Source organism: Pseudomonas sp. IT-P395 (assembly GCF_949767675.1).
In the GTDB taxonomy this organism is placed as follows: Bacteria; Pseudomonadota; Gammaproteobacteria; order Pseudomonadales; family Pseudomonadaceae; genus Aquipseudomonas.
The window spans coordinates 57,672-115,342 of sequence record NZ_CATKPW010000012.1 but is presented as its reverse complement, the minus strand read 5'-3'; the positions used below and the strand labels follow the sequence as shown (position 1 = coordinate 115,342).

The 57,671-nt window shown below is 59.7% G+C and carries 50 protein-coding genes (2 of these 50 cut by a window edge); 6 read left to right on the top strand and 44 right to left on the bottom strand.

Annotated elements, in window-relative coordinates:
• From ACM6IN_RS12335 to ACM6IN_RS12120, 44 genes are all read right to left on the bottom strand, one after another.
• On the bottom strand, positions 1–314 hold the 5' end (the start) of the coding sequence (locus ACM6IN_RS12335) for a fused response regulator/phosphatase (protein ID WP_007920036.1). The gene continues 1,390 nt to the left of window position 1, outside the view; 314 of the gene's 1,704 nt are visible here — the first part of the coding sequence; its start codon is at positions 312–314; its stop codon lies beyond the left edge, outside the window.
• Between the two features lie 5 nt (positions 315–319).
• On the bottom strand, positions 320–625 hold the full coding sequence (locus ACM6IN_RS12330; protein ID WP_095114148.1) for an STAS domain-containing protein: 306 nt from the start codon (positions 623–625) through the stop codon (positions 320–322).
• 158 nt (positions 626–783) lie between these two features.
• A complete protein-coding gene (gene fliJ, locus ACM6IN_RS12325) occupies positions 784–1,236 on the bottom strand; it encodes a flagellar export protein FliJ (protein WP_007920039.1) in 453 nt (150 codons plus the stop codon).
• Positions 1,237–1,242: 6 nt separating this feature from the next.
• Positions 1,243–2,601 (bottom strand): flagellar protein export ATPase FliI, encoded by a 1,359-nt coding sequence (gene fliI, locus ACM6IN_RS12320; RefSeq protein ID WP_007920040.1) that lies wholly within the window; start codon positions 2,599–2,601, stop codon positions 1,243–1,245.
• Positions 2,591–3,397, bottom strand: a complete 807-nt coding sequence (gene fliH / locus ACM6IN_RS12315) for a flagellar assembly protein FliH (protein WP_007920041.1) — start codon at positions 3,395–3,397, stop codon at positions 2,591–2,593. The genes fliI and fliH overlap by 11 nt, the downstream gene beginning before the upstream one ends.
• Positions 3,398–3,401: 4 nt before the next feature.
• Complete coding sequence (gene fliG / locus ACM6IN_RS12310; RefSeq protein ID WP_007920042.1) at positions 3,402–4,421, bottom strand: flagellar motor switch protein FliG; 1,020 nt, start codon at positions 4,419–4,421, stop codon at positions 3,402–3,404.
• Entirely contained in the window at positions 4,414–6,201 is a 1,788-nt protein-coding gene (fliF, locus tag ACM6IN_RS12305; RefSeq protein WP_016984304.1) for a flagellar basal-body MS-ring/collar protein FliF, read from the bottom strand. The genes fliG and fliF overlap by 8 nt, the downstream gene beginning before the upstream one ends.
• Before the next feature lie 15 nt (positions 6,202–6,216).
• On the bottom strand, positions 6,217–6,546 hold the full coding sequence (gene fliE, locus ACM6IN_RS12300) for a flagellar hook-basal body complex protein FliE (protein WP_007920044.1): 330 nt from the start codon (positions 6,544–6,546) through the stop codon (positions 6,217–6,219).
• 128 nt (positions 6,547–6,674) lie between these two features.
• Entirely contained in the window at positions 6,675–8,066 is a 1,392-nt protein-coding gene (locus ACM6IN_RS12295; protein ID WP_007920046.1) for a sigma-54-dependent transcriptional regulator, read from the bottom strand.
• A 5-nt stretch (positions 8,067–8,071) separates the two neighbouring features.
• Positions 8,072–9,280, bottom strand: a complete 1,209-nt coding sequence (locus ACM6IN_RS12290) for a sensor histidine kinase (protein WP_007920048.1) — start codon at positions 9,278–9,280, stop codon at positions 8,072–8,074.
• Between the two features lie 110 nt (positions 9,281–9,390).
• On the bottom strand, positions 9,391–10,866 hold the full coding sequence (locus ACM6IN_RS12285; RefSeq protein ID WP_007920053.1) for a sigma-54 dependent transcriptional regulator: 1,476 nt from the start codon (positions 10,864–10,866) through the stop codon (positions 9,391–9,393).
• Between the two features lie 172 nt (positions 10,867–11,038).
• Positions 11,039–11,335, bottom strand: coding sequence for a flagellar protein FliT (locus tag ACM6IN_RS12280; RefSeq protein WP_414916126.1), 297 nt, complete (start codon positions 11,333–11,335; stop codon positions 11,039–11,041).
• Between the two features lie 11 nt (positions 11,336–11,346).
• Complete coding sequence (fliS, locus tag ACM6IN_RS12275; protein ID WP_007920055.1) at positions 11,347–11,745, bottom strand: flagellar export chaperone FliS; 399 nt, start codon at positions 11,743–11,745, stop codon at positions 11,347–11,349.
• A 129-nt stretch (positions 11,746–11,874) separates the two neighbouring features.
• Positions 11,875–13,317: a flagellar filament capping protein FliD gene (gene fliD / locus ACM6IN_RS12270; RefSeq protein WP_414916125.1), complete on the bottom strand. Its 1,443-nt coding sequence runs from the start codon at positions 13,315–13,317 to the stop codon at positions 11,875–11,877.
• Positions 13,318–13,399: 82 nt separating this feature from the next.
• Positions 13,400–13,756 (bottom strand): flagellar protein FlaG, encoded by a 357-nt coding sequence (locus ACM6IN_RS12265; RefSeq protein WP_007920057.1) that lies wholly within the window; start codon positions 13,754–13,756, stop codon positions 13,400–13,402.
• A 73-nt stretch (positions 13,757–13,829) separates the two neighbouring features.
• Positions 13,830–14,681, bottom strand: coding sequence for a flagellin domain-containing protein (locus tag ACM6IN_RS12260; RefSeq protein ID WP_007920059.1), 852 nt, complete (start codon positions 14,679–14,681; stop codon positions 13,830–13,832).
• 242 nt (positions 14,682–14,923) lie between these two features.
• The gene (locus ACM6IN_RS12255) at positions 14,924–15,190 is read right to left on the bottom strand and encodes a hypothetical protein (RefSeq protein WP_414916124.1); all 267 of its coding nucleotides are present in this window, start codon (positions 15,188–15,190) and stop codon (positions 14,924–14,926) included.
• Complete coding sequence (locus ACM6IN_RS12250) at positions 15,187–16,476, bottom strand: motility associated factor glycosyltransferase family protein (protein ID WP_095114154.1); 1,290 nt, start codon at positions 16,474–16,476, stop codon at positions 15,187–15,189. Before ACM6IN_RS12250 ends, ACM6IN_RS12255 begins: the two co-directional genes overlap by 4 nt.
• Before the next feature lie 88 nt (positions 16,477–16,564).
• A complete protein-coding gene (locus ACM6IN_RS12245; RefSeq protein WP_007920064.1) occupies positions 16,565–17,491 on the bottom strand; it encodes a ketoacyl-ACP synthase III in 927 nt (308 codons plus the stop codon).
• Between the two features lie 226 nt (positions 17,492–17,717).
• Positions 17,718–18,770 (bottom strand): pseudaminic acid synthase, encoded by a 1,053-nt coding sequence (gene pseI, locus ACM6IN_RS12240; RefSeq protein WP_095114155.1) that lies wholly within the window; start codon positions 18,768–18,770, stop codon positions 17,718–17,720.
• On the bottom strand, positions 18,763–20,268 hold the full coding sequence (pseG, locus tag ACM6IN_RS12235) for a UDP-2,4-diacetamido-2,4,6-trideoxy-beta-L-altropyranose hydrolase (RefSeq protein ID WP_414916123.1): 1,506 nt from the start codon (positions 20,266–20,268) through the stop codon (positions 18,763–18,765). Before pseG ends, pseI begins: the two co-directional genes overlap by 8 nt.
• Positions 20,265–20,960, bottom strand: coding sequence for a pseudaminic acid cytidylyltransferase (gene pseF / locus ACM6IN_RS12230; protein WP_414916122.1), 696 nt, complete (start codon positions 20,958–20,960; stop codon positions 20,265–20,267). The genes pseG and pseF overlap by 4 nt, the downstream gene beginning before the upstream one ends.
• Positions 20,957–21,577 carry a pseudaminic acid biosynthesis-associated methylase gene (locus tag ACM6IN_RS12225; protein ID WP_007920069.1) on the bottom strand — a complete coding sequence of 207 codons (621 nt, stop codon included), beginning with the start codon at positions 21,575–21,577 and terminating at the stop codon, positions 20,957–20,959. The genes pseF and ACM6IN_RS12225 overlap by 4 nt, the downstream gene beginning before the upstream one ends.
• A gap of 31 nt (positions 21,578–21,608) precedes the next feature.
• The gene (gene pseC, locus ACM6IN_RS12220) at positions 21,609–22,766 is read right to left on the bottom strand and encodes a UDP-4-amino-4,6-dideoxy-N-acetyl-beta-L-altrosamine transaminase (RefSeq protein ID WP_414916121.1); all 1,158 of its coding nucleotides are present in this window, start codon (positions 22,764–22,766) and stop codon (positions 21,609–21,611) included.
• The gene (pseB, locus tag ACM6IN_RS12215) at positions 22,763–23,764 is read right to left on the bottom strand and encodes a UDP-N-acetylglucosamine 4,6-dehydratase (inverting) (protein ID WP_007920072.1); all 1,002 of its coding nucleotides are present in this window, start codon (positions 23,762–23,764) and stop codon (positions 22,763–22,765) included. The genes pseC and pseB overlap by 4 nt, the downstream gene beginning before the upstream one ends.
• Before the next feature lie 23 nt (positions 23,765–23,787).
• Positions 23,788–26,703, bottom strand: a complete 2,916-nt coding sequence (locus ACM6IN_RS12210; protein ID WP_414916120.1) for a glycosyltransferase family 2 protein — start codon at positions 26,701–26,703, stop codon at positions 23,788–23,790.
• A gap of 55 nt (positions 26,704–26,758) precedes the next feature.
• Entirely contained in the window at positions 26,759–27,496 is a 738-nt protein-coding gene (locus ACM6IN_RS12205; protein WP_093439633.1) for a cephalosporin hydroxylase family protein, read from the bottom strand.
• Between the two features lie 17 nt (positions 27,497–27,513).
• Entirely contained in the window at positions 27,514–28,584 is a 1,071-nt protein-coding gene (locus ACM6IN_RS12200) for a class I SAM-dependent methyltransferase (protein WP_414916119.1), read from the bottom strand.
• Positions 28,581–29,432, bottom strand: a complete 852-nt coding sequence (locus ACM6IN_RS12195) for an NAD-dependent epimerase/dehydratase family protein (RefSeq protein ID WP_414916118.1) — start codon at positions 29,430–29,432, stop codon at positions 28,581–28,583. The genes ACM6IN_RS12200 and ACM6IN_RS12195 overlap by 4 nt, the downstream gene beginning before the upstream one ends.
• Positions 29,429–30,655 carry a methyltransferase domain-containing protein gene (locus tag ACM6IN_RS12190; RefSeq protein WP_414916117.1) on the bottom strand — a complete coding sequence of 409 codons (1,227 nt, stop codon included), beginning with the start codon at positions 30,653–30,655 and terminating at the stop codon, positions 29,429–29,431. Before ACM6IN_RS12190 ends, ACM6IN_RS12195 begins: the two co-directional genes overlap by 4 nt.
• Positions 30,652–31,212 carry a dTDP-4-dehydrorhamnose 3,5-epimerase family protein gene (locus ACM6IN_RS12185; protein WP_095114162.1) on the bottom strand — a complete coding sequence of 187 codons (561 nt, stop codon included), beginning with the start codon at positions 31,210–31,212 and terminating at the stop codon, positions 30,652–30,654. Before ACM6IN_RS12185 ends, ACM6IN_RS12190 begins: the two co-directional genes overlap by 4 nt.
• Complete coding sequence (gene rfbG, locus ACM6IN_RS12180; protein ID WP_007920090.1) at positions 31,209–32,291, bottom strand: CDP-glucose 4,6-dehydratase; 1,083 nt, start codon at positions 32,289–32,291, stop codon at positions 31,209–31,211. Before rfbG ends, ACM6IN_RS12185 begins: the two co-directional genes overlap by 4 nt.
• Positions 32,273–33,046: a glucose-1-phosphate cytidylyltransferase gene (gene rfbF / locus ACM6IN_RS12175; protein WP_007920097.1), complete on the bottom strand. Its 774-nt coding sequence runs from the start codon at positions 33,044–33,046 to the stop codon at positions 32,273–32,275. The genes rfbG and rfbF overlap by 19 nt, the downstream gene beginning before the upstream one ends.
• Before the next feature lie 780 nt (positions 33,047–33,826).
• Complete coding sequence (locus tag ACM6IN_RS12170) at positions 33,827–35,815, bottom strand: calcium-binding protein (protein ID WP_414916116.1); 1,989 nt, start codon at positions 35,813–35,815, stop codon at positions 33,827–33,829.
• Between the two features lie 270 nt (positions 35,816–36,085).
• The gene (locus ACM6IN_RS12165; RefSeq protein WP_414916115.1) at positions 36,086–39,106 is read right to left on the bottom strand and encodes a beta strand repeat-containing protein; all 3,021 of its coding nucleotides are present in this window, start codon (positions 39,104–39,106) and stop codon (positions 36,086–36,088) included.
• Positions 39,107–39,333: 227 nt separating this feature from the next.
• Positions 39,334–42,927 carry a glycosyltransferase gene (locus tag ACM6IN_RS12160; RefSeq protein WP_007920102.1) on the bottom strand — a complete coding sequence of 1,198 codons (3,594 nt, stop codon included), beginning with the start codon at positions 42,925–42,927 and terminating at the stop codon, positions 39,334–39,336.
• Between the two features lie 108 nt (positions 42,928–43,035).
• A complete protein-coding gene (locus ACM6IN_RS12155; protein WP_095114164.1) occupies positions 43,036–44,604 on the bottom strand; it encodes a flagellar hook-associated protein 3 in 1,569 nt (522 codons plus the stop codon).
• A 13-nt stretch (positions 44,605–44,617) separates the two neighbouring features.
• Complete coding sequence (gene flgK, locus ACM6IN_RS12150; protein WP_007920110.1) at positions 44,618–46,663, bottom strand: flagellar hook-associated protein FlgK; 2,046 nt, start codon at positions 46,661–46,663, stop codon at positions 44,618–44,620.
• Positions 46,664–46,687: 24 nt separating this feature from the next.
• Entirely contained in the window at positions 46,688–47,980 is a 1,293-nt protein-coding gene (gene flgJ, locus ACM6IN_RS12145) for a flagellar assembly peptidoglycan hydrolase FlgJ (protein ID WP_414916114.1), read from the bottom strand.
• Positions 47,981–47,991: 11 nt separating this feature from the next.
• The gene (locus ACM6IN_RS12140; RefSeq protein WP_042704956.1) at positions 47,992–49,080 is read right to left on the bottom strand and encodes a flagellar basal body P-ring protein FlgI; all 1,089 of its coding nucleotides are present in this window, start codon (positions 49,078–49,080) and stop codon (positions 47,992–47,994) included.
• Positions 49,081–49,107: 27 nt separating this feature from the next.
• Positions 49,108–49,803 carry a flagellar basal body L-ring protein FlgH gene (gene flgH / locus ACM6IN_RS12135; RefSeq protein WP_007920116.1) on the bottom strand — a complete coding sequence of 232 codons (696 nt, stop codon included), beginning with the start codon at positions 49,801–49,803 and terminating at the stop codon, positions 49,108–49,110.
• A gap of 52 nt (positions 49,804–49,855) precedes the next feature.
• The gene (gene flgG, locus ACM6IN_RS12130; protein ID WP_007920118.1) at positions 49,856–50,641 is read right to left on the bottom strand and encodes a flagellar basal-body rod protein FlgG; all 786 of its coding nucleotides are present in this window, start codon (positions 50,639–50,641) and stop codon (positions 49,856–49,858) included.
• Between the two features lie 45 nt (positions 50,642–50,686).
• The gene (locus ACM6IN_RS12125; RefSeq protein ID WP_007920119.1) at positions 50,687–51,427 is read right to left on the bottom strand and encodes a flagellar basal body rod protein FlgF; all 741 of its coding nucleotides are present in this window, start codon (positions 51,425–51,427) and stop codon (positions 50,687–50,689) included.
• 288 nt (positions 51,428–51,715) lie between these two features.
• Positions 51,716–53,278: a sigma-54-dependent phenylalanine hydroxylase transcriptional regulator PhhR gene (locus tag ACM6IN_RS12120; RefSeq protein WP_007920121.1), complete on the bottom strand. Its 1,563-nt coding sequence runs from the start codon at positions 53,276–53,278 to the stop codon at positions 51,716–51,718.
• Between the two features lie 373 nt (positions 53,279–53,651).
• On the opposite strand from ACM6IN_RS12120, the gene phhA reads away from it, so the two are divergent.
• From phhA to ACM6IN_RS12090, 6 genes are all read left to right on the top strand, one after another.
• The gene (gene phhA, locus ACM6IN_RS12115; RefSeq protein ID WP_007920123.1) at positions 53,652–54,443 is read left to right on the top strand and encodes a phenylalanine 4-monooxygenase; all 792 of its coding nucleotides are present in this window, start codon (positions 53,652–53,654) and stop codon (positions 54,441–54,443) included.
• Between the two features lie 117 nt (positions 54,444–54,560).
• Entirely contained in the window at positions 54,561–54,917 is a 357-nt protein-coding gene (locus ACM6IN_RS12110; RefSeq protein ID WP_003222798.1) for a 4a-hydroxytetrahydrobiopterin dehydratase, read from the top strand.
• Positions 54,917–56,110 carry an amino acid aminotransferase gene (locus tag ACM6IN_RS12105; RefSeq protein WP_095114166.1) on the top strand — a complete coding sequence of 398 codons (1,194 nt, stop codon included), beginning with the start codon at positions 54,917–54,919 and terminating at the stop codon, positions 56,108–56,110. Before ACM6IN_RS12110 ends, ACM6IN_RS12105 begins: the two co-directional genes overlap by 1 nt.
• Positions 56,111–56,377: 267 nt before the next feature.
• Positions 56,378–56,509: a hypothetical protein gene (locus tag ACM6IN_RS12100; RefSeq protein ID WP_016987951.1), complete on the top strand. Its 132-nt coding sequence runs from the start codon at positions 56,378–56,380 to the stop codon at positions 56,507–56,509.
• A 70-nt stretch (positions 56,510–56,579) separates the two neighbouring features.
• Positions 56,580–56,762 carry a hypothetical protein gene (locus tag ACM6IN_RS12095; protein ID WP_414916133.1) on the top strand — a complete coding sequence of 61 codons (183 nt, stop codon included), beginning with the start codon at positions 56,580–56,582 and terminating at the stop codon, positions 56,760–56,762.
• Positions 56,763–56,876: 114 nt separating this feature from the next.
• Positions 56,877–57,671: the 5' portion of an MFS transporter gene (locus tag ACM6IN_RS12090; RefSeq protein WP_414916132.1), read on the top strand. 393 nt of this gene lie beyond the right edge of the window; 795 of the gene's 1,188 nt are visible here — the first part of the coding sequence; its start codon is at positions 56,877–56,879; its stop codon lies beyond the right edge, outside the window.

The following is a 57,671-nucleotide window of genomic DNA, read 5'->3' as shown; positions in this document are numbered from 1 at the left end:
TCGTCACCCCCGGCCTCCAGACAACGGGCCAGCGCTTCGCTTTCGGTCAGCGACGTGAGGAAGATGATCGGCACCAGCGTCTCGCCCGCCAGCGCCTTGATCTGCCGCGCCGCTTCGAAGCCGTCCATGACCGGCATCATCGCGTCCATCAGTACCAGATCGGGTTGCTGGCGACGAAACAAGTCGACCGCTTCGGCACCGTTGGCCGCCGTCAGGACTTCATGGCCTTGGCGGCGGACGATGGTCGACAGCAACAGGCGATCGGCGGCGCTGTCTTCAGCGATCAGGAGGGTCAGCGGCTCTTGCGCCTGCATGGCCGTCAAGTGATGTCGAAGAGTTTGTCGAAATTGGAGATGGCGAGGATCTTGCGCACGTCGGAGCTGCTGTTGACCACACGCACGTCCGACTCGTCACCGCCGGCGTGATCCCGCAACAGGAGGAGCATGCCCAGTGCGGAGCTGTCGAGGTAGGTGGCCTTCTTCAGATCCACCACTATGGACTCAGGCTTCGCATTGAGTCGCTCATAGGACTCGCGAAACTCCTGATGCCGACCAAAATCGAATCGCCCCTCGATCGAAATCGTCAGTTTTTTCCCATCCGGAGAGACTTCTGTAACGACTGACATTAACTGGCTTCCTTGTCATTGACGAACCTGTACAAGGTTTAGCACCTGCACAGGGTTGCAGCAAGGTTAGAAGCCAGATCAAGAGATCGCAGCCTTCGGCAGCTCCTACACCGATCCCTTGTAGGAGCTGCCGAAGGCTGCGATCTCTTGATCTTGTTTTAGAACGGGTTTTGTCGTGGCAAACGCTGGGACAGTTCATCAAGCAGCTTCTGCTCACGTTTGTCTTCAAGGCGTTGCGCCTCTTCGCGATAACGCTGCACCAGTTTACGCAGCCCCTCGACCTTGGCGAACGCCTGTTGCCATTCTTCACGCGCCTTGTCGAGTTTGTTCTGATGCCAGACCAGACTCTGGCGCTGCTGGTCGACGGCGGTGTCGAGTTGCGCCAGAAAGCCCTGAAAACCCAGCAGCCATTGCCCACTCACGCCGGTACTGCCGCGCACGATCCATTGCTCGGAATAATCCAGACGGAAGGCATTGAGGTCGGCCAGTTTGCTTTCCGCAACTTTCACCTGCCCCTGAAAATAGCCCAGGCGTTGCACGGCGGCTTTCTCGGCCTGCTCGGCCATGTCCACCACCGGCGCCAGACGCGCGGCTCGACTGACAGTGGCCATGAGCGGTTAGCCGCCCGCCGCTGGGGCAAACAGGGTTGCGAGGTAAGCCTGGCTTTCACCCATGTTGATTTTGTCGTTCAGCCCCTGACGCTGGTAGCGAACCAACTGCGGTTGCAGGGAGATCGCCAGATCGGTCTCGCGATCGCCGCCGGCAACGTAGGCGCCAACACTGATCAGATCGCGGCTCTGCTGATAGCGCGACCACAACTGCTTGAAATATTGCGCGCGTTGCATGTGCTCCGGCGAGACCACCGCCGGCATGACCCGGCTGATCGACGCTTCGATGTCGATGGCCGGATAGTGACCTTCCTCGGCCAGACGCCGGGACAGCACGATGTGGCCGTCGAGTACGCCTCGGGCCGAGTCGGCAATCGGATCCTGCTGGTCATCGCCTTCGGACAACACGGTGTAGAACGCGGTAATCGAACCACCGCCCTTCTCCGCATTACCGGCACGCTCGACGAGTTTCGGCAACTTGGCGAACACCGACGGCGGATACCCCTTGGTCGCCGGCGGCTCGCCGATGGCCAGGGCGATTTCCCGCTGGGCCTGGGCGAAACGGGTCAGCGAATCCATCAGCAACAGGACGTTCTTGCCCTTGTCGCGGAAATATTCGGCGATGCGCGTGCAGTACATCGCTGCGCGCAGGCGCATCAACGGCGCATCGTCTGCTGGCGAGGCAACCACCACAGAGCGCTGGAGGCCTTCTTCACCGAGGCTGTGCTCGATGAACTCCTTAACTTCTCGCCCCCGCTCACCGATCAGGCCGACGACGATAATGTCAGCCTCGGTGAAGCGGGTCATCATGCCCAGCAATACGGATTTACCGACACCGGTACCGGCAAACAGCCCCAGACGCTGGCCACGACCGACCGTCAACAAACCGTTGATGCAACGGATGCCAACGTCCAGCGGCACGCTGATCGGGTCACGGTTGAGCGGATTGATTGTCGGGCCGTCCATCGGCACCCAGTCTTCGGCTTTCATGCCGCCTTTGCCGTCCAGTGCGCGCCCGGCACCGTCGAGGACGCGACCGAGCATGCTCATGCCCATCGGCAAGCGCCCGGTATCAGCCAGCGGCACTACGCGGGCGCCCGGGGCGATGCCGGCGACACTGCCGACCGGCATCAGAAAGACTTTGCTGCCGGAGAAACCCATGACTTCCGCTTCCACCTGGGAGGGGTGATAGCTGTCGTCATTGATCACCAGACAGCGCGTACCCATGGCGGCGCGCAGGCCTTCGGCTTCGAGGGTGAGGCCGACCATGCGCAGCAGGCGACCTTCAAGAATCGGCGCACCGGCAATCTCGGTGGCCTCAGCGTAAGTACTCAGGCGCTTGGCGAAACTGGTGCGTTCAAGGCGCATCGGGGTCGTCCGCGAGCGGCTCTTCAGGTGTGGCCGCCGGTTTTACGTCTTCTGGAATGTCCAGACTCAGATCCGCTTCAGCCGGATGCAAAGCCTGCTCGTGCAATTGATCGAACAACTTCGCCATGACCTGGATCACGCGGGTTTCGATGCTGGCATCGATGCGGCTGTGCTCGGTTTCAACCCGGCAACCGCCCGGCAATAGCGATTCATCTTCGACGATGCGCCAGGTTTCCTCATGACGTTCGCGCAAAGCCTTGGCCTGTTCGAAGTCCTGCGGATTGACGTACAGGCGCACATTCTCGACGCCCAGCGGCAACAGCTTGAGGGCGTCGCGCATGACGTGTTCGATCTGGCTGGAATCGATGGCCAGTTCGCGCTTGATCACCTGTTTGGTGATGTGTTGCACGAGGTCGACCAGCGATTTCTCGATTTGCGTGTCTTGCTCGGCGATCGGTTCGAACAGGTTCGCCATCAACTGCTCAAGGCTGGCAAGTTTTGCCGCCAGCGCAACCTCCGCTTCCTGACGCACCTTGAGGGTCGCACTGTGAAAACCTTCTTTCTCGCCGATGCCAAAGCCTTCGTTGTAAGCCTCCTGACGGATGCTTTCGAGTTCTTCCAGGGTCAGTGGCTGGACTTCTTCCAGCGGCACTTCTTCCATTTCCGGCGGTTCGGGCTCCGGCTCAGGCTCGGGTTCCGGCTTCGGCGGGTCGAAGCTGGGCATGGCCCAGGATTCGAAACCACGGACATCGCGGGCACGGATCAGATCCGTCACATCGTCGTCGTGCTTGTCCATGGGCTTAGATCATTTCCTCGCCACCCTTGCCACCGAGTACGATTTCGCCGGCTTCGGCCATACGACGGGCAATGGTGAGGATTTCTTTCTGTGCGGTTTCGACGTCGCTGACGCGCACCGGGCCTTTGGCCTCGAGGTCGTCACGCAACAGTTCGGCGGCACGTTTGGACATGTTCTTGAAGATCTTCTCTTTGACGCCTTCGTCCGAACCCTTGAGGGCCAGCACCAGCACGTCGGAAGACACTTCGCGCAGCAACGCCTGGATGCCACGATCGTCGACATCGGCGAGGTTGTTGAACACGAACATGAGGTCTTCGATCTGACCGGACAGGTCTTCGTCGACTTCGCGGATCGAGTCCATGAGCTGGCCTTCGATCGAGCTGTCGAGGAAGTTCATGATGTCCGCCGCACGCTTGATGCCACCCAGGGTGGTGCGCGAGGCATTCGAGTTGCCGGAGAACTGCTTCTCGAGAATCTGGTTCAGCTCTTTCAGGGCCGCCGGCTGTACGGTGTTCAACGACGAGACGCGCAGGATGATGTCCAGACGCACTTTGTGGTCGAAGTTGCCGAGTACTTCACCGGCCTGATCCGGGTCGAGGTACGCGACCACGATCGCCTGGATCTGCGGGTGTTCGTAGCGGATCACGTCGGCAACGGCGCGCGGCTCCATCCATTTCAGGCTGTCGAGGCCACTGGTGTTGCCACCGAGCAGGATGCGGTCGATCAGGCCGTTGGCCTTGTCTTCACCCAGGGCCTGGGTGAGCATTTTGCGCACGTAGTCGTCGGATCCGACGCCGAGGCTGGTCTGGTCGCCGACGATGTCGACGAACTCGCTCATGACCTGCTCGACCTGCTCGCGATGGACGTTGCCCATCTGCGCCATGGCCACGCCGACGCGCTGAACCTCTTTCGGGCCCATGTGGCGCAGCACTTGTGCGGCATCGGTCGAACCCAGGGACAGCAGCAGAATCGCGGCTTTGTCGACCTTGTTCAGTTTGACGGTTGCGGCTCGGTTATCACTCATCTGCGTTAATCCACTCTTTCACGACCTGAGCCACGCGACCCGGATCCTCGGCCACCAGACTCTTGATTGCATTCAGTTGCGCGTCATAACCCTCACTTGGGCTCGGCAACAGAATGCTCTGCGGACCACCGAGGCTCACGCGGTCGTTGGAAAGTTCGCCGTCCAGGCCGCCCATGCCACCGAGTTCCACGTCGCTGCCAAGACCGGCCAGCTCCTTGCCTTTGCCGCCGCCAGTGATGTTGTTAAGCACCGGACGCAGCACACCAAACACCAGCACCAGGATGAACAACACACCCAGCACTTGTTTGACGATGTCCCAGAACCATGGCTGGGAGTAGAACGGAATATCGGCAATCACTTCGCCGCGCTCGGCGGAGAACGGCATGTTGATCACGCTGACACTGTCGCCACGGCTGGCGTCGAAACCGACGGCGTCCTGGACCAGACGGGTGAAGCGCGCCAATTCGTCGGCGCTCCACGGCGCACGGCTGGTTTCGCCGTTGGCCGCGTTGACCTTGACCTGATCGTCGACCACCACCGACACCGACAGACGATTCAGGCGACCCTGCTGCTGTTTGGTGTGGCTGATGGAACGGTCAAGTTCGAAGTTCTTGGTCGATTGTTGACGCTTGTCTGCCGGGTACGGCGCGAGCATTGGCTGACCGGTGGCCGGGTCCATGATCTGCTGACCATTGGCGTCAACCAATGGCTGACCAGGCTGGACCATGGCGGCCGGCGCGGCGGTGCCGCCGGTAGTTTGCGGCGCCGAGGCTGGCGACGGTGGCTGGTTGCTCAGGGCACCCGGCACGCCTTGCGGGCCATTGCTGGCGGTGCGTTGCTCGTTGACCGACTGCTCGCTGCGCAACGCCGGCTGATCCGGGTTGAACTGCTCGGCAGTCGACTCGACGGCATTGAAATCGATGTCGGCCGAGACTTCAGCCTTGTAACGATCATTACCCAATACCGGCTGCAAAATGTTGTGTACACGCTGGGTGAGCATGCTTTCCATGCGGCGGCTGTAATCGAACTGCTTGCCGGCCATGGTCATTTCGGAGTTTTCCGCCTGATCAGAGAGCAAGGTGCCCTTCTGGTCGACGACGGTGATCTGCGATTTGCTCAGCTCGGGAACGGAGGTCGCCACCAGGTTGATGATCGCAATCACCTGACCCGGCTCCAGCGAACGACCGCTGTACAGTTCAACCAGAACCGAAGCACTTGGCTTGCGCTCATCACGGACGAACACCGAACTCTTCGGAATCGCCAGATGCACGCGGGCACCCTTGACGTTGTTCAGGCTGGAAATGGTCCGCGCCAGTTCACCCTCGAGGCCGCGACGATAACGCGTCGCTTCCATGAACTGGCTGGTGCCCAGACCCTGTTCCTTGTCGAGGATTTCGAAACCGATATTGCCGTCGCTGGGAGTGACACCAGCAGCAGCGAGTTTCATCCGCGCACGGGACAAGTCATCGGCCTTGACCAGCAAGGCGCCGGAATTGGGCTCGACGTTGTAAGGAATGTCAGCGGCGGCCAGAGTATCCATGACCTGCTTGGCGTCCATGCCGGCAAGGCTGCCGTACAACGGACGGTAATCCGGCTGCTGCGACCACAGCACCACGGCAAAGCCAATCGCCACGCTCGCAGCCAGGCCGACCAACAGGCCCACCTGACGCAGCATGGTCATCTCGGAGAGGTTTTCCAGGAAGGACAGACCGAACAGCGGCGGTTTGCCGTCTATCGGGGTGGCCTTGGCCGGAACGTTATCGGCGACTGCTTCTGCCATGACTCAATCTCGTCCTTAAACCGGCATCTGCATGATGTCTTGATAAGCCTGAACCAGTTTGTTGCGAACCTGGGTCAGAGCCTGGAACGACACGCTGGCTTTTTGCGAAGCGATCATCACGTCCGTCAGATCGACGCCGCTCTTGCCCACTTCAAAGGCATTGGCCAACTGAGTCGACGCGGTCTGGGTATCGCTGACCTTGTTGATCGCCTGACCGAGCATGTCGGAAAAGCTGCTGCCTCCCAGCTCAGGGACAGCGGTCGTCGATTTCGGCGCAGACATGGCATCCAGCTTCATGGCCTTCATGTCTGTCATCAACCGATTAAATTCAATACCTTGGCTCATGGTCTACTCTCTTGGGCGGCCCGCAATTTTTTGACACTCACTCGGCGGGTACACAGGTATTAGCAACAAGGGTGCCAGCTCATGGGCAGCCCTTTCAGAAAAGCGTTTTCAACGTTTTGCAGCACGGCTCAGGTGGCGAACAGATAACCTTCGACGTCCATCCCGGCATCGCGCATTTGTGCCAGTTTGTAGCGCAGGGTGCGCGGGCTGATGCCGAGCTTTTCCGCCGCTTCCTTGCGGCGTCCACGCTCGGAGCGCAGGGTGTCGATGATCATCTGAAACTCCCGGCGGCGCAGGTCATCGCCCAGGGCTCCGGCCGAATCCGCTTCGATTTCCACTTCGCGAATCACCGCAGTCAGCGGCGCGGCGACAGGCACTGCGGTGTACGTCACGGGACCTGCCAGACAGAAATCCTGCGGCTGAATCAAACCGCCCTGCTGCAAGATCAGCGCACGTTGAATGGCGTTATCCAGTTCACGCACATTACCCGGCCACGGATACGCAATCAGGCAAGCTTGCGCGTCAGGCGAGAGTTTCGCTGCGGCGTGCTTCATTTTATTGACGTGTTTGGCCAGCAACCTTTCGGCCAGCGGCAGGATATCGGCAGTGCGCTCGCGAAGTGGACGCCAGGCCAGTGGGAAAACCGACAAACGGTAATAGAGGTCTTCACGGAAACGCCCCGCCGCCACTTCGCCCGCCAAGTCGCGGTTAGTGGTGGCAACCACGCGAATATCCAGGGCGATCGGCTTACGCGCACCGACGCGCTCGACTTCGCGCTCCTGCAACACGCGCAGCAGTTTGGCTTGCAGGCCAAGGGGCATTTCGGAAATTTCGTCGAGCAGCAACGTGCCGCCGTCAGCCTGCTCGAACTTGCCGGCCTGCGCGGCGATGGCGCCGGTGAACGAGCCTTTCTCGTGACCGAACAGCGTCGCCTCGAGCATGTTGTCCGGGATCGCTGCGCAGTTGATCGCAATGAACGGCTGACTGGCACGGTGGGATTGCTGGTGAATGTAGCGCGCCAGCACTTCTTTACCCGTACCGGATTCGCCGGAGATCAGCACCGTGGAATCGCTGCGTGCCACTCGTGCGGCCAATTCGAGAAGTTGCGCACTGGCCGGTTCGACAGCGATAGGGCCTTCACTTTCGCTCACGCCAATATTGCCCAGTGCATGCCGCGCCACCAGATCGAGCAAAGCCTTGGGCTCGAACGGTTTGACCAGATAATCCGCCGCACCCTGACGCATCGCATCGACTGCACGTTCGACCGCGCCGTGAGCCGTCATCAGCAACACGGGTAATTGCGGCTGACGAGCACGCAACAGGGCAAGCAATTGATGACCATCCATGCCGGGCATGTTGACGTCACTGACCACCAGACTGAACGCCTCGCGCGACACTGCCGTCAGCGCGTCTTCAGCGCAACCGACCGCGTGGTAATCGTGGCCGGCCAGCAACAACGTATCGGCCAGCGCCTCGCGCAACGAGCGGTCATCCTCGACCAGCAAAACCTTGATGCCCATGTCTTTCACTCAGCTCCCTGTACAGCGGAAAACAGCGGCAGGATCACCTGCGCGCACGTGCCACGCCCAACTCGCGAACGCAGGTGCAATTCTCCCTGATGTGCCCGGGCCACAGCCTTGACCACGGTCAGGCCCAGGCCGGTGCCGGTGACTTTGGTGGTAAAAAAGGGTTCGCCGAGCCGCGCCAGAACCGCGGGCTCGATGCCGCTGCCACTGTCGCTTATGCTCAGGCGCAGCGTGTTGTCGCGGGTGTAGCAATGGACTTTAAGACGAATGTCGCTGGCACTGGCCTGAATCGCATTTTCGATCAAATTCAACAGCGCCCCGACCAGTGTGTCGCGATTACACAGCAGTTCGCCGGTATGGCTGTCGCACTGCCAGCGGATTGGCAGATCCTGCACATGGGTCAGCGCCGCCGCCTGCAGCGCCTGCATCAAGGCATTGGGGGTGAGGCGATCGGTCAGCGGTAACTCACCGCGAGCGAACACCAGCATGTCGCGCACCTGGTGCTCCAGCTCGTGCAGACGCTCTTTCAGGCGCCCGGCGAAGCGCTGCTGAGTGGCGACCGGCAACTCCTGCTCAGTCAAATGACTGGCATAGAGCAAAGCGGCGGACAGCGGCGTGCGGATCTGATGCGCGAGCGAGGCGACCATGCGCCCCAGCGAGGACAAACGCTCGTGGCGCGCCAGTTGATCTTGCAGATGGCGGGTTTCTGTCAGGTCGTTGAGCAGCACCAATTGCCCCGGCTCGGCGTCCAGCGAGCGGGTGGCAATCGACAGGCGTCGACCATTTTTCAGGGAAATTTCATGACCGTCGTCTTCACGCGGGGCGAAGCAGCGCGAAATCACATGGCGCCACAACTCACCCTCAAGCGGCAGGCCGAGCAGTTCGATGGCGGCCGGGTTGGCTTCGCGCACCCTGCCGTGACCGTCGATGACGATTACGCCACCGGGCAACAGATCAAGGAGGTTTTGCAGACGGTTGGCCAAGCGTTCTTTTTCCGCCAGCTCCTGCATGCGCTGGGCGCTGACCACCGCCAACTCACCCTTGAGCTCGGTTACCCGCGCTTCAAGCATGCTGTAGGAGTCCGTCAACTGGCTGGACATCTGGCTGAACAGCTCGAATGCCTGCTCAAGGCCCTGTCGGCTTGCCTGCTCTACGGAGGACGGCTGCCCCTCGGGACTGGAGGCAGAAGACATCTGGGCTTGGGGCATTGTGCTTTCTCGCTTGGCTGACCGTCAGTTAAACGGAACGTTGCGAGGGCTGTAGCAATACCCGTGCCTAAAAAAAACTGCTTATAAATGAAGCAGTTGAAAAACAGGCGTCAATCCTCCGCCTGTTCATCTCCATCGCGGCGGCTCATGCCGTACTTGCGCATCTTCTCGACCAGGGTGGTACGACGGATACGCAGGCGCTCAGCGGCACGCGCCACAATGCCATTGGCATCGTCCAGCGCCTGTTGAATCAGGCCCTGTTCCAGACCACCGAGGTAGTCCTTCAGGTCTAGACCTTCCGGCGGCAGCATGGCGTTGGCGGTGAAGTCAGGCGTATGGCCGTTGATCGCCACGCGCTCTTCGAGATCGCTGCGCAGGCTGTCGACCATTTGCTCGTCTTCGTCGTCGACGTAGCGGAATTTCTTCGGCAGTTCGACCACGCCGATCACCCCGTACGGATGCATGATCGCCATGCGCTCCACCAGGTTGGCCAGCTCGCGGACGTTGCCTGGCCAGCCGTGACGGCACAGCGACATGATCGCCGCCGAGTTGAAGCGGATCGAACCACGCTTCTCGTGCTCCATGCGCGAGATCAGTTCGTTCATCAGCAGCGGAATATCTTCGACGCGCTCACGCAGCGGCGCCATCTCGATCGGGAACACGTTCAGGCGATAGTAGAGGTCTTCGCGGAAGGTGCCGATCTCGATCATGCTTTCGAGGTTCTTGTGCGTCGCCGCGATGATGCGCACGTCAACGCTCTGGGTCTTGTTGCTGCCCACGCGCTCGAAGGTGCGTTCCTGCAGGACGCGCAGCAGTTTGACCTGCATCGGCAGCGGCATGTCGCCGATTTCGTCAAGGAACAGCGTACCGCCGTTGGCCAGTTCGAAGCGGCCGGCACGGCTGGTGATCGCGCCGGTGAAGGCGCCCTTCTCGTGACCGAACAATTCGCTTTCGAGCAGCTCCGCCGGGATCGCCCCGCAGTTGACCGGCACGAATGGCGCATCGCGACGCTTGGAATGGTAATGCAGGTTGCGCGCGACCACTTCCTTGCCGGTCCCGGACTCGCCGAGGATCAGCACACTGGCGTCGGTGTCGGCGACTTGCTGCATCATCTGGCGCACGTGCTGGATCGCCCGGCTGGTGCCGACCAGGCTGCGGAACAGATTGGGCTCGCGATGACGGCCGCGCTCGCGAGCCTGGTCATACATCTCGCGATAGACCTGGGCACGGTGCAGGGAGTCGAGCAATTTGCTGTAGCTGGGCGGCATTTCGAGGGTCGAAAGCACGCGGCGACGCTGGTCTTCGGGCAGGTCGACGGAAGAATTATCGCCCATCAACAAAACCGGAAGGAACTCATCCCAGGTTGAGAGTGTCTTTAACAAGCCCAAAAGCGCGCCAGGAGCATTAACGGTCCCGATCAGTACGCAAATGACCTCACGACTAGACGACAAAGAGCCGACTGCCTGCTGCCAGTCATGGCTGCCGCAGGGTAAATTTTCTTCGCCAAGAAAATTTAAAATCACCGCCAGGTCGCGGCGGCGGACGCTATCGTCATCGATCAGCAGAATTTTGGTTTCACGCCACATGCAATAGCAACTTCCCTAGTCAACTCAATGCCCGAAATTAGGGGCAAGCGAGACGCTTGCAGGACACCATGTGCCTGTAGACGCCTGAAATCTGAAAACAGCCACTAGTTAAGTCAAAAAACCGTGCACAGTCAAATTTATGGCGCACATGCCTGGATTAACTGGGGGGCAATTAACCAAACAGATGGTAAACCTTTGCCGCCTTTTGCGCTTGGGTGATCTGCGACATCTCGTTGGCTATCGCTTGCCGCTCACCCATGGCCACCTCAAGAAGGTCCTTGTAGACGTGGAGCAACTCCTCAAGGTTGTCGCGCAACGCGACTTCATCAAGCGCAGCCTCCGCCATGACGTCTTCCATGCAGGAACGGCAAGCCAGATCCAGCTCGCCAATAGCTTCCCAATTGCGTTCGACGAGGGCAGTAACCAACGCTTCACGGGTATCGGCGATTCGCTGCAATACAAGACTCATGACGATCTCCTTCAGAACTGCGGAGCAGGCACGGGGGCAATAGCATCCCAGCCTTCCTTGACCGTGCTCAGCAAGCCGGCAACCTCATCAAGAATGCGCGGGTCGCTGCTGATGTTCGCCTCGGCGAGGCGCTTCATCATGTAGATATACAGCCCATCCAGATCAGCCAGGGTATCTGCACTGTTTTCCAGATCGAGGCCTTCACGCAGACCGCTGACAATGCCAATCGCCTTGCTGATCGAAGTGCATTTGCTTGGAATGTCCTTGCGCTCGATGGCGCCTTTGGCCTGAGCGATACGGGCCAGTCCACCTTCCATCAACATTTGCACCAGACGGTGCGGGCTCGCTTCGGATGTCTGAGCGTGTGCGCCGACTTTCTGATACTGCCGAAGGGCTAACATCGGATTCATGTTCTACCTCATTGCCACAATGACTCGTATAACCAGTGTATCGCCAACGAATCACAGAACTTTAGATCAAAAGACAAAAACCCGGCGCACGCCGATGAAGCGTAGCCGGGTTTTTGTCGTACCTGCCTGTTACTTCGCGGACTGCTGAGCGTTCAGCGAGCTGAAGAACGACGTGATGTTGCTCGCCGTAGCCTTCATCTGCCCTACCAGCAAGTCCATGGCGTTGTACTTGGCCGTCAGCGTCTTGGTCAGGTTGGCGACACGCAGATCCAGCGCCAACTGCTGCGACGTGAGGCTGCGGGTGTTGTTGTTCAGAATGGTCATACGCTGATCAAGCAGACCGCTGGTGGTTTTACCATCAGCAGAAGCTTTGAGGTACGGATCGACCGCTTTGCTCATTCGCGCCAACAGACCGTTTTTGTCGTCGGTGCCGGAGAACAGCTGCTGCACCTGACCAGTCATGCCTGGCTGAGACATGGCCTTGTTGAAAGCCGTCGCGTCCAGCGTCAGCTTACCGGTGTCGCGATCAGTCATGACGCCGATCTGCGACAGCACACCCAGCTCGCCAGGCGACGAAGTGGTCAATTGGGCACGAATGTCCGCAATCAACGTCCGCGGCAGAGAATCACCGGTAAACGCGGCCTGCACCGTCAACTTGCCATCTTCGTCCGGCGTTGCCTTGGACAGGCTATCGATGGTGGTCTTGAGCGTGTTGAAAGCGTCGACGAATTGCTGAACCGAAGCCTGCAAGCCCTTGGTGTTGGTATCGACAGAGACCTTGACCGCAGTGGGGCTGGCTTCCACCAGGTTCATGGTCAAGCCACTGATGGCGCCGCTCACCGTGTTGCTCTTGCTGGTAACGGCAAGACCATCAATGGTCAGCTTCGCATCCTTGGCAATATCGCCCACAGCCCCTGAGTCACCAGCGGCCGGGGTCGCAGACATGACCTTGGTGCCATCGATTTCCAGACCGGCAATACCACTGACCGTCAGGTCGGAGCCCGCGCCCGTCTTGTTGGAGCTGATCACCAGACGCGAAGCGCCCGAGCTGTCGGTCACGATGTTGGCGGAAACACCGTTGACACCCTGCGCCTTGTTGATGGCATCACGGGTAGTCTGCAAGGTGGCATTGGCCGGAATATCGACATTGTAATCAGTGCCATTCTGACTGATTTTCAGGGTACCACTCGGAATGGCACTGGCCGCGCCGCCGACAAAGGATGCACTGGCTACTTTCGAGCCGGTGGCCAAGTTATTTACCACGACACTGTATGTGCCCGAAACAGCCGTGTTATCGGAAGTAGCGGTCAGCGTTGTCGGGGTAGCCGAGGTCGCCGCGTAACCGGCAAACGCAGGGTTGGTCTTACTGCCCAGATCGGTCATTGCCTTCTGGTAGGCCGCCAATGCGTTTTTCAGCGCACCGACACCGGAAATCTTCAGGGTGTTGGTTTTGGTCGCAGAATCGATCTGCGTCTGCTTCGGCGACTTGTCGGCGTTTACCAGCGCGGTCACGATCGCGCCGATGTCCAGGCCGGAACCCAGTCCGGAACCCGGTAGAATTGGACTTGCCATGTGCATCTCCCTTCAGATTGTTGCCATTCTTTTGACCGTTACACGCATCTTGAGAACGGACAAACATAATTCATGCCAGCTATCAGACTTTGGCGTCAAACAATACGTGACTCGCATTGGCGAGGCTGTCTGCCAGCTTGAGGGCTTCTGCGGAGGGAATCTGTCGAACGACCTCACCCGTCTCGCTTGCGATCACCTTGACGATGACCTTCCCGGAGTGTTCATCAATCGAAAACTCCAGATTGCGCTTGATCGACTGCACAAACTTTTCGATCTCCTGCACCGCCAGTTTCAATTTGGCGTCGTCCGAATCCTGACTCTTCGCAGCGACCGGCGCTTCAGTCTTGGCAACTTTAGGCGTCTCTGACGGTTTGTCAGCAACCGGCGTTACTGGCTTGGGAGCCGGATAAGACACGTTAAGCTTTACGCTCATGTCCATGCCCATCACCTCTTAACGTAAAAAGGCGAGAGAGCGCGACCAGCGCACCCCCCCGCCCAAACTCGATCCGAAATTACTGAAGCAGCTTCAGTACAGCGGAAGGCAGTTGGTTGGCTTGAGCCAGAACAGAGGTCGAAGCCTGTTGCAGGGTTTGCTGCTTGGTCAGGTTAGCAGTCTCTGCGGCGAAGTCGGTATCTTGTACGCGACCTTGTGCAGCAGTGGTGTTCTCGGTGATGTTCTGCAAGTTCTGGATGGTGCTGGTCAGACGGTTTTGCGAAGCACCCAGGCTGGCACGAGTTGCACCGATGGCAGCGATGGCAGCGTCGATCGCGGTGATCGCGTTGTCGATGTTCTGCGAAGCGCCAGTTACGGTAGCACCGGTCAGGGACAGAGTACCGCTACCTACCGACAGGCTTACTGCGTCGAACTTGGAGCTCAGTACCAGGTCGATGTGGTTAGCCGAACCGGTGTTTGCGCCTACTTGCAGGGTCACAGTACCAGCCGAACCGTCCAGCAGGTTTTTGCCGTTCAGGTTGGTCGAAGCCGAGATACGGGTGATCTCGTCGGACATCTGAGCGAATTCAGCGTTGGTAGCGGTCTGGTCAGCAGTGCCGTTGGTACCGTTACGTGCTTTAACAGCCAGTTCACGCATACGCTGCAGGATGTCGGTAGTAGCTTGCAGAGCGCCTTCAGCAGTCTGGGCAACGGAGATACCGTCGTTGGCGTTCTGGATGGCTTGGGTGTTACCACGGATCTGCGAGGACATACGGTTCGAGATCTGCAGGCCAGCGGCGTCGTCTTTAGCGCTGTTGATTTTCAGGCCGGAAGACAGGCGCTGCATCGAAGTCGACAGAGCGTCGGAAGCGCGGTTCAGGTTTTTCTGAACGTTCAACGACGTGGTGTTGGTGTTTACTGTTAAAGCCATGACGAATTCCTCGTTGGTTGGGTACTGCGGCTTCCGGCCCTGGCAACCGCCGGGTATGGCCTAGAGAACCTTCGTAATAGTTATCGTCGGGATTGCAGGTTGCTTGAGGGCTTTTTGAAAAAAATTTGCCATCACCCTGCCACCCCCGAGAAAACAAAGACTTAGCAGCCCATCCACCGCGAAAAAATGACGTCATAAAACCGACTGCCGCGCAAACCTGCGGGCCAGTGCTGTCGGCGTGTTCAGGCCGGAACACTTCCCAGCAAGTCGACCAGTTCGAACTCCATATAATCAGCCAGTGCCAACCAGTCCTGGCGCTCTTGGCAATCGAGCATTTGCGTGAGTATCTGCGCCCACACCTGCTGGACATCCGCAGGCGCAGACAGCAGCAACTGCTGCGCACCGTCAAAGACATCGACCATGCTCAGCGCTGCCTCGACATCCCGCCCCAGCCGAAACAGACCGGCACACTGACGGCATTCACCGATGCTTTTTTCCAGCGCCGTCATTGCACGAACTCCTGATTGAACTGCGTCCCGGCGATCAGCGCGCCCGCCCTGCTGCTATTGAAGAACTCAACGCGCGGATGCGCAGCGATGTAACGCTCCAGCACACACAGATAACCACGGAAGTTGAGCTGGGTACTGACCCGCTGCCCATGCCCGTCGCGCACCCAATGCCGCGCCTGATTAACACCCGGCCCCAGATCACCGTCGCTCCAGCCGGCGTGAGTCTTGTTCATCGGGAAGGCGAAATCGGCGCCAAATAGCGTGATGCGAGACGCGCCCATTTTTACCGCCAGATCGACCGCCGGATGGATCACGCTGCCGCCGACGTGCAGCAGTGCGCGCGGATATTCTTCACGCAACCCGGCGTACACCGGACTGGCCGAGTAACCGCCATAGCGCTTGCCCTTCCATGCCCGTAAAACTTCGGGATCGCTCATGGGCAAATATACCAGCGGGATACCGTCGGACGCTTCGAACGGCAGGTGCCGAAAGCTGATGCGCTGATCAATGGTCACCACCAGATCCGGGACAATCCCGTGCTCGATCAACGGCCGATACGCCGTGTCGACACAGATGAGCAGCGGGCGCTGAGCCTGAGTCCGGAGTGCTGCCAATCGTTCAAAATGCCCTTCCAGAGTCGGCCCGGTAGCAATCACGTAAATCTCACGATCGGTGCAGGTGCCAAACAACTGCGCCACATCGTCATCGCCAAGCAGCACCGGCAGGCAGTCCTGCAAGCGCTGTTGAATGAACGGCGACTGCGCGTCGAATTCGCGATTGGTGAAACTCAGATGGACTTCATTGACCAGCCGATCGCGAATCTTCGCGTTGTAATCATCGGCCAGCAGCATCTCGGCGGGCAGGGCAAAAAACGGCGTGAAAAAGTCCGGATGATCAGCGGCGTAAAACAACTCGACGCGCGGATCGTCCAGCCACTGGCGCTGATCGAGCAGTTGCACCACCAGCGCAAACAGCGCGCCATTGAGGATGTGCACGTACAAGCGTTGCAGTCCGGCACGCTCAAGCAGCACAGCGGGCAAATCGCCGAGGCCGGTGCCATAGACGTGCAATTGCGCCTTGTCGGGCAGACTGGTCGCCTGAATCCGCGCTTCATGAAGGCGATCGTGACGACTGGTGAGTTGAATGCCGTTGATGCTCAGCGTCGAGCCTAGCCCCTCAACCAGTTGAGCAGGGACGGCCGCACTGTCTTCCGTCATCAGTCGTTCGAACAGCGCCGGCCAGCGCCGTTGCAACACCTCGGCATTGGCTTGAAAAAACTCGCTCATGGCGCCTCGCGCTCCCTCTTCAGGCAAAAAAATAGCGTTCAAGGTTAACCTTGAACGCTATTTTTGTATCCGCCGTTTTTACTCTGGCTTAAGGGCGATAGATGATCGCCGAGCCCCACGACAGACCGACACCAAAACCGCTCAGCGCAATACGCTGCCAATCGGAATCGATAACGTGTTTTTCCAGCAGCAACGGAATGCTCGACGACACGGTATTGCCGGTCTCGACCATGTCCTTGATGAATTTTTCCGGCTCGCCTTCGAAACGTCGCGCCACCGCATCGACAATCGCCGCACTGCCCTGGTGAATGCAGAAGGCATCGATGTCGTCGGCCTTCAGACCGGAATCGTCCAGCAGCTCGTGCAAGTGCGCCGGGACTTTGAGCAGCGCAAAGTTGAAGACCTGACGACCGTTCATGAAGAACACGCCATCGGTGACTTTCAAGTGCGGCGCACCGGAACCGTCGGTGCCGAACTTGGCCTTGCCCAGCGCCCAGGTCGGATCTTCGCCCATCCACGTAGCGGTGGCGGCATCGCCAAACAGCATGGTGGTGTTGCGGTCTTCCGGATCGACAATCTTCGAATACGGATCAGCGGTGATCAGCAGGCCGTTCTTCAGGCCGGCGGCTTCCATGAAACCCTTGATCGCGTAGATGCCGTAGACATAACCCGAGCAGCCCAGGGAAATATCGAACGCCGCAACGTTGGTCGGCAGACCGAGTTTGTCCTGCACGATGGCGGCGGTGTGTGGCAGGCCTTCTTCGTCACCGTTCTGGGTGACGACGATCAAGGCGTCGATCGATTCACGTTTCAGATCCGGGTTGCTGGCAAACAGCGCATTGGCCGCTTCCACGCACAGGTCGGAGGTTTCTTGTTCAGCGTCTTTGCGCGGCAGGAATGCCGAACCGATCTTGCCAAGGATGAATTCTTCATCCTTCTCGAATTTTGCACCTTGTGCGTAATTGTCCACGCCGGCTACAGGAACGTAGCTCGCAATGCTTTTTATGCCAATCATTACGGCTTCCCAATAAAAAACAGCCCAAGACCACCGCTCGCAAGGATTTCGAGGGGCGCCGACAAACAGAAAACGGCCGCCACAACGGGCAGCCACGGGGAGCGCAAAGGGCTATCACTGGAATCGAAAACGAGCCAGGCGCCATCCCCCCGATCAATACAATACAGTGAAGATGCGCGTTATGACTCGCAGGTCACGCTATTTTGCCGAATCGTTGCAGATCGGGTTATTCGACCAACGACCAGTCCAGCGGCGTGCCGCGCTTGATCGGCGCGCGGGCGCGGCGGCCGAGGACGGCGTCGGTGTGCTTGGGCGGCAAACCGAGACCGGGGCGAATGGCGCGCAGATTGTCCCCGCTAAAGGTGTCACCGGCGGCCATGTCAGCCGTGACATACAGCGAGCGGCGATACACCAGCGACTTGCGCTCGGCCTCGGTAACGCCGTAATGCACCTGGCCCATGGCTTGCCAGGCGCGCTCGGTTTCCACCACCAGGCTAGCCATTTCCGCCGGTTCCAGCGAGAAACTGGCATCGACGCCACCCGCTGAACGGTCGAGGGTGAAGTGCTTTTCCACCACCGTCGCGCCAAGCGCCACGGCTGCTACCGACACGCCAACGCCCATCGAGTGATCGGACAGCCCCACTTCGCAACCGAACAACTCACGCAGATGCGGAATCGTGCGCACGTTGCTGTTGAGCGGTGTCGCTGGATAAGTGCTGGTGCATTTGAGCAACACCAGATCTTTGCACCCGGCCTCGCGCGCGGCGCGAACGGCCTCATCGAGTTCAGCGATGCTGGCCATGCCAGTGGAAATGATCAGCGGCTTGCCGGTGGCGGCCACACGACGGATCAACGGCAAATCGGTGTTTTCGAAACTGGCGATCTTGTAGGCCGGAACATCGAGGCTTTCGAGAAAGTCGACTGCGCTGTCATCGAACGGCGTCGAGAACGCGAGCATCCCCAGTTCCTTGGCACGAGCAAAAATCGGCGCATGCCATTCCCACGGTGTATGAGCTTTTTCATACAAATCGTAGAGCGAAGTACCCGCCCACAGACTGCCCGGATCCTTGATGAAGAATTCCCCCTCAGACAAATCCAGCGTCATGGTTTCGGCGGTGTAGGTTTGCAGCTTCAGCGCATGCGCCCCCGCCTTGGCCGCTGCCTCGACAATTTGCAGGGCGACGTCCAGTGACTGGTTATGGTTGCCGCTCATCTCGGCGATGATGAAGGGTGGCGCGTCGGCACCGATCAAGCGGTTGCCGATCTTGAAACTAGTCATGCGGGTGATCCTTCAAAACACGGGTGAACGCACAGGCACTCTGAGTGAACCCGGCGTCACGAAACACATTCAACGAGGGACGATTGTCCGGCAACACCCGAGCGGTGATGACCGTCAGTTGCGGCCAGTGCGCGACAACAAATGCCTCGCCACTGGCCAATAGCGCCCTGCCCCACCCCAGCCCCATCCGCCGTTCGAGCAGGTAAATCGAAACTTCGGCTTCAAACCCGCGCAGGTCATACCGCACAACGCCGACCGCGCCGTCATCCGCCTCGGCGATCAGCAGCAGGCGCTGTGGATTACGCAAACTCGCCGTCAGCCAGTTCAGGTGCTGCGGCCAGTCGATCACGCCGCTGTCCAGCGACCAGCGACGTACCGTTTCGGCATTACGACCATCGAACAGCAACTGCGCATCGTCCAGGGTCGCCGCACGCACCTTCAGCACCGCACCGGCCAGTGCCACCGCGACACGCTCGGCACCGCGCCCGTCGACCAGTTGTCGCGAGCGTTCGGCCAGGCTTTGGCGCAAATAATGATTGCCGGTGACAAAGCCGATGGCGTCGCGCAACTGCTCGACACTGACCTGCTCACGAGCGCCCATGAACACATGTGCTCCCGCCGCTGCCATGACTTCGCCGTTGGCCTGCTGATTGTTCGACACGGCAATACAGATCGTCGGCAGCCCCATCGCCGCCCGTTCCCAACTGGTACCGCCCCCGGCGCCGATAAACAGATCCGCTTCAGTCATGCGCTGATGGAAATCGCTGACGAAACTGTGCAGGCGCCAGTTCGGCCGCGTCTCGGCCAACGCCTGCATCTGCGCCCACGCCGGGTTCTCGGCACCGGCGACAAAATCTACCTGCAACTGGTTGAAATCAGCGAGCGCGAGCATCGCGTGATGAGTCTGCATGGCCGCATCGAAGCCACCGAAATTCACCAGTACCCGGCGAGCCGTGGGCTTGATCTCGATGGCCGGGCAATTGAACTCTTCACGCAGCATGGCGTAGCGCGGGCCCAGCAAGGTGCGGCACCCCTCGGGCAACAGCGGTGAGTAATTTTCACTGAGGCCCGATAAATTCTGATTGAGCAAAAGATCAACGCTGTAGCGCCGGGTAGCCAGATCGTCGACTGCCGCTATGCGCTGCGCCCAGCGCCGGGCGGCGGTTTGCCAGTGATGATCGAGGCCGTAATGATCGACGATGATCCAGTCGAACCCGGCATGGCCGGCCAACAAAAGATCCAGCGCGTCGATGTCGGCCTGCCACGGCAGCATTGATTCGATGGCTTGCTGTGGGTCTTCATCACAATAGAGATCCGGCAACGCAAATGTCTCGAACCCTTCGGCGCTCAGCATATCGAGCCGATGCCCCGGCAATTTCCGGCAGGCAAACGCGACGTGGCTGCCCTGCCCGCGCAACACTCGCGCCAGCGTCAGGCAGCGGGCAATGTGGCCGCTGCCGATGGTTGGCGAGGCGTCGGCACGAATCAACACTCTCATTGCAGCTCTCCACCCGCCTTGAGCGCGGCGTATAGGTATTCGGCGCGCTTCCAGTCTTCAAGGGTGTCGATGTCCTGCACCAGATGCCGGGGCAGAATCACCGGCAGGCTGGCTGGCGAATAGAGCACCTCGCCGCGCAACCACGCCTCACTGCGGCCCCAGTAGAACTGACCGGCATCCTGAAACGCTTCGGGCAGATCCTGTGAGCGGGTATGGCGAAATTCGGGATACAACGCGGTCAGCGCGCCCTGCCCGTCCAGCGTCAGCGCACGCTGCACCGGAAAACCGAAACTGCACACGGAAAACGCAAAGGACCGGTCGGGATGCTGTTCCAGTAACTCCAGTCCCTGATGCAGATAGCGCGCCTGCAGTAGCGGCGCCGTGGCGTATACACAGCAGGCGTAATCGAAGGCTGGCAGTTGCTGCAAGGCATGCACGATCACTGCCGCCGTGCCGGTGAAATCATCGGCCAGGTCTGCCGGGCGCAAAAATGGTACCTGCGCGCCATGGGCTCGCGCGACATCGGCAATTTCGGCATCGTCGGTGCTGACCACCACCTGCTCAAACAACCCTGAATCCAGCGCGGTGCGGATCGAGCGGACAATCATCGGCACGCCGTCGAATGGCAAGAGATTCTTGCGCGGGATGCGTTTGCTGCCGCCACGGGCCGGGATGATTGCAACGTTGCTCAAGGACGTTTTTCCAACAGGAACCAAGTGATGTCGTCCGCCGGGAATTGCGGATCGCGGTGATAGGCAAAACCATAATCGAGAAGGTGCAGATCGGCATAGCGATCGAGCATCTCACCGGCAAAATCGCGCTTGAACAGCTTGCCGCTGTTGCCACGATAGGACACTTCCACCGGTGCCGGATTGTAATACTCGGCGATCAGGATGTAGCGCTGGCTCAACGCGTACAACTGCGCATAAGCGGTCGGCAACAGCTCCGGGGCCAAGTGAATCAGCACGCCTTTACTCAGGGTCAGGTCGTAGCGGCGCTCGCGCGGGAAATCGAACAGCGAGCCATGCCAGATCTGTGCAATATCCAACGCCCGTGCCTGAGCACAGGCGCTGTCATTGATCTCGACGCCGAACAGCTCGCAACGCGGCAGCAGTTGATGCAACGCCTGCAAATTGTTGCCGGCGTTAGTGCCAAGTTCGACCAGGCTCTCGATGCCTGCGGCACGGCTCAGGGCTTTGGCAAACAACGCCAGATTCGTCGCCACCAGCGGTTGGCCGACATTGCGCTCGACGTACTGGTTGCCGAACTCACCCTGCCAGAATTTTTCCTGCTCGCTCAGATCACGCATGACTCAGTCTCACCCACCGCCACGGCGGCATTCATTCGGTCAGTCGACGCAATTGTTCGACTACATAATCCTGCTGCTGATCACTCAGCAACGGGTACAGCGGCAAGCTGATGGCCTCGGCGTAATAGCGTTCGGCCTCGGGAAAATCGCCCTCGGCAAAACCCAGATCACGGTAGTAGGGCTGCAAATGCACAGGAATATAGTGCAGGTTTACGCCGATCCCGGCGGCACGCAAGCCTTCGAACACCTGACGGTGGCTGAGGCCGATGCGATCGCTCTGCAAACGAATCACATACAGATGCCACGCCGATTGCGCCTCGGGCTGAGGGCTGGGCAGCGTCACCGGCAAGTACGCCAGCAGACGATCGTAACGCGCCGCCAGCGCCCGACGCCGGGCGATGAAATCGTCCAGCTTGCCCAGTTGCGACAGGCCCAACGCCGCCTGCAAATCGGTGATGCGGTAATTGAAACCCAGCTCGACCTGTTGGTAGTACCACGGCCCATGACTGGATTCGGTCATTTGCTGCGGATCACGGGTCATGCCGTGGCTGCGCAGGCGTTGCAGGCGCTCGGCCAGCTCCGGGCGGTTGGTCAGCACCATGCCACCCTCGGCGCTGGTGATGATTTTTACCGGGTGAAAACTGAACACCGTCATCGCCGCGAACTCGCCGCAACCGACCGGGCGTCCGGCGTAACTGGCGCCGACGGCGTGCGAGGCATCTTCAATCACGGTGAAGTTGTAGCGCTCGGCCAGTTCGGCAATCTTGCGCATGTCGCAGCTCTGCCCCGAGAACGCTACGGCTACCAGCACTTTCGGCAAAGTGCCGTCCTGTTCGGCCTGATCGAGCTTCGCTGCGAGGGCGAAGGCATCAAGGTTCCAGGTCAGCGGATCGATGTCGACGAAATCGACTTCGGCGCCGCAATAGCGTCCGCAATTGGCCGAGGCGAGAAAGGTGTTCGGCGTCGTCCACAACCGATCACCCGGCCCCAGCCCTGCGGCCAGACAGGCAATGTGCAGCGCCGCCGTGGCGTTGCACACCGCGACGGCGAAGTCAGCCTGGCAACGCTCGGCCATTGCCTGCTCGAAACGCTCGATGCTCGGCCCTTGGGTCAGCCAGTCCGATTGCAGCACCTCGACGACCGCATCGATGTCTGCCTGATCGAGGCTCTGCCGACCGTAGGGAATCATACCGAGAGCTTCGCGTGCAGATCGGCGATCTGGCCGACCGAGAGAAAATGCGGGTTGGTGTCGGAGCGATACTCGAAATCTTCGCTGACGACACGCCCCTGCTCACCGAGTCTGTCGACGGCGAAATCGACATCGACACTGGTGAAGCGAATCGACGGCTGGATGGTGTAGTGATCTTCGAACTCAAGGGTCATCCGCGCATCGTCCAGCGGCACCATCAACTCATGGAGCTTTTCACCGGGTCGAATGCCGACGTTCTTGTGCGGCAAATGTTCAGCCATACCGCGCGCCAGATCGACGATGCGGATCGACGGGATCTTCGGCACGAACACTTCGCCGCCGTGCATCCGCGCAAAGCTGTCGAGGACGAACTGCACGCCGTGGTCGAGGGTGATCCAGAACCGCGTCATGCGTTCGTCGGTGATCGGCAACTCTTGAGCACCGTCGGCGATCAGCTTGCTGAAGAACGGCACCACCGAGCCGCGCGAGCCGGCCACGTTGCCGTAGCGCACCACGGCAAAACGGGTTTCCTGCTCACCGGCAATATTGTTGGCGGCGACGAACAATTTGTCCGAGAGCAACTTGGTCGCGCCGTACAGATTGATCGGGCTGGCCGCCTTGTCGGTGGACAGCGCGACAACTTTTTTCACGCCGTTATCGATGGCGGCGGCGATGATGTTCTCCGCGCCATTGACGTTGGTGCGGATGCATTCGGTCGGGTTGTATTCCGCCGCCGGCACTTGCTTCAACGCCGCGGCATGCACCACATAGTCGATGCCGCGCATGGCCTGACGCAGACGATCGGCGTCACGCACATCACCAATGAAGTAACGCATGCACGGCGCGTTGAACGTCTGCTGCATTTCGTACTGCTTCAGCTCGTCGCGGGAGAACACCACCACGCGCTTGGGCTGGTATTGCTCGAGCAGTCGGGCGATGAATTTGCGCCCGAACGAACCGGTGCCGCCAGAGATGAAAATCGATTTACCGTTGAACATAGGTTGATTCCTGTCCGGCACGCTTAGGCGAGCAACTGTGCCCAATTGATCGAGGCATTTTCACCCAGAGTGAAACCTTTGCCGGTCAGGGCCAGGTTGGCGTTGTAAGCCGGATCCTGCGCGAAGACGCCGCTCCATTTCTCACGCAGTGTCGCCAGTGCTTGCGGCGCCTGCGGCAGTTCACCGGTATGCAGCACCTGCACCAACGGCGTCCACACGGTGAGGTAACCGGCCTGACCGGCCTTGAGGCACAGGTCGACATCGGCATAACCCTCGGCGAACGTCACTTCATCCAGTCCGCCAAGGGCGTTGAACAGCTCTTTGCGCGCCATCAGACAGACCTTCGACACGGCCGAGTAATTCTGCTCGACAGTCAAACGATGCATATAGCCGTCTGCCGCGTGTTTTTCGCCGATGAAGGGCGAACCCACGCCATCGTTCAGGCCGAGAATCAGACCGGCCTGAGCAATCTTGCCGTCGCGATCGACCAGTTTGGCACCGACGATACCCACTTCCGGACGCTGGGCGTGGTTGAGCAGCGAATCGATCCAGTTCGGGTTGACGACTTCACTGTCTGCGGCCAACAGCACCAGGTACTCACCCTGAGCCTGCTCGCTGGCGGCGTTGTACAGTGCGACTTCGCTCAGCGGCTGATCGGCACGCAGCACATTGACCTTGGCGTGGCGCAGCGTGCCAAGCCAGTCGTTGACCGCTGCCGATTGATTGGCGTTTGCCGCCAGCAACACTTCATAACGACTGTAACGGGTTCTGAGCAACACGCCTTCCAGGCAGCGACGCAGCACCGCAAGATCGTCGATGACCGGCACAATGATCGAAACCATTGGCTGTTCGGTGTGACGGTAATCGATCTGCCAGGTACCCGGCACCGTCGATGTGACCTTGGCCTTGTAGCCGCGATTACCTAGATGACGCAGCAACGCCTGGCGTTCATGGGCATTTTCTTCAAGCTCCGCCGCCCGAGTGATCAGCAGCGGCTCGTCGAGGTGCGCCAGGCCGTCAAGGCCACCCTGCTCAATGATGCGCAGCAACAGGTCAAATTCCAGCGCCTTACTGAAGTCAGCCTGATAACCGCCGGCTTCGAGCAAGACTTCACGACGGATCAACCAATGACGCGCCATCAGTGACGGCACGCTTTGCAGCAGATCCAGATTGAAACCGGGGCGGAACACGTCAACCAACGCGCCATTGTCCTTGCGCTGGACCTCGTCGGTGGCGACGGCACGCACCCCCTCGGCGGACATCAATTCCAGACTGGCGCGCAACAGGCCGCTGGCGGTGAACTGATCACCCGCCTCACCCAGCAGCAACCAATCGCTTGGCGACTGCTGAGCGGCCTGGTTGAGCTTGTCGACAAAGTTGCTTTGGGAGACTCGAACAAAGTGCAGCGTGTTTTGTGCAGTAGTCGCGGCCGGTGCTTCGCCGGTGGTGAACACGACAATCCTGAACGCTTTGCAGTGACCTTCGAGCAGGCTGTCGAGCGACACCTGCAACTTGTCGATGTCGTTATCCAGGTCGAGCAGGAAAATACCGAACTGCGGGCCGCCGCCTTCAGTCGCCAGATGCCGGCCAATCGACTCAAGCTGTTCGTTCGCCGGCGCGCGAGCCACCAGCCACTGCAACAGGCGGCCGGACTTCATTTTGCCGAAGACCGGCTGATGATCGTCGACCGTCAGCGTTTCGAGACGGGCAATCCACTCGTGCATGGCTTGCGCGGCGCTCTCGTCACCGACAACGTCCAGTTGCGCCGCCAGACGTTTGACCACAGTCTGGTTGAAGGCGTTGAGATCATGGGCCTGCCACAACCGGTCAACCACACTTTCCGGCGTGTCGTTATTGCGCGCCTGCAACAGGTGCGCCTGACGGGCCCACACGCCTTCCAGCCCTTCCAGTTGCATGCGACCGGCCGGCAGCGCGTGCAACATGAATTCGAACTGCTCCAGACGATCGAAGAATGCCTGGTTGTAAAACGGCATTTCGACATACTGCAGCGGGCCAAAACGACGATCTGGCGCCTTCAACGCCTGGTTCCAGGTCGATTCGAAAATCAGCTCGGCAGTCAGCGCACGCCCGGACTTCAGGCTGTCGGCCATCGCCTCGAAACTTTCCAGGGCAAAGGCCTTGGCCTGCGCGATATCCAGCCCTTCGATAGCGGTAGGCAGCGAGACGAGGAACTCGGCAAAAGCCTCTCGTTCGGCGACCGACTTGGCATCGACGTAGGTCAGCGAATGATACACGTCGGTATTGTGCTCGGAGACGCCGTAGTTGATCTCGCGCACCACATAAGGAATCGGCAGGATGCGGGCCTTGGCACTGGCCAGCAGGTAGTAGACATGACCGATTTCCTGCCACTGGAAATTGGTCCCCGGCGGCAACGCCGAATGCCAGTTTTTCATCAGGTCAGTACGGGTTACCGCGTAGAACGGCGGGATGTACTGGCTCATGTAATCGAGGACACGATCCTGCGCGCGCTCGGACGCATAGTCTTCCTGGACTTTCTTGTCGCGGCGGTAGTAGTTCACGCCATGAGCCAGTGACAGGTACATCAGGCAATAGCCGTGGCACATGCCGTAGTCAGGGTTGGCATGCAGGAAGCCGACGGACTCTGCCAGTGAATCGTGCAGGATGAAGTCGTCGTCGGCCGCCAGCACCATGTATGGCGTGGTCAGATGCTCGACACCATAGGCCAGTTTGGCCTGCATGCCCCAGTAGGCGAACTGCGGGACATGGTGGTAATCGACGGCGCAGAAGTCGCCTTCAGGTCGTTCGAGGGTCGAATCGAGCACCATGATTCTGCAGGGCAAGCTGCTGTAATACTTCACCGCCCGGCGCAGGAACGCCGGACGATTGTGAGTAATCAGCACCACCGTCAACAGATCGTTGAGCGGTAGCGTCAGTTCAGAACTGTACTTGCCTTGCATAACTTCTCTCCACAACCGGCGACTCGCCGAGATAACGCTTTGGTGATGTTGCGAATTAACGGACGCGACGCAGATAGCCGTCCGGCGCCACGGTGATCAGCAGCTTGTTTTGCAACTGCTGGTCGATCTCGAAATCCTGGTTCTCTTCCAGGTATTTCCACACCGCGGTTTTCGGGTTGTCGCCCGGGCCCCATGGACGATCCGGGAAGAAATCGGCCGGCATGTCTTCAACCACGGTGTCCATGACCACGCAGTAGCTGTCGACCGACACCAGCGGTGCGTACAGACGCAGCTCTTCCAGTACGTGATCGTGGGTGTGGTTGGAGTCGAGCACCAGAATGACTTTCTTGCCTTTGGCCGCAGCCTGCACCTGGGCGGCAATGCCGGCGTCGATGCTCGAACCTTCGATCATCTTGATGCGCTTGGCCATCGGGTGGCTTTCGATCGCTTCGCGGTTGTGCGGGCGAATGTCGAGGTCGATGCCCAGCACTTCGCCGTGGCCTTGCAGCTCCAGCAACGAGGCGTAGTAGATGATCGAACCGCCGTGGGCGATGCCGCACTCGATGACCAGATCCGGTTTGACCTGCCAGATGATCTCCTGCATGGCCATCATGTCTTGTGGCAGCTGGATGATCGGACGGCCCATCCACGAGAAGTGGTAGCTGTACTTGTGCTTGGCCGATTCGTTGAAGAAATCGCGGGCCAGGCCGGTGAGTTTCTGGTCGTCACCCTGCTGGGCAATCTGTTCCCGGCACTCGGCTTCGAAGGCTTGGTTGATGCTGTTGTCGGTCATTTTAATAATCTCAAGGGTCACTGAAACGAAGCGCTGTCGACGGCGTGATAGACGTAGCGTCCACCGGTCATCCGCTTGATCTCTTCGAGGTAATTGGAATTCATCACAAACAGGTTGGCGCCTTCGGGCAACGCGTCCATCGCCTCTTGCGGCGAGGACACCCGCGCGCCGCTCAACGGCAGATAACGCCCCTGCTTGGCCGGGTTGATATCCACCACACGGTCCACCGCGACACCGGCACGTTGCAGGAACAGCGAATAGATCACGCCTTTGGACGAAGCGCCCCAGATCGCCGAACCCTGCTCGGGGGCGGACTGAATGATCTGCACGGCGCGATCGAGGCTGGCGGTGAAACCGTCAGGCAGGCTCAGGCGCGGCACCGGTTGATCCGGAGTCAGGCGCAAGGTCGACAGGTCGGCGACGATGTACAGGTATTGGCCACCGAACAGGTGACCGGCCTCGTGCACCGTGCCAAACAGCCGGCGCAGGTCATCGAGGCGGAAATAATTGACGTGTTCGTAGAACAGGTCGAACCAGGCTTTGTGCTCAAGAATCCAGTCGAAGCACGGCACTTCGATGTAGATCTGCCCGCCCTGATTGGCATTGGCGATTTCGGCGAGAAAGCTCAGCGGATCCTGAATATGCTCCAGCACATGGCGCAGGACGATGGCGTCTGCCGCCAGCCCGAGACCACGGGTGAACGGCGCCTTGATCACGTCGGCGTTTTCGCCTTCGTACGCCGGGTCGATGCCGGTGATCGCATAACCGAGGCCCTTGAGCAGCTCAAGGAAATAGCCTTTGCCGCAGCCGACTTCGATCAGTTCCTGACCCTTGAAGTGCTTGGCGATGATGCCTTCGACGTCACTCAAATGCTTCTGGAACTGGCCGGAATGCGCCTGCTCGTTCTGATAATCGGCGTCGTAGCTGAGTTTGTCAGCGTCGAACGCGGCGTTGAAGATCAGACCGCTGCGCTCGTCCTGCACCAACAGCATGTCGGCACTGGCCGAGGCCTGCGCCGACGCGGGATCGGCAAAGGTGCGGTTCTGCAGCACCGGTAGGTCAGTAACCCGATACAACTCGTGCCTCATTGCGGCTCTCCCAGTAACTGTTGCAAACGCTCGGTCACCGCCCAGAACGCCAGCGGTTCGTGGGTTGGGTATGGGTAGTGGCCGAGGTTCAGATGCAGCGACACGTCGCGTTCGCGCAGGCGTTGTTCGACCAACGCGCGCACGGACACCGGTTGGCCGCTGGCGCAATTGATCACGCCGTTGAAGTCGGTTTTTTGCAGGATCGCGGCGAGGTAGCCGGCAGCGCGTTCAATCGGCAGAAAATCGCGCAACTGCTCACCGGCGGACATGTTGAACGACGCCTCACCGGCATCGATCGCCCGGTCCAGCGCGGCCAACAGACTGTTGGGGTTTTGCCCTTCGCCATGCAGATAGAACAGGCGCGCCCACTGCAAAGTGAACGGCAACTCCTGCTGCAGGTTTTGCAGAAACAGGTGCAGCGTGTGCTTGGCCAGACCGTAAGGATTGCTCGGCTTCGGCTCGGTGTTTTCACTGAGTGGGCCGCTTTGCAGGCCGTATTCGAAACAGGTGCCGGTGACCAGCACCTGCTGCACGCCCGCCTCGACCGCGCTTTTGATAAAGCGGTAATCGGCCATCAGGTTGTGTTCGAAATGGAACAGCGCCCGGTAGTTCGGCAAGCCCGGCCAGGCCAGATGCGCCAGTGCATCGATACCCGCGGTCAACGCGTGGATATCGAGATCGGCGGCGTGAATATCCGCTGCGATGAACTCGACGTCGTTGATCCACGGCATGCCTTGCGCCGTTTCTGGGTTGCGCGCCACGGCGCGGATTTCACAACCACGCGCCAGCAATGCGGCAACCAGATGCCGGCCGACAAAGCCTGTGGCTCCGGTGACCAGAACCTTCACAGCACTTTCAACTCAGGCACGGCGATCACGAAGCGGCCGTCCCACCGACGCACTTGCGCCAGTTGCTGACTGACTTCGTGCAGCAGGTTCCACGGCAGCACCAGCACGTAATCCGGTTTTTCGAGATCAATCTGCGCCGGCGCCACAATCGGAATGCGGCTACCCGGCAGGAACTTGCCCTGCTTGTGCGGATTGGCATCGGCGACCCAGGCCAGCAGGTCCGGTTTGACCCCGGCGTAATTGAGCAAGGTGTTGCCTTTGGCCGCCGCGCCATAACCGACCACACGTTTACCGTCAGCCTTGGCCTGCAACAGGAAACGCAGCAGTTCATGCTTGATGCGTTCAGCGGCGGGCGCGAGGGTCGCGTAGTACTCGGCGGTTTTCACCCCGGCATCCAGTTCGGCTTGCAACTGTTGTTGCACCGCCGCTTGTACCGCGCGGCGCTCGCCGTCCTTGCGCTGGACGAATACACGCAACGAACCGCCATGGGTGGTTAGTTGGCTGACGTCGAACACTTCCATGCCATTGCGCTCGCACAGGGTCTGCACGGCGGTCAGCGACAAGTAGGAATAGTGTTCGTGATACAGCGTGTCGAACTGCGCGCCGGCCATCAGTGTCAGCAGTTGCGGGAATTCGAAAGTGGCCACACCAGTCGGCTTGAGTAGCGTCGCGAAACCGCCGAGGAAATCATTGATGTCCGGCACATGCGCGAGCACGTTGTTGGCCGCCATCAGATCGGCGCCCCAGCCTTCGGCTTGCAACTGCGCAGCAGTCTCACGACCGAAGAACAGTTCACGAATTTCCAGGCCTTTTTCCCGAGCCGCTTGCGCGGTGCTGCGCGTCGGCTCGACGCCCAGACACGGAATGCCCCGGCCCGCCACGTATTGCAGCAGGTAACCATCGTTGGCGGCGACTTCCACCACACGACTGTCGGCAGTCAGGCCAAAGCGCTCGACCATCTCGGCGACATAGCGCTCGGCATGAGCCAGCCAGGTGCTGGAGAACGAACTGAAGTAAGCGTACTCAGCATCGAACAGGCTATCGGCACTGGTGTAATCCTCGGTCTGTACCAGCCAGCATTGCTGGCACACGGCGACCTTCAACGGCACCCATTGCTCGGCCTGTTCCAGGCGATCGGCGTGCACGTAGGCGTTGGACGGTGGCGAGGTGCCGAGGTCGATCAGCGGCAGGCTCAGCGGTGCGGCGCACCCACGGCAGTTCATAGACGCACTCCAGCAAAGTGTTGATCGAGCGCGGGATGGCTGGAATCACGCGCTGACAAATTATTGACAGGCAACGGCCAGGCAATCGCCAGCCGTGGATCGTTCACCGACAGACCGCCCTCGTGCTCCGGCGCGTAATCGGCGCTGTGCAGGTAAAGCAGTTCGGCGTCCTCGGTCAGGGTCTGGAAACCGTGGGCGAAGCCGGCCGGGATCAACAGACTGCGACCGTCGCCAGCCTTGAGGTGCTCGGCGTGCCAGTGCAGAAACGTTTCGGAGTCAGGACGCAGATCCACCGCAACGTCCCACACTTCACCGCGCAGACAGGTGATCAATTTGGCTTCCGGCGCATTGGCATTCTGATAATGCAGACCGCGCACACTGCCCTTTTCACGGGTGCAGGAATGGTTGATCTGACGGATATGGAACTCAGCGCCGAACGCACTCAGGCTGCCTTCGCAAAACAGCCGAGCGAAGTGCCCCCGCTGGTCTTCGAAACGTTTGTGCTGAACGCTGAACAACCCGGCCAGCGGCAACGCCTTCAGGGAAAACTCGCTCACAGCGCGCCTCGGTACAGGTTCAATTGGCCGAGGGTGACGCTGCGCATGTCATCGCCGTTCTGCCACGCCAGGTGCCAGTCGAGGGTCTGCGTCAGGCACTGCTGCAAGGTCCAGCGCGGCTGCCAGCCGAGTACCTGGCGGGCGCGGCTGCTGTCCAGACGCAGCAGGCCGGCCTCGTGCAGTTCGCTTTTCTCGATGCGCAAACCGCGCGCCTGCGGCCAGCGGCTGGCAAGCAATTCAACCACTTCGCCGACGCTGCACATGTCCGCTTCGCCCGGGCCAAAGTTCCACGCCCCGGCGTATTCCGGGCCTTGTTCGTAGAGGCCGGCGGCCAGTTGCAGGTAACCGGCCAGCGGCTCCAGCGCGTGCTGCCACGGGCGTACGGCTTGCGGATAGCGCAGGGTCACCGGTTCGTCGGCGGTCCACGCTTTGAGCACGTCGGGAATCAGTCGCTCAGGAGCGAAGTCACCGCCGCCCAAGACGTTGCCGGCACGCGCCGTGGCCAGGGCCAGACCGTGTTCGGCGTATTTGTCCGCCGGGAAAAACGACGCGGCATAAGACTGTGCGAGCAATTCACAGCAAGCCTTGCTGCTGCTGTAAGGATCGTGGCCACCGAGGGCTTCGTCTTCGCGGTACGGCCACAGCCATTCCTTGTTGGCGTAGACCTTGTCGGTGGTGACCAGCACGCAAGCACGCACGCAACCGACCTGACGAATCGCTTCGAGCAGGTTCAACGTGCCCATCACGTTGCTGGAGTAAGTACCGAGCGGATCACGATAGCCTTCGCGCACCAGCGGCTGAGCGGCCAGGTGCAGCACGATCTCCGGCTCGGTGTCGGCGATGATTTCCAGCAAGGCGCCGAGATCACGCAGATCACCGCGCTGATCGTTGATGCCTTCGTGCACGCGCGCCAGTTCAAAAAGGCTCGGCTCGGTCGAAGGATCAAGGGAGAAACCGCTGACTTGCGCGCCGAGGCTTTGCAGCCACAGGGTCAGCCAACTGCCTTTGAAACCGGTATGTCCGGTGACGAGAACGCGTTTGCCGCGCCAGAAATCCGCACTCAGGCCCATTGCTTCCATGGGGCCTCCCCGCTCTGCCACAGCGCTTCGAGATGGTTCTTGTCGCGCAGGGTGTCCATCGGGTGCCAGAAGCCTTCGTGCTCAAAGGCTTTCAACTGTTCGTCGGCCGCCAGACGCGCCAGCGGCTCGGCTTCCCAAGTGGTAGCGTCATCGGCGATGTACGGCAGCACTTTTGGCGAGAGCACGAAGAAGCCACCGTTGATCCAGCCACCGTCACCACGAGGTTTTTCGGTAAAGCCCAGCACTTGATCGCCTTGACGCTCAAGCGCGCCGTAACGACCCGGCGGTTGCACAGCGGTGACGGTCGCCAGACGACCGTGAGCTTGGTGGTAATCCACAAGCTGAGCGATGTTGATATCGGAAACGCCGTCGCCATAGGTGAAGCAGAACGCCTCTTCATCCTGCAGATAACGGCCGGCCCGCAGCAGCCGGCCACCGGTCATGGTCTCCTCACCGGTGTCGATCAGGGTGACGCTCCACGGTTCGCTGTAATTCTGGTGCACGTCCATGCGATTTTCGCGCATGTTGAAGGTGACGTCGGAGGTGTGCAGGAAGTAGTTGGCGAAGAAGTCCTTGATCGCATAGCCCTTGTAGCCGAGGCAGATCACGAAGTCATGAATCCCGTGGGCGGAATACTGCTTCATGATGTGCCAGAGAATTGGCTTGCCGCCGATCTCGATCATCGGCTTGGGCTTGAGGTGCGACTCTTCACTGATGCGCGTGCCGAGGCCACCCGCCAAAATAACTGCCTTCATCGTCTCCCCTCTTGTTCTTCACCGGGCTGCGCGCCGCTTTCTTGAGCTTTGCGGGCCTTCTGGCTAAACCTTTTGCCGATCCGTGCGCCGCTGGAGTGACCGCGAGCGCTCGTTTTATGGCGATTTACAGGGGACTTGCAGGAAACGCGCCAGCTCCACAAGCCCCTCACCCTAACCCTCTCCCAAAGGGAGAGGGGACTGACCGTTGTGTTTGGGCGAGGTACGCCGACGTGCGATACCGAGTCGAACTCAGGCTTTGAAATGCACACAAACCGGCCTCCTCGACCACCGGGAGAGGGCTGGGGCAGCGGGAAAACCCACCACAAATCAAAAGCCGAACACCCGAGCTCCTCACCACTCAATAGGCCGAGTGTCAGCTCGCCTGCTCTTGATCTTGATCCACGGGCGACGTCGGAAGGCTGAGTGGAGGGATTGATCCGGGCGTGGGAGCGCAGCGACCGTTTGGCGCAGCCAAACACAGCGAGAGGAGGTGCAGCGAAGCAAACCGTAGGCGCTGCGCCCGGATCGATCCCGCAGCGAAGGAACCCCGAGCCCCAGCGAGCGGGCCGCACGTAGGAGCAAGCCTTTTGGGTTACCTTTTCGGCGTTTGGAAAAGGTGACCCGCCGTAAGGGCGGAACCCTGATCAGCAACACCCGCAGCAACGGATACACACCCCCCCAAGAGCATGGTCGGCCCAAAGGCCGCCAAGCCCCAGACAAAAAAAGGGATGAACCCAAAGATTCATCCCTTTCCACAAGCCAGATCAACAATGCAGACGATTACCCAAACATGGCAAACCCATCACCACTAACCGGCACCTCAAAAGCCTGACCATCGGCAGTCTGAAGGTGCTCGATGTTGTTGAACCCGGCGTACCAGCCCGCCAGTTTCACGCCGTTGTCCGGCACACCAGTGCTACCGTCATTGGCACTGTGCAAATAAGCGTCATCACCGATGCGGGTAACGTTCAACTGGCTGGCGTTGGCGATCGTGTTGAGGATCAGGGTGTCGTTCAGATCCCAGCCCTCATCCTGGATCGTCACCAGGCCGGTGGTGTTGACCACGTAGGTGTCATCGCCCTGGCCGCCATAGGCACTGCCGCCGGAGGTCGACTGACCGGCCAGATTGAGGATCAGCAGGTCGTCGCCTTCGTCTCCTGTCAACGTGTAGTGGCTACCAGTGCCGGTGATCACGTCAATGCCTTGACCGCCATGGGCGAGGCCACGGCCGAGCGTAATGATGTCATTGCCCTCATCGCCGCTGACCCACGTGAACAGATCGTCGCGCGCAGCAACGATGACATCATCACCCGCACCACCGGACAAGCTGTCGGACTGCCCCGCAACGTCGAGACCTGAAGCCAGACCGCCGTAGATGTGATCGTTGCCATCGCCACCCTGAATCTGGTCGTCGCCCGCGCCGCCTTCAAGAATGTTATCGCCCCAGTCGCCCTCAAGAACGTCATTGAACTGGCTACCACGCAAGCCTTCGATATCGATGTAAACATCGTGGAACGCAATACCACTCTGCACGCCCCATTTCAGCGAAGCGCTCAAGCCTTCGCTACTGTCGTCATAGCTGACGATGTCGATACCAGCGCCACCCTCAAAGTTATCGGCACCCGCACCGCCCAACAGCACATCATTGCCGGCGCCGGAGACGATGGTGTTGTTCTCGTCATTGCCGTAGCCAACGAAGTCAGCGCTGCCGGTATAGGTCAGGTTTTCAACGAACGCACTCAGTCTCAACTCGGACAGGCTGGTGTACACGCGATCGGTCCCCCCCATGTAGCCTTCGATTTCCTCGACGGTCACACCGGTGCTGTTGATTGTGTAGACATCGTCACCGCCACCGCCAGCGACGACCACACCACTGGTGTTCACGGTGAAGTGGTCGGCATCGGTGGAACCAATAACCTCTTCCACATTAATCAGCGTGTCGCCCGCCGCGTTGACACCGCCGCCGATCAAAATGTTGACCGGATCGAAAGCGTAGCGATAACTCACGGTGTCATGGCCGTCACTACCGTCGATGCTCATAAAGTCTTTGTGACGATAAATCACATCATCGAAGCCCGAACCCTGCAGCGCTTCAATGCCGGTGAAGGTGTCACCGTAGGCAATGGTCAGCCCGTCAAAGTTGGCAAAGTCTTCGACTCTCACGCCTTCAAGACTGTCGCTATAGCTGACCGTATCGTAGCCATCACCACCAACGAAGTGATCGGCACCATCCCCACCCCACAGCCAGTCGTTACCGGCACCGCCAATGATTTCGTTGTCACTGGCATTGCCGTAAGCCTTGAAATCGCCGGTGCCGGTGAAGGTCAGCTTTTCAATGAACGGGTCCATCTTGAGGGTGTTGAGGCTGGTGCGCAGTTCGTCATAACCCGCATTGTCTTCCTCGACAATTGCCACACCCTCACTGTCGACGATGTACAGATCATCCCCGACGCTACCCTCGAACGTCACACCGCCGACCGAACTGGTAAACGTATCGTTGTGGAACGTACCGAAGACTTTCTCGACACCGATGAGGGTGTCGACCTTGCCTTCAGCCCCTGCGACAGTCGTGGCATCTTTGCCGAACTCGACACTGACACCCGACGACATCGCGTAATAGGTCGCCGTGTCGAACCCTTCTCCGCCATCCAGCACATCAGAACCTGCACTGCCGATCAGTACATCATCCGACTCCAGTCCATAGAGTTCGTCATTATCGTCGGAGCCCAAGAGGACATCCGCTTCACTCGTTCCATTCACTACTGACATTTGCGTCTTCCTTGCGTTGTTGTTGAAAGCGGTTCTGTCGGCAGAGAGAGACCGTTCAAGCGTGCAATCCCTGCCGGATGAGTAAACGAATAAAGAGGTATCGACTGCAAAAACCCAAACCTTGAGCCTGCACACGAGAAAGTGTCGACGGGTGTGTAAGAAGGTTTCTCCAGAGACAAGAAAGGGCGAACCCGGAGATCGGGTTCGCCCTCAGCAGTATTGCCTACACCCTCAATCCCGTTGCGGGAGCGATGGTGTTCGATTCAGCGATCAGCCAAACATGGCAAACGCGTCACTGTTGGCCGGCAGGTTGATGACTTCTCCGTTGGCCGTCTGGATTTGCTCGATGGTATCGGAACCGGCGAACCAGTCTTTGAGCCGCACACCCTCCTGTGGAGTGTCACCCACGTTGAAACTCAATCGGTGCAGATAAAGATCATCGCCGACACGATCGATCTGCAATTCAGAGCTTTTGATGTACGACAACACTAGCTTATCGCCATGACTTACACCGTCATCCTGGATCGTCACCAGTCCCGGCGTGCCGATCGTGTAAATGTCGTCACCTTCACCACCATTGGCAAAACCGCTGGATTTGAGCACCAGTTGATCATCCCCGGCACCGCCAAACAGAGCAAAGCCCAGACCTGTTCCTGTGAGCAAATCGTTGCCCTCACCGCCATCGGCCATGCCGGAATTCACTGTAATAACATCACTGCCCGCCTCGCCGTAAGCCCGGCTGCCGGTGTCATTGGCGGCAGTCAGGAGGGTGTCGTTACCATTTCCGCCATACAACGTGTCAGCCTGCGCACCGGTATCGGCTCCTGGATTGGTAAGAGGGCCGATCAAAGACGCCAGACCGCCGTAGATGTAGTCTGCCCCGTCACCGCCATAAATAACGTCGCTCCCGGCATAGCCTTCGAGAAAATCAACGGCTGAAGTCCCCGTCAATGTGTCGTTGTATTGGCTGCCGATGACTCGTTCGATGTTGAGCAGGACGTCTCCTTGCGCATCCCCGCCCTGATTGATGTTGGTTTGCAGATTAACCGTCACGCCAGCCGTGCTGTTGGCGTACCAGGCAACGTCATGCCCTTCGCGCCCGTCAATCCGGTCGGCGCCCGCACCGCCGATCAAGTTGTCGCCAGAAGCCGTTCCGGACAAGGTGTCGTCAAAGCTGCTGCCTTGGAAAAACTGGATCGAGGCGTAGGTATCGCCAGCCGCATCGCCGGCATTGATACCGGTTTTCAGATCAATGGTGATAGCACCGTCAGAGTGTTCGTAGCTGACCATATTGAAGCCACCCAAACCATCGAAAGTGGTGGCCGTATCGGCGCCGATGAAAACGTCATTGATTGCTGTGCCTCTGAAAGCCTCGATACCGACGTAAGTATCTCCAGCAGCAATACCGGAATTGATCCCTGTTTTCAGGTCGATGCTGACGCCCACCGCACTGTCGTTGTAACTGACGGTATCGATACCCGCGCCGCCGATAAACAGGTCGGCACCTGCACCACCGTAAAACAGATCATTGCCCGATCCGCCAGTGATGATGTTATCGCTGGCGTTCCCCCAGCCAATGAATGCTCCGGAGCCGGTGTAGGTGAGGCGCTCGACATTGGCGCTCAGGTAGATCTGGCCGAAGTTGCTGCGCACTTCGTCATAGCCGCCACCTGCCTGTTCGATGACCGTACCGCCGGCACCATTGATGACATAAACGTCATCGCCGCCCCCCCCTTCAAACGTTGCAGTGGCACCGTCGACATTGAATGTGTCGTTGAGCGCCGTGCCGATGACCTTCTCGATATTGAACAGGGTATCGCCCTGAGCATCACCGCCGATGCCGGCACGACCCGCTCCCCCGCTGCGGATATCGACGTTGATGGACTCGGCAGATGTCGAGTAGTCAACCACATCACCGGTTCCACCACCGCCATCAAACGCAAACACTCGGCTGTCGGCAATGAACGTGTCATTGGCGCCCGAACCCTTGATTGCCTCAATGCTCGTGTAGGTATCACCCGCGCCGATTCCGGAGTTCACTCCAGTCTTGAGGTTGAGCGTCACGCCCACCGGACTGTCGGTGTAATCAACGGTGTCCATGCCCGCACCGCCGATGAACTGGTCTGCACCGCCACCGCCGAGCAATATATCGTTGCCGATGCCACCCGTGATGATGTTGTCACTGGCGTTACCGTAACCGGTGAATGCCGTTGTACCGGTGTAGGTCAGTCGTTCGACGTCGGCGGCCAGCGATTGAATATCGTAGTTGGTACGCACTTCATCGTTGCCGCCACCCGCCTGCTCGATCACTGTGGTGACGCGAGTGCCATTGATGATGTACACATCATCGCCGGCACCGCCTTCCAGGGTGAACGTACCGCCATTGACACTGAGCGTGTCGTTGAATGCCGTACCGATGACTTTTTCGATACCGGTCAGCGTATCGCCCTGAGCATCGCCACCGATGCCGGCACGACCTGTTCCTGCAGAAACCAGATCAACAGTGATCGCTGCGGACGATGTCGAGTAATCGACCACATCGCCAGTTCCGCCACTGCCATCAAAAGCGAACACCCGACTGTCGGCAATGAACGTGTCATTCGCGCCCGACCCTTTGATCACCTCGATGCCAGCGTAAGTATCTCCCGCCGCGATCCCGGAATTGACCCCGGTTTTCAGGTTGATGCTGACACCCACGGTGCTATCACCATAACTGGCGGTGTCGATACCGGCGCCGCCTATAAACTGATCGGCACCCGCACCGCCATACAACAAGTCGTTACCAACGCCACCTGTGAGGATGTTATCGCTGGCATTGCCCCAGCCAATGAAATCCCCCGTACTGGTATACGTCAGGCGTTCGACGTTAGCGCTCAGATAGATCTGACCAAAACTGGAGCGCACTTCATCATCGCCGCCCCCCGCTTGCTCGATCACCGTACCGCCATTGTTGAGGATGTAAACATCATTCCCTGCGCCGCCCTCAAAGGTGGCGCCACCCTTTTGCGCGGTGAATGTGTCGTTGAACGCCGTGCCGATAACCTTCTCGATGTTGGTCAGGGTATCGCCTTGAGCGTCGCCCCCCGTACCGGCCAGACCCGAGAGGTCAACGTTGATCGCTTGCGCAGACGCCGAGTAATCCACCACGTCAGCGGTCCCGTCACCGCCATCAATCTTGTCCGCACCGGCACTGCCCTTAATCAGATCATTACCGGCCAGACCGTTGATCTCGTCATCCCCACTGGTACCCGTCAGCGTATCCGCGCCGTTTGTTCCGTTAATAACCGCCATTAGTTCTTCCTTGCCTTGTTGTGAACCGGTACCGGCATGCGCGGCGATCAACATCCTCGCGGCAAGCGCTCTAAACCCACGAATGTGTTGATATCGACTGCAAAGACGCGAAGCTTGAGCGTCGGCAAAAATTTGTATCGAAACTGGTGCAAAGACGATTTTCAGAAGCAAAAAAAAACAGGTGACTATAAAAGTCGCCTGTTTTTTTCAGATCACGCCTGGCTCGATCAATCGGCCAGCCAGCCGTATTCCCAGTAGCGCAGGTTATCGCCGCGCAACACGTAATCGCGCAGCACCACCTCACGCAATTCATCGCCCATGCGATAACTGGCATCCGGATCCGCCAGGTGCATGCGGATCGCTTGCAGCCATTCATCCGTGGAGTTGGTCTTGATCCGCGTGCACGGCAAGTAACCGCGATAGGCCTCGGTGTCGGTGCAGATCACCGGGTAACCGCAGGCGCCGTATTCCAGCAGCCGCAAGTTGCTCTTGCAGTCGTTGAAGATATGGAATTCCAGCGGCGCCAACGCGAGATCGAGGTTGAGGCTGGCCAGTTTCGCCGGGTACACGTCCAGGCCGATGACGCCATGGAACTCATGCATGTACGGCCGCAGATCATCCGGGCACATGCCGAAAAATACCCAGTCGACTTCATTGGCCAGTTCACGAACAACCTCGGCGATCACCGCCAGATCACCGTGGTGACTGGTGCCGCCGCCCCAGCCGACCCGCGGTTTCTTCGAGGTCCGACGCTGGCTGCGCAGGTGGCCCCACAAGTCCTTGGCCAACATGTTAGGGACGACACGAATGTCGTGGTGCATGTCCGACAGCACGTTGGCCAGCGGCGCGGTGGATACGACCGCGCGATCACACAGCCCGATGGCACGCCGCACCATACGCTCCATGTCCTGCTTGCTCGGCATATTACGGATGTGCGCATTGCGGTGGGGAACATCAATGACGTAGTCGTCGAGTTCGAAGATCCGTCGAGCGTTGAAGTACTTTTTCAACGGTGGGATTTCATCGATGGCGTGCTCCGAGTAGCGCCCTTGCAGAACGATCACATCAGGTGACTGACGTTCGATATCGATGATCGACGGCAAACCGTAGCAAATGCGCCCTTCTGCCCGATTGGCCGCTTCCAGCTCGATCATCGGCTGGCTCATGCGGTAATGGCCGATGGCTGAAGCGTTGATCGGCACCACCAGCAGATTGGGCAGCTGTGCCTTGGAGAACGCACTCCAACCGGTGCGCAGGCCAGGCTCCAGACTGAAGTTGGTGGCGCCCACGCCCTGCAACGTCAGGTTGACGTTGTAGGCCGGATCGCGCGCCACGAGCGGCAGCCAGCGCTGGTAAAACGTCTCCCTCTCCTCGGTGTGCTGCGCTTCTTCCTCAGGCGTCGCCATTGCACTTGGCCGTGCCCCCACGGCCAGCACCGCATGAGGGTTGAGCACCACCAGATAACCGTCACGGCCAACACGCAGACACAGATCGACGACATTGAGCGTTTGCTTGAGGTCCTGCTCGTCCAGCCCGCCGACCGCTTCGTACACCGACCGGCGAATCATCAGGCAATCACCGCCGACGGCACTCAGGTCATGCACTGCTTGCAGGCGGTGCATGTACCCTTCCGACTGCATCGGCTGGCCATAGAACGGCAACCCGACCGGCCCGTTCAAGCCAAGAATCAGACCCGCGTGCAGCACGCCACCGTCCGGGTTGAACAGCTTGGCGCCGACCACCCCGACCTCCGGTCGTTGCGCATGATTGAGCAGTTCGTCGAGCCAATCGCTCTGGGTGATTACCGCGAAGGCATTGAGCATCAGCACATACTCACCGCGCGCCTGGCCGACGGCAAAGTTGTGCACCGCTGCCGCATTGCCCTTTTGCAGGTAGCTCAGCACACGTATCCGCTCGCTGCCCATTTGCGCCATACCGTCCAGCCACGCCAGCGCTTCGGCGCTTTCGCTGCCGTTGTCGACCAAGAGCAATTCGTACTCGGTGTAGGCAGTCTTTTCCAGCAGGGTCTCGACGCAGCGCTGCAACGCGGCGGTCTGGTCCTGCGTGACAATGACCACCGACACCAGCGGGCGCCGGGCATGGTGATAGTCGACACGATTGAGCAGCCCGCTATTACCGACACGGACTTCATGAGCGATGCCAAGGCGTTGCAGATGCGCTTCGAGGATTCGCGGACTTTGCTCGACGACGCCGGGATTGATAAGCCATTGCGACAGGTCGTATTTCGACTCCAGCAGCACTTCAGCAATGTGCCCGACGACTTGCAGGCCATCACTTTCAACCATGCGCCACAGCACATCGTGGGGCGCCAGTTCGGCGAACGTCGAGGTAAAACCGCCAAGGGCCAGAAACCGTTCGCGCTGGAATGCCAAGGCGCGCCCGACGTAGGGATAGCTACGCATGAGATCAAGGTTGAAATCAGGTTTGAACGCAGGCTCTGCCGACTCGCCATCGCGCAGGCTGCCTTCGTCGCTGTACAGGCATGTCAACGAGCTTGCGTGCGCAATGCGATCGGCCATCACCAACAACGCTGGCACCACCGGGCAGTCACCTGGCTGCAGCAGATAAAACCAGTCGGCGCCTTCCAGTTGCGGCAGCAGAGCGTTGATCTGCTCCAGGCCGTCCCCCTGCAACGGCATGTGGAACACCCGACCGTCCAGCTTCGCTTCGCTGCAAACCGTGGACAGCACCAGCACCAGCTCCGGCGGATAATCCTGAGCGGCGAGCGCATCAAGCGTACGTTCCAGACCATCGCGGCTGCCTTGCCCATCAATGATGATCGGCACGATGCGCGGCTGATGCGACCAGCCGGCGAGGGTTTCCGGCAGCCATTTGCGCTGTGCCGCGGTCAGCACCCGACACGCCAGCCACTGCGCATAGAGTTCGCCGAAACTGAAGCTGTCGACACCGACCCCCAATTCCTGACGGCTCTGCTTGGAACCCAGGGTACGGCTCAGCGGCAGTTCTTCCCAGACCCGAGGTGTCTCGTCGGCCTTGGTCAATTGCACATAGCGCACCCATCCCGGCGCCGGCGCCGACTCTCCGCTGCGGACCTTGAGCATTTGCGAGATCCACTCGCGCTCGATCTCCGCCGCGTCTTTCATCGGTTGCTGCGCGCTCAGACGCTCGGGGTAAAGTCGTTCGGCACTCAGCACATTGTTGGAGACCACCAGGTTGCCGCGCCGCAGCAGGCAGACATACAAAGCAAAATCCAGGGTCGCGACGAAGCAGGCTCCATCCTCGGTAAGGGCCGGCAGCAGTTCGGCGACATCGGCGCGCCGGAACATTGCGCTGCTGAAACCGCCGAGCACGTTGACTGGAAATTTTTCGAAGATGCTTAGTACGTCGTCGCCTTTGAGCAAGCCACTGGCCGGCGATAACGAGCTGTTTTCCAGACGTGCGGGCAGGATGATGTCGTTGGCATCCCACAGCAACCGTTGCGCGACCACCAGACTGACTTCTTCGCGCTGCATCTCATGGGCTTGCTGTTCGATACAGGCCGAATACAGCAGATCATCGTCACACAGGAATTTGATGAACTCGCCCCGGGCTTGCTCAAGGCAGGCCTTCAGGTTACCAACCAGGCCCAGCGTTCGTGAGTTGCGCACGTAACGCACTGCAAACCCGGTCTGCTCTGTCACCTGCGTAACGATGTCTTCGATCTCGTGGCCACGATTGTCATCGCATACGATGATTTCAAGATTGGCGTAATTCTGGCTGACGGCGCTGTTCAGCGTCCGCTCGAAAAAGCGCGGATTGAAGGCGGGAATAACGAGGCTGACAAGAGGAAGTGAATTCACGGCGGGCTCACAGGCGGTACGAGCCCGCTCGGAAAAGCGAGCCCTTGATACCGCTAAAAAACATGACTGAGGGACAAGGCAAACGGGCGCTTACACGCCCGTTGAGGATCAGATCTTGTTGAACAGACCCAACTGGCTGATCTTGCTGAACGCAAGCTGCGAAGCTTGCAGCATGGTCTGCTGCAGGGTCAAACGAGTCATCACTTCAGCCGGATCCGAATCGCGAATGGAGCCTTGAGTGGTGGTGTTCGCGGTGCTCAGGCTGTCATTGGTGACGGCCTGCATATCCAGCGCCTGACCACGTGCTCCAATCTCGGTCACCGCGGCGCCGATTTGATTGTTGGCCGCGTCGATGTTGCCGAGGCCCGCTTCCATTGCGCCCTGGAATTTCTGCTTGGCCACCGGATCCCCATCGATCGGAGTGTTCAACGCCGTGATCATCTGGCCCAGGGTGTCGAGCACGTTCTGGGTCTGGTGGTCGTTCGGCTGGATCGAAAACTGATCACCGGCAGCCGGGGCAGCGCCCAGTGCGAACGTGACGCCCGCCGCGGTAGCATTGTTACCCACGATAGTGCCTGAGGACACGGGTTTGCTGTCGGCAGTGACCGGCGCTGCGTACAGATCGAAGGCGGTGGCGCTGGTGAACTTGAGGACGGCGCCGCCCTGCGGGAATGCCGCGGTGTAGGCGGCCTGGTCGGTGATGCTGGAGCCGGTGATCACGGCGGTCGACGGGTTACCCGGGCTGCGCGTGGTGGTGAACGAGTCCGGCGCGGTCGACAACTGGAAGCTGTGGCCAGCTATCACCGCGTCCGGGTTGGTGTCGCCGGTCTTCAAGTTGATATTCAACTTCATGTCGACGCCACGGAAGCTCACCGTCTGGTTGGCGCCGCTGCTGTTGCTGACCAGACCGTTCTGGCTCGCTTCAGCGGTCACGTCATTGCCCAGGGCATCAGTGATTTTCAGCTGGGTGCTGCTGAGGAAGCTGACGGTGTACGGCTGGCCGGCAGTGAACTTGGAATCATAGGTGGCGGCAGTGCCGACCGTACCGTTGGACAGCACAACGCGGCCGTCATCCACGGCCGGAGCAGTCATGGTGACGTTGGTGCGCGCGGTATTGATGGTCTGCTGGAAAGCGGCCCAACCGGTGGTGTTGGTGCCAACAGTCATGCCGTCGCCGATGCCCAGATTGATCGTGGTCTGGTCACCGTTGTAGGAGTAGGTGCCATCGGCGTTCTGCGAGTACGGCGCGGTATCGGTTTTCGAACCGGAGAACAGGTAATTGCCGCTGGCATCCTTGGAGTTCATCAGGCCCAGCACTTGTTGCTGGATCTGGCCCAGCTCCGACGCGTAAGCCTGGCGGTCCTTGTCGGTGGCCGTGCCGTTGTTGGCCGCCAGGGCAAGTTCCTTGGCGCGTGCCAATGCGGTGGTGATGGAGTCCAGTGTCGACTCCTGCACGGTCAACGAACTTTTGGTGGTGTCGACGTTGGTCTTGTACTGATCGAGCATCGCGGCCTGCTGGCCCAACTGCAGCAAACGCCCGGCACCGATCGGATCATCGGCCGCTGTGTTGATGCGCTGCAGGCTGCTCGCCTCGCTGGCGGTGGCGACAGCCTTGTTGAAGTTACGCTGATAGTCCGACGCTTGCGTGCCGTAATACTGGGCGGTGGAAATGCGCATGAATTACGACTCCTTAAAGGCTGTTGATCAGCGTGGCGAAAGTTTCCTGCGCAGCTTTGATGATCTGCGAAGACGCTGTGTAGTACTGCTGATATTTGACCAGGTTGCCGGTTTCTTCATCCAGGTTGACCCCGGACAGCGAATCGCGGGCGCCTTTGGCGTTGTCCAGAATCGCCGTGGTGGCGGCGCTGTCAGACTTGCCTTGAGCGGTCTTGGTGCCGACGTTGGTCACCAGCTTGTTGTAAGCGTCAGTCAGGCTGATGCCTTTGCTGGCGGAACCGGTATCGACGGTCTGCGCAGTTTGCAGGGCGACCAGCGATTGCGCGTTGCGGTTGTCCGAGGACGCCGCACCGGTGAGGTTCATGGTGAAGGTTTCGCCAGGCTTCGGCGTGCCGCCAACGGTGGTCTGTACGGAGAAGGTTTTCTGTACGTTCGGCGTAACGCTGGTGTCCAGCACCGGGTTGCCGCTGGCATCGACGATGCCGACTTTAAGTTCCAGCGCGTTCGATTGACCGGGAACGATAGTGCCGCTGCTGATGAGGCCGCCCTTGGCATCCACAAAAGTGTAAGACTGGCTGCCCCCGGAGACCGCACCGAACACCAGTTTCACCGGCGTCGAATTCTTCAGCGCCGCCTGCATGTCAGCCTGAGAAGTCGGGTTGTAAATATCGATCTTGCTGTTGAGCGTCGGCTGGGTGAAGGTGCCCAGACCGCTGGCGCTGGCCACACCGGTCAACGGACCGGCCGCAGCGATTTTCTTCGGATCGGTGAGCACCGTCTGGATGCTCGCGGCCGCATTGCGGGTCGGGGTGATTTTGAAGCTGTCACCGGCGCTCAATGCCCCACCCTTGAGGGCGAGGGTGAATCCGTCGATCACTGGCGGCGGATTGGTTGTGGTGCTGAAGGCGCCCATGTCGGTGCCGTCGGAACGCTTGACGGTGTAGTCCGTGGCGCTGGTGAACGTCACTTGGTAATCGCTGGTGGTCAGCTTGCCGGTGTCCTTGATGGTGACATCGAGGTTTCCGGAACCGGTGCTGTTGCCCGACTGCGCGATGCTGCGCGAACTGATCAGCGCGGCACTGTTGATGTTGTTGAAAATCGCCGCACCGAAGTCACCGTTCTTGTCGATGCCTTGCGCTTGCTGGCTGTTGACCTGATCAGCGATCACCAGCGCCACTCGGCCCAGTTCGTTGAGCGACGGGTCGAGGACTTCTTTGCGGTAAGTCAGCAGGCCACCGATTTCGCCACCGCTCATCGCCGAGGTGATGTCGATGGTGCTCGAACCGCGATCCATCTGGATGGCCATGCGCGACGGGTCGTCTTTGCTTGCGACCATGCTCAGCGTGTTGGTGGTGTTGCCGATCACCAACGGCTGACCGCTGCCGATGTAGACATCGAAACTGGTGCCACGCTCGACGATCTGTGCACCGGTCAGTTCGGAGAGCTGGCGTACGGCTTCGTTGCGGCTGTCGAGCAGATCGTTCGGCGCACCACCGCTGGTGGAGATCTCGCCGATCTTCTGGTTCAGGTTGGCAATCGAGGTGGCCAGCTTGTTCACCTGGGCCGTCATGTCACCCAGGCTGCCGTTGAGGGTGGTGTTCTGATCGTTGAGCTGTTTGGCAATGGTGTTGAAACGACTGGTCAGCGCCTGCGCACCGGTCAGCACCGATTGACGGGAAGTGTCATCGGTCGCCGAGGTCGAAACGCCCTGCATCGTGGTAAAGAATTTTTGCAGCACGCCGGTCAGGCCGGTGTTGGTGTCCGACAACATGGAGTCCAGCGGCGTGGCCTGGGCCAGAAACGCGGCCGATTCGCTGTCGAGCGAAGTAGCAGTGTGCAGTTGGCTTTCCAAGTACGAGTTGTACACCCGGCGCACGTCAGCCAGGGTGGTGCCCGTACCGATGAACACGGTGCCGTACTGCTGCGAGGATTTGGTGCCCTGCACGGTTTGCTGACGTGAATAACCGGCGGTGTCGACGTTGGCAATGTTGTTGCCTGTCGTAGCCAAAGAGGACTGGCTGGCCGACAGTCCCGACATCCCGATATTGAGCAAACTCATGGTTCAGACCTTATACCTTGTGCCTTATAAAGGCGTGGTGGATACACCCGCCGCAGCGTAGTTTTGGAAACTGTTCATCTGCTTGGCTATCTGCGAAATCTTGCTTGCGTAGTTCGGGTCGGTGGCGTAACCGGCCTTTTGCAACTCGCGTACAAACTGTTCTGGGTTATCGGCAGACTTCACGACATCTTGATAGCGATTATTGCTCTGCAGCAAAGTCACCAGATCGTGGAAGCTGTCCTTGTACGAGGCGTAGGAACGGAACTCGGCCGTCTCCTTGACCATCTCGCCATTACGGAACTCGCTGGTGATCGCGCGGGCCGAATCGCCCTTCCAGTTGCTGCTCGCCTTGATGCCGAACAGGTTGTGGCTGCTGCTGCCATCCTGGGCGCGCATGACCGACTTGCCCCAACCGGTTTCCAGCGCCGCTTGCGCCACCAGATAACGCGGATCGACGCCGATGCGGTCGGCCGCTTCCTTGGCCATCGGCAGCATGGTGTTGACGAATTCGTCGGCGGAACTGAAGGCTTTCTTCGCCGGCGCCAACGGGATCTGCGCCATGGCGCGACCGTAAATCTGCATCTGCCCGCCGGAGGCTTTTTCGCCCTCGGCGCGTGCCAGCCAGTCGCCGTTGTACAGCGGGCCGGCGCCAGTGGTGGCCGCGGTAGTCGCGCGTTGCGGCAATTGCGTGGCCACTGCCGGCGTAGCCGATGGCACCAGGCCTGCGAGCAAACGATCGGCCAGTTTCGGTGGCAGAGCCAGACGACGCTGATTGATCAGTTCCATGTCATTGCGATGAGCCAGTTGCGTGTTCGGCGCGCTCACCGAACGCGAAGCCCACAACGGACGCTCGCCATTGAGCCGCGACAATGGACCGTTGGTAGCAACGGTGCCAGCGGCAACCGGTGTGACCACGGCCGCAGCTTTCGCCTTGGCCTCTTCCTGCTTGGCGGCGGACGCGACCGCAGCCTCACCCGGCGCCAGCGGTTTGTTCTTCGACATCTGCCGCATCAGCACGTCGGCCAGACCGATACCACCGCCCTCGCGGGACATGGAAACGGCCAGTTGCTGGTCGTACATTTCCTGATACTGCTTGGCCGCCGGCGTGTTCAGCGGGTTGTCTTCACCCAAGGCGTTGGTCGCCGAGCGCATCGACTTAAGCATCTCGCCGAGGAACAGCGATTCGAATTCCTGCGCCACTTTGCGCAGGTTCGCATCGCTGTTCTTGTCGCCGACCTTGAGCTGGTTCAGGCGATTGAGGTCCGAGTAGGAACCCGAATCGCTACTGCTGACCAGACCGCTTTTGCGCATATCCATAAGGGTTGGCCTCAGATCACGATCAGGTCGGCTTGCAACGCGCCGGCCTGCTTCAAGGCTTCGAGAATGGCCATCAAGTCACCCGGTGCCGCGCCGACCTGGTTCACCGCCCGCACGATCTCGTCGAGGGTGGTGCCCGGGCCGAACTTGAACATCGGTTTGGCTTCCTGCTCGGCATTCACCCGCGAGCGCGGTACGACAGCGGTCTGGCCATTGGATAGCGGGCCGGGCTGGCTGACAATCGGATCTTCGGTGATGGTCACGGTCAGGCTGCCGTGGGTCACGGCGGCTGGCGACACTTTCACGTTCTGGCCGATGACGATGGTACCGGTACGCGAGTTGATGATGACTTTCGCCACCGCCTGACCCGGATCGACTTCGAGGTTTTCCAGGATCGACAAGTAGTCGACGCGCTGGCTTGGATCGAGCGGTGCGGTGACGCGGATCGAACCACCGTCGATGGCTTGCGCAACGCCAGGGCCGAGCATGTCGTTGATCTTGTCGACGATACGTTTGGCGGTGGTGAAGTCGGAACGGTTGAGGTTCAGCGTCAGGCTGTTGCCCTGGTTGAAACCGCTCGGCACCGAGCGCTCTACCGAGGCACCGCCCGGAATGCGACCGGCCGACGGAACGTTGACGGTGATCTTCGATCCGTCACGGCCCTCTGCGTCGAAACCGCCGACCACGAGGTTACCCTGAGCAACTGCGTAGACGTTGCCGTCGATACCCTTGAGCGGGGTCAGCAACAGCGTACCGCCGCGCAAGCTCTTGGAGTTACCGATCGAGGACACGGTAATGTCGACCTGCTGACCGGGCTTGGCGAACGCCGGCAAGTCGGCACTGATCGACACCGCCGCGACGTTTTTCAACTGCACGTTGCCCGATCCCGGCGGCACTTTGATGCCGAACTGCGAGAGCATGTTGTTGAAGGTCTGCAGGGTGAACGGGGTTTGCGTCGTCTGGTCGCCGGTGCCGTTAAGCCCGACCACCAGGCCGTAACCGATCAACTGGTTGGAACGCACGCCGGAAATGCTGGCGATATCTTTCAGCCGCTCGGCGTGGGCACCAAAAGCGGCGGACATCAGGGTCGCCGCCAGCATGAAGCTTTTCAGATTCAACGTAGCCACCTAGAAAGGGAACAGCGGGCTGAGGAAGAAACGGTCGAACCAGCCTGGCTGACTCGTATCGGCAAATGCGCCGGTACCCGAGTAGGTGATGCGTGCATCGGCGACCCGGGTCGACGACACGGTGTTGTCCGTGGCGATGTCATCGGCGCGCACCAGACCGGCGATGCGCACCAGTTCGTCACCGGTGTTCAGCGTCAGCCACTTCTCGCCGCGCACGGCGATGATGCCGTTGGGCAGCACGTCAGCGACGGTTACGGTGATCGAACCGGTCAGGCTGTTGCTCTGCCCGGACTTGGCGTCGCCCTTGGTCGAACGGTCAGCGCTATAGCCGGCGTTCAGACTCAGGTCACCGCCACCAATCGGGTTGTTGGTGGTCAGGCTGGAGCCGAACAACGAAGTCAGACCGACACTGTTATCGCTGTTCTTGTCCATCTGCGAGTTGGCGTTCTTGCTCGCCTGTGTGCGCTCGTTCAGGGTGATGGTGATGATGTCACCGACCCGGAAAGCCTTGCGATCGCTGTACAGGTTCTGCTCGAAGCCAGCCTGATAAATCGAGCCGTTGTTGGCCGCAGCCGGCAACGGTGTACGCGGCAACACCGGGGCGTAGTAAGGGTCATTGGGCTTGGGCGTCGGGGCGACGCAGCCCGCGAGCGAGACGACCCCACTCAATGCCAGAACAGATACAAAGCGATTCATGACCCTACCTCACGGTGTTGCAGGCGACCTCATGGCCGCCTCATAGACTTGATTACAGATTCTGCGTTACGAACGAGAGCATCTGGTCAGCGGTGGAGATCACCTTGGAGTTCATCTCGTAAGCGCGCTGAGTGGTGATCATGTTGACCATCTCTTCAACGGTGCTGACGTTGGAGGTTTCCAGGGTGTTCTGCAGGGTCGTACCGAAACCGGCCAGACCCGGGGTGCCGACTTGCGGCGCGCCGGAAGCGGCAGTTTCCAGGAACAGGTTGTTGCCAACGGCTTGCAGACCGGCCGGGTTGATGAAGTCGGCGGTTTGCAGATTGCCGATCACCTGCGACGCAGCGTTGCCAGCAACCGTGATGGACACGGTGCCGTCACGGCCGACAGTGAAGGTCTGGGCATCGTTCGGAATGACGATGGCCGGTTCCAGAGCGAAACCACTGGCGTTAACAATCTGGCCATTGGAATCGAGGTGGAAGGTACCGTCACGGGTGTACGACGTGGTGCCGTCCGGCTGCAGAATCTGGAAGAAACCGCGACCGTCGATGGCCATGTCCAGCGGCTGCTCGGTGGTTTGCAGGCTGCCGGCGGTGAAGTTTTTCTGGGTGCCGACAATGCGCACACCGGTACCCAGTTGCAGACCCGACGGCAGTTCGCTGTCCTGGGTCGACTGGGCGCCTGGTTGACGCTTGATCTGATAGAGCAAGTCCTGGAACTCGGCGCGATCACGTTTGAAACCCGTGGTCGACACGTTTGCCAGGTTGTTGGAAATGGTGGTCAGGTTGGTGTCCTGGGCGGACAGACCGGTTTTGGCAACCCATAGAGCCGGAAGCATTCGATTCTCCTCGTGCGCCTGTTTTACGGCGCGACGTTCTGATAATTAGCTGATCTGCAAGACCCGAGCCATGGCCTGGTCGTCGTCTTTGGCGGTGTTCATCATTTTGACGTGCAACTCGAACTGCTTGGCCAAGGCCAGCACCGAGGTCATCTCTTCAACGGCGTTGACGTTGCTCGACTCAAGGAAACCCGACACCAGCTTGACGTTGGCATCGGCCGGCGCAGGCTGGCCGTCCTTGGTGTAGATCGAGCCGTCGAGGCCCTTGTTCATGTTCTTGATGTCCGGGTTGACCAGTTTGATCCGGTCGACTTCCGCCATGACGCGCGGGCCTTCGCCCATCGCACGAATACTGATGGTGCCGTCTTCACCGACTTCGATCTGCTGCTCGGGCGGCACGGCGATCGGACCGCCGTTGCCGATCACCGGCATGCCGTTGCCGGCGCGCAGCACGCCGAGGGCGTCGACGTTGAGGCTGCCGGTGCGCACGTAGCTTTCGCCGCCGTTCGGGTTCTGCACGGCAATGAAACCGTTGCCGGTCACCGCGACGTCGAGGTCGCGGCCGGTCTGCACCAGCGAGCCCGGGGTGAAGTCGGTGGCGGGCCGTTCGCTCATGGCAAACGCACGCGCCGGAAAGCTGTCACCGAACACCGGCATCGAACGCGCCTGCTCCAGGTCGCGCTGAAAACCGTTGGTGGAGATGTTCGCCAGGTTGTTGGCATGCGCCTTTTGCGCCAGCGCATTCTGGCTGGCGCCGGTCATTGCCACATAAAGGTACTTGTCCACACTCTTTCCTCTGCATGCCGGACGTTTGCCGCCCACCGCTGTACTGCTGAGCCATAAGCAATTTGCAGACCAACTTTTTTCTGGCGCACAAAGGCCCGGTAAACAAAGGACTTGAGGGATGGCGAGAGGAAATTTGAAATGTATCGAAGTCGAAAAACCGGCGGTGTTATGCCGCTTGGCGGCAAAAGATCAAAAGATCAAAAGATCAAAAGATCGCAGCGTGCCGCAGCTCCTACATTTGAAATGCGTATTCCTGTAGGAGCTGCCGAAGGCTGCGATCTTTTGATCTTAAGCTTCGGGATCTTTGCCGACCTCATATTCACGCAGCTTGTTGGCAATCGTGGTGTGCGAAACCCCCAGCCGCTTACCCAACTGCCGACTGCTCGGATGCTCGGAATACAGCCGCTCCAGCACTGCTTTCTCGAAGCGCCCGACAATCTCGTCCAGCCCACCCTCCAGCGAGAAATCGCCAAGCGGCTGACGCACGCCGTAATCCGGCAGACGAATATGCTCAGCTTTCACCGTGCCGCCGTCGCACAGCGAAACCGCCTGGAACAACACGTTCTCCAGTTGCCGCACGTTGCCCGGCCAGTGGTAATGACTGAGGCGATCCATCGCCGCCGGCGCCAGTTTCGGCAGCGAGCAGCCGATCTGCCGACTGGCCTGATCAAGAAAATGCTCTACCAGTGGGGTTAACCCGTCGAGGCATTCGCGCAGCGGCGGGATGTGCAAGGAGAGCACGTTCAAGCGGTGATACAAATCCTGGCGAAACTCGCCCCGTGCGCACAGCTCAGACAAGTCCACCTGGGTGGCGCAGATCACCCGCACATCCAGATAAACCTCTTCATCACTGCCGACCCGGCGGAAGCAACCGTCCTGCAGAAAACGCAGCAACTTCACCTGCAAGCGCGGACTCATTTCACCGACACCGTCGAGAAACAGCGTGCCGCCCGCGGTCAATTCCAATAGCCCAAGCTTGCCCTCAGCGCGCGCGCCTTCGAACGCACCCGGGCCATAACCGAACAACTCGGTCTCGGCCATCGACTCGGGCAGGCCGGCGCAGTTAAGCGCCATCAACGGCGACTGCCCGCGCGGACTGGCGAGGTGGCAGGCACGCGCCAGCAACTCCTTACCGGTGCCGGTTTCGCCTTCAATCAATAGCGGCGCATCCAGTGGTGCCATACGCCGCGCTTCCCGCACCACGGCGGCCATGACTTTCGAACTCTGGAAGATGCTGTCGAAGCCACGCAACTCTTGCTTGCGCACGTTGTAGATGCGCTCGCCAACGCGGTCGGCGCGATGCAAGGTCAGCACGGCACCGGCCATCGCTTCACTGTCGTCGTGCTCCGATTGCAGCGGTGCGATGTCGGCGAGAAAGATGTCGCCCTTGACCTTGACCCGCATGCCATTGATTCGCGATTTATTCGCGCGCACCAGTTCCGGCAAGTCGAAATCTTCGGCGTAACGCGAAAGCGGAATCCCCGGCACCTCGTCCACGCGCACACCGAGCAACTGCGCCGCCGCGCGGTTGGCGGCGACGATCGAGCCGCCCATGTCGATCGACAACACCGGAAACTCCAGTGCGCCGAGCAGCGCATTCAACTCCATGTGCCGCCGCTCGCTGGGCATCAGCCCTACCCGCTTGACGCCAAACACCCCGGCGATCGCTTCGAACTTGGGGCGCAGCGCTTGAAACTGAATATTGATCAGGTTCGGACAGTGCAGGTAGATCGCATTGCCATGCTCGCCACCGACCTCGCCGCGCGCGACGTTGATCCCATAGGCAACCAGCAGGTTGAGAATGTCGCGCAGGATGCCGATGCGGTTCTGGCAGTGGACTTTGATGCGCATATAAATCGCCCGAATAAACGATGAGAAACCTGTAGGAGTGAGCCTGCTCGCGATGGCTTTGGGTCAGTTGATATTGATGCTGACTGATACACCGCTATCGCGAGCAGGCTCATTCCTACAGGGGACCGCGCCAGACTTTTCTATGGTGGCACGCAGATAGTTGTCAAGATTATGTGACAGCCATCGGCCTTTTCAAACCCGTGAATCACCGTAAAAGCGAGATATCCGTCAAACCGTAACGATAACTTTACGAATTAGAGAGAAATTTCCTACGCGCAGGCCATTCAACCTGCTGCACATCAACCCGCTCTCAGGTAATTCTGAATCCATCGCTGGACATAACAAGAACGAATTCCCCTAGCAGGAGAGCAGTATGAAGCAGACGCAATACGTGGCCCGCGAGCCCGATGCGCAAGGTTTTATCGACTACCCCGCCGAAGAACATGCGGTGTGGAACACGCTGATCACTCGCCAGCTAAAAGTGATCGAAGGGCGTGCCTGCCAGGAATACCTGGACGGTATCGAAAAACTCGGTCTGCCCCACGACCGCATTCCGCAACTCGGCGAGATCAACAAGGTGCTCGGCGAGACCACCGGTTGGCAGGTCGCCCGCGTTCCGGCGCTGATCCCCTTCCAGACGTTTTTTGAACTGCTGGCCAGCAAGCAATTTCCGGTCGCTACATTCATTCGTACCCGCGAAGAGCTGGACTACCTGCAAGAGCCGGATATTTTCCACGAGATCTTTGGTCACTGCCCGCTGCTGACCAACCCGTATTTCGCCGAATTCACCCACACCTACGGCAAACTCGGTTTGCAGGCCACCAAGGAAGAACGCGTTTATCTAGCGCGTCTGTACTGGATGACCATCGAGTTCGGCCTGGTCGACACCCCGCAAGGCAAACGCATCTACGGTGGCGGCATCCTGTCTTCACCCAAAGAAACCGTTTACTCGCTGTCGGACGAGCCTGAGCATCAAGCCTTCGATCCGCTCGAAGCCATGCGCACGCCGTATCGCATCGACATCCTGCAACCGCTGTACTTTGTCCTGCCGAACCTCAAGCGTCTGTTCGATGTGGCCCATGAAGACATCATGGCCATGGTTCGCCAAGGCATGCAGCTGGGTCTGCACGCACCGAAATTTCCGCCGAAACCGAAAGCCGCGTGAACCGCGACTTTTGCTGACAATTGAGCCTGTCAGTCGCCGCCACTTTGGTTTAGCGTGACGGCATTGACAGCTCAAACGCTTTAATAAAAAAAACACACTCGATTTCAGGAATACACCATGTCGACTTTGAACCAAGCCCACTGCGAAGCCTGCCGCGCCGATGCGCCACAAGTCAGCGACGAAGAACTGCCGATCCTGATCAAGCAGATCCCTGACTGGAACATCGAAGTGCGCGACAGCATCATGCAACTGGAGAAGGTCTTCCTGTTCAAGAACTTCAAACACGCACTGGCCTTCACCAACGCTGTCGGCGAGATCTCCGAGGCCGAAGGTCATCACCCGGGCCTGCTGACCGAGTGGGGCAAAGTCACTGTGACCTGGTGGAGCCACTCGATCAAAGGTCTGCACCGCAACGACTTCATCATGGCCGCGCGTACTGACGAAGTGGCCAAGACTGCAGAAGGACGCAAGTAATGCATTTTGACGCCATCGGCCGGGTACCCGGCGACCCGATCCTCGGCTTGATGGAGGCGTATGCGCAGGACAGCAACCCGCGCAAATTCGACTTGGGCGTTGGCGTCTACAAGGACGCTCAGGGCCTGACGCCGATCCCGGAAGCGGTGAAAATCGCCGAAGCGCGGCTGGTCGAAAGCCAGGACACCAAGACCTACATCGGTGGCCACGGCAACCCGCTGTTCGGCAAAGTCATCAATGAGCTGGTGCTCGGCGCCGACTCGAAGCTGATCGCCGAACAGCGTGCCGGCGCTACTCAGACCCCGGGCGGCACCGGTGCCCTGCGTCTGGCCGCCGACTTCATCGCCCAATGCCTGCCGGGCAAAGGCGTGTGGCTGAGCAACCCGACCTGGCCGATCCACGAAACCATTTTCGCCACGGCCGGGGTCAAGGTCAGTCACTACCCATACGTGGGCAGCGACAACCGCCTCGACGTCGAAGCCATGCTCGCGGTGCTCAACGAAGTGCCGAAAGGTGATGTGGTACTGCTGCACGCGTGCTGCCACAACCCGACCGGTTTCGATTTGAATCATGACGACTGGCAGCGTGTACTGGACGTGGTGCGCAGGCGCGATCTGCTGCCACTGATCGACTTTGCCTACCAAGGCTTTGGCGACGGTCTGGAGCAGGATGCGTGGTCGACCCGCTTGTTCGCGGCAGAAGTGCCCGAGCTGCTGATCACCAGTTCCTGCTCGAAGAACTTCGGCCTGTACCGCGACCGTACCGGTGCGCTGATCGTCTGCGCGAAAACCGCCGACAAGCTCATCGACATCCGCAGCCAACTGGCCAACATCGCTCGCAACCTGTGGTCGACGCCACCGGATCACGGTGCGGCAGTGGTCGCGACCATCCTCGCCGATCCAGAGCTGAAAGCCCGCTGGGCCGATGAAGTGGAAGCCATGCGTCTGCGTATTGCGCAACTGCGCAGCGGCTTGGTCGAAGCGCTGGAGCCACACGGCTTGCGCGAGCGCTTTGCGCACATTGGCGTGCAGCGCGGGATGTTCTCTTACACCGGCCTGTCACCGGAGCAAGTGAAACAACTGCGTGAGCACCACAGCGTGTACATGGTCAGCTCGGGCCGGGCGAACGTCGCCGGTATCGACGCTACGCGCCTCGCCTTGCTGGCCGAAGCCATCGCCAACGTCTGCAAATAATCCCTCCCATTGCTCGCTCCCACGCTCCGCGTGGGAATGCAGCCCGGGACGCTCTGCGTCCCAACAGCGGACGCAGAGCGTCCATTGAGGCATTCCCACGCAGAGCGTTGGAACGATCAATCTCTCGTCTGGGCCTCCCCTGCGGCCATCTGTCGCATTAATTTGAATTAAAAGTCTGATTGTCATTTTTCCTGCTGTATCCTTCGCAGGCTTTCTAAAAGCGCGGATCTACCAGATCTATCAACAGACTTAGCGAGGAGCGCAACCATGCACGAGATTCCTAATCTCCCCTTCCCAAGCCTGCACGTACCTGAGCAGACGACCACGCAACAAGCCGGCGCGGGGCAACCCGAGCCGAAAGAAGCCGTTGAGAGCCGCCCGGCCGACAACGAAGAGTAAGACCCGTCGTACAGACCGTGTGGAAAGCGCTAACATGCGCTTTCCACACTGCCTGAACCCCGAGCCCGCCATGACCGACGAATTCTCCGAAAGCCAAGCTGCCGTACTGATCGGCGCGACCGAGAAAATGATCGAGATCTGGAACCGTCTCTCGCCCGAGAAACAAGCCGCCCTGCTCGCCCGTTTCGGCACAGAGGAAAACGCCCTGGCCGCGCTGGTCACCACACAACTGGTTGCCCCGGCCAAATCCTGAAGCGTCCACCCGGCAAATAGTTTTACTTTTCCCGCCCCAGAACCGTCCACGTCGGTATCATAAGCAGCCTATCTAATCTGCCGCTCCCGTGGATCGTTACCCATGTCGTCCTCTATGCCAGAACCCCAGCGCCCCCTGGCGGTTACGCTGCAAGTCGTTTCCATCGTCCTCTTCACCTTTATCGGTTACCTGAACATCGGCATTCCGCTCGCGGTGTTGCCGGGCTATGTCCACAGTGACCTGGGCTTTGGTGCGGTGATCGCCGGCCTGGTGATCAGTGTGCAATACCTCGCCACCCTGCTCAGCCGTCCGTATGCTGGCAAGATCATCGACAACCAGGGCAGCAAACGCGCGGTGATGATTGGCCTCGCCGGGTGTGGCTTGAGCGGTGTGTTCATGCTGATTTCGGCGTGGACACCGAGCATGCCGATGCTCAGTTTGATCAGTCTGTTGATCGGTCGACTGGTGCTGGGCAGCGCGGAAAGCCTCGTCGGCTCCGGCTCGATCGGCTGGGGCATCGGTCGGGTCGGCGCAGGAAATACCGCCAAGGTGATTTCCTGGAATGGTATCGCCAGTTATGGCGCACTCGCGGTCGGCGCACCGTTCGGCGTGTGGCTGGTCAGCCAGTTGGGTCTGTGGAGCATGGGCGTCAGCATCATCCTGCTCGCCGCGCTGGGCCTGTTGCTGGCCTGGCCGAAAACGCCGGCACCGATTGTCGCCGGCGAGCGTCTGCCGTTCATGCATGTGCTCGGTAAAGTGTTTCCCCATGGCTGCGGTCTGGCGCTGGGCTCGATCGGCTTCGGCACCATCGCCACCTTCATCACCCTGTATTACGCGACTCAACATTGGGACAACGCCGTGTTGTGCCTGAGCCTGTTCGGCGCCAGCTTCATCGGCGCGCGGCTGTTG

Coding starts and splice junctions, on each gene's coding strand:
- ACM6IN_RS12330 (WP_095114148.1), bottom strand. CDS start 625: ATGTCAGTCGTTACAGAAGTCTCTCCGGATGGGAAAAAACTGACGATT.
- fliJ (WP_007920039.1), bottom strand. CDS start 1,236: ATGGCCACTGTCAGTCGAGCCGCGCGTCTGGCGCCGGTGGTGGACATG.
- fliI (WP_007920040.1), bottom strand. CDS start 2,601: ATGCGCCTTGAACGCACCAGTTTCGCCAAGCGCCTGAGTACTTACGCT.
- fliH (WP_007920041.1), bottom strand. CDS start 3,397: ATGGACAAGCACGACGACGATGTGACGGATCTGATCCGTGCCCGCGAT.
- fliG (WP_007920042.1), bottom strand. CDS start 4,421: ATGAGTGATAACCGAGCCGCAACCGTCAAACTGAACAAGGTCGACAAA.
- fliF (WP_016984304.1), bottom strand. CDS start 6,201: ATGGCAGAAGCAGTCGCCGATAACGTTCCGGCCAAGGCCACCCCGATA.
- fliE (WP_007920044.1), bottom strand. CDS start 6,546: ATGAGCCAAGGTATTGAATTTAATCGGTTGATGACAGACATGAAGGCC.
- ACM6IN_RS12295 (WP_007920046.1), bottom strand. CDS start 8,066: ATGGGCATCAAGGTTTTGCTGGTCGAGGATGACCGCTCGTTGCGCGAG.
- ACM6IN_RS12290 (WP_007920048.1), bottom strand. CDS start 9,280: ATGCCCCAAGCCCAGATGTCTTCTGCCTCCAGTCCCGAGGGGCAGCCG.
- ACM6IN_RS12285 (WP_007920053.1), bottom strand. CDS start 10,866: ATGTGGCGTGAAACCAAAATTCTGCTGATCGATGACGATAGCGTCCGC.
- ACM6IN_RS12280 (WP_414916126.1), bottom strand. CDS start 11,335: ATGAGTCTTGTATTGCAGCGAATCGCCGATACCCGTGAAGCGTTGGTT.
- fliS (WP_007920055.1), bottom strand. CDS start 11,745: ATGAATCCGATGTTAGCCCTTCGGCAGTATCAGAAAGTCGGCGCACAC.
- fliD (WP_414916125.1), bottom strand. CDS start 13,317: ATGGCAAGTCCAATTCTACCGGGTTCCGGACTGGGTTCCGGCCTGGAC.
- ACM6IN_RS12265 (WP_007920057.1), bottom strand. CDS start 13,756: ATGGACATGAGCGTAAAGCTTAACGTGTCTTATCCGGCTCCCAAGCCA.
- ACM6IN_RS12260 (WP_007920059.1), bottom strand. CDS start 14,681: ATGGCTTTAACAGTAAACACCAACACCACGTCGTTGAACGTTCAGAAA.
- ACM6IN_RS12255 (WP_414916124.1), bottom strand. CDS start 15,190: ATGACGGCGCTGGAAAAAAGCATCGGTGAATGCCGTCAGTGTGCCGGT.
- ACM6IN_RS12250 (WP_095114154.1), bottom strand. CDS start 16,476: ATGAGCGAGTTTTTTCAAGCCAATGCCGAGGTGTTGCAACGGCGCTGG.
- ACM6IN_RS12245 (WP_007920064.1), bottom strand. CDS start 17,491: ATGATTGGCATAAAAAGCATTGCGAGCTACGTTCCTGTAGCCGGCGTG.
- pseI (WP_095114155.1), bottom strand. CDS start 18,770: ATGACTAGTTTCAAGATCGGCAACCGCTTGATCGGTGCCGACGCGCCA.
- pseG (WP_414916123.1), bottom strand. CDS start 20,268: ATGAGAGTGTTGATTCGTGCCGACGCCTCGCCAACCATCGGCAGCGGC.
- ACM6IN_RS12225 (WP_007920069.1), bottom strand. CDS start 21,577: ATGCGTGATCTGAGCGAGCAGGAAAAATTCTGGCAGGGTGAGTTCGGC.
- pseC (WP_414916121.1), bottom strand. CDS start 22,766: ATGATTCCCTACGGTCGGCAGAGCCTCGATCAGGCAGACATCGATGCG.
- pseB (WP_007920072.1), bottom strand. CDS start 23,764: ATGTTCAACGGTAAATCGATTTTCATCTCTGGCGGCACCGGTTCGTTC.
- ACM6IN_RS12210 (WP_414916120.1), bottom strand. CDS start 26,703: ATGCAAGGCAAGTACAGTTCTGAACTGACGCTACCGCTCAACGATCTG.
- ACM6IN_RS12205 (WP_093439633.1), bottom strand. CDS start 27,496: ATGACCGACAACAGCATCAACCAAGCCTTCGAAGCCGAGTGCCGGGAA.
- ACM6IN_RS12200 (WP_414916119.1), bottom strand. CDS start 28,584: ATGAGGCACGAGTTGTATCGGGTTACTGACCTACCGGTGCTGCAGAAC.
- ACM6IN_RS12190 (WP_414916117.1), bottom strand. CDS start 30,655: ATGAACTGCCGTGGGTGCGCCGCACCGCTGAGCCTGCCGCTGATCGAC.
- rfbG (WP_007920090.1), bottom strand. CDS start 32,291: ATGGAAGCAATGGGCCTGAGTGCGGATTTCTGGCGCGGCAAACGCGTT.
- rfbF (WP_007920097.1), bottom strand. CDS start 33,046: ATGAAGGCAGTTATTTTGGCGGGTGGCCTCGGCACGCGCATCAGTGAA.
- ACM6IN_RS12170 (WP_414916116.1), bottom strand. CDS start 35,815: ATGTCAGTAGTGAATGGAACGAGTGAAGCGGATGTCCTCTTGGGCTCC.
- ACM6IN_RS12165 (WP_414916115.1), bottom strand. CDS start 39,106: ATGGCGGTTATTAACGGAACAAACGGCGCGGATACGCTGACGGGTACC.
- ACM6IN_RS12155 (WP_095114164.1), bottom strand. CDS start 44,604: ATGCGCATTTCCACCGCCCAGTATTACGGCACGCAAGCGTCGGACTAT.
- flgK (WP_007920110.1), bottom strand. CDS start 46,663: ATGAGTTTGCTCAATATCGGGATGTCGGGACTGTCGGCCAGCCAGTCC.
- flgJ (WP_414916114.1), bottom strand. CDS start 47,980: ATGGATATGCGCAAAAGCGGTCTGGTCAGCAGTAGCGATTCGGGTTCC.
- ACM6IN_RS12140 (WP_042704956.1), bottom strand. CDS start 49,080: ATGCTGGCGGCGACCCTGATGTCCGCCGCTTTTGGTGCCCACGCCGAG.
- flgH (WP_007920116.1), bottom strand. CDS start 49,803: ATGAATCGCTTTGTATCTGTTCTGGCATTGAGTGGGGTCGTCTCGCTC.
- flgG (WP_007920118.1), bottom strand. CDS start 50,641: ATGCTTCCGGCTCTATGGGTTGCCAAAACCGGTCTGTCCGCCCAGGAC.
- ACM6IN_RS12120 (WP_007920121.1), bottom strand. CDS start 53,278: ATGCGCATCAAAGTCCACTGCCAGAACCGCATCGGCATCCTGCGCGAC.
- phhA (WP_007920123.1), top strand. CDS start 53,652: ATGAAGCAGACGCAATACGTGGCCCGCGAGCCCGATGCGCAAGGTTTT.
- ACM6IN_RS12110 (WP_003222798.1), top strand. CDS start 54,561: ATGTCGACTTTGAACCAAGCCCACTGCGAAGCCTGCCGCGCCGATGCG.
- ACM6IN_RS12105 (WP_095114166.1), top strand. CDS start 54,917: ATGCATTTTGACGCCATCGGCCGGGTACCCGGCGACCCGATCCTCGGC.
- ACM6IN_RS12100 (WP_016987951.1), top strand. CDS start 56,378: ATGCACGAGATTCCTAATCTCCCCTTCCCAAGCCTGCACGTACCTGAG.
- ACM6IN_RS12095 (WP_414916133.1), top strand. CDS start 56,580: ATGACCGACGAATTCTCCGAAAGCCAAGCTGCCGTACTGATCGGCGCG.